This is a genomic window from Pseudoalteromonas sp. OOF1S-7 (assembly GCF_022347765.1).
Taxonomy (GTDB): domain Bacteria; phylum Pseudomonadota; class Gammaproteobacteria; order Enterobacterales; family Alteromonadaceae; genus Pseudoalteromonas.
In genome coordinates, this window is the sequence record NZ_JAKRFZ010000017.1 from 57,672 (window position 1) to 107,107 (window position 49,436).

Below are 49,436 nucleotides of genomic sequence, written 5' to 3' on the forward strand. Positions count from 1 at the left end.
GGATGTCAGATCAGAACTCCTGAATCGTCCATCGACTTAAGTCTTAAAAATCGCATCAGCGAAGTGCTTGGCAGCTTCTTACAAGGTAACGGTGTGGACTCCTGAACCACACCATAATGCGGTGTACTCACCGAGTCACCGCATAGTGATAAATATTGGTGTGTTTTTTGCATGAGTGAATTATCTGAACTTTTTCACCGATAACAAATGACCGTATCCAGTTCGACACAGCAGCCTCTGGCTGAACGCCTGCAAAAATGTCAAAAACATATCCAACCCTATGGTGTCGCTGTTGCGGGCAGCCTGACTCGCGTAGTTGGTCTGACACTGGAAGCCAGGGGCCTCAATGCCCCCGTTGGCAGTCAGTGTAAGATCGAAACCATCCGGGGTTTCGTCGATGCAGAAGTCATCGGGTTTAACCAGGATACCCTCTATCTGATGCCTAATGATCATATTTCGGGTGTTTTACCGGGGGCGCGTGTGATCCCGCAAATTAAAGAAGCGGGCTTGCCGGTGGGCATGAGTTTGTTAGGCCGGGTGGTGGACGGACTGGGGCGCCCGTTAGATGGCCTGGGAGCGATCGAAGCAGAAACTCACCTTAAATTTGCTCAGGCAGCCATTAACCCACTGGCCCGGCGCCCAATTAAAGAACCGATGGATGTGGGTGTGCGCGCCATCAACTCTATTGTGACTGTGGGTCAGGGACAGCGGATGGGTTTGTTTGCGGGCAGTGGTGTGGGTAAATCCGTGTTGCTCGGCATGATGACACGTGGAAGTGAAGCGGATGTTATCGTGGTTGGCCTGGTTGGCGAACGGGGCCGCGAAGTAAAAGAATTCATCGACGAAATATTGGGGGTCGAGGGGCGGCGTCGCTCTGTGGTGGTTGCCGCGCCGGCTGATGCATCGCCGCTGATGCGGCTTAAAGGTTGTGAAAGTGCAGTAACCATTGCGGAATATTTTCGCGATCAGGGGCTGAACGTCCTGTTGCTACTCGACTCGGTGACTCGCTACGCCATGGCTCAGCGGGAAATTGCCCTGGCAGTAGGTGAACCACCGGCAACCAAAGGGTATCCGCCTTCTGTGTTTGCCAAGTTGCCGGCGCTGGTAGAGCGTGCGGGTAACGGTGGTGATGGCCAGGGCTCGATCACGGCCTTTTTCACAGTATTAAGTGAAGGGGATGATATGCAGGACCCCATTGCTGACTCGGCTCGGGCTATCCTTGATGGGCACATTGTATTGTCACGGGACCTGGCAGACAGCGGTCACTATCCGGCTATTGACATCGAGAAGTCTATTTCGCGGGTGATGCCACAAGTGGTGTCTGAAAGCCATATGCAGCAGGCACGCGTGCTTAAACAGGTCTATTCCATGTACCAACAGAATAAAGATATGATCACTTTGGGGGCTTACCAGCAGGGAAGTGATCCCATGTTGGATCAGGCCATCAATATGATGCCAAATATTAATGCCTTCTTGCAGCAGGGGATGAAAGACGTGCTGCATTATGACGAATGTCTGCAAGGTCTGGCACAGCTTCTGGGACAAGGTTAATGGCAAATAACAAACTCGATCTGCTTTACAAACTGGAAAGCGAAAAAGAAGAAAAGCTGCGTCTGAACTTTATTCAGGCGGAGCAAAACTTTCATGCTAATCAACAAAAGCTTAATGGCCTCAATGATTTTCGCCTTGAGTACAGCCAGCAGCTGCACCAAAAAGCCCAGCAAGGTTTATCAAGCGCCGGGTTTGGCCAGTACCACGCATTTATTAATAAAATTGAGCAGGCTATCACGCAGCAGGCGAGCACAGTTGCAACGGCCAAGCGAGTGGTCGATCAACGTCGTAAGTTATGGCTGGAGCAGCAAGTCAAGGCCAAAGCAATTGCCAAACTGATAGAGAAAAAAGCACTAGAACAACAGCAAAAGCTGGCCAAAGCCGAGCAGAAGATGCTGGACGAATTTGCCACCAATATTTTTATGCGGCGCAAGCAAGCACAATAAATGGCTTGTTTTTTGCATTATCAACCCTGTAAATCAATTTAATCCGGTTAGCGGCGTAAACTTGCCGCAGATAAAGGTGACAGTATGGTCAATGTTTCGCTAGAAGTAGCAATCAATAACGGAGTTTCGGCGAAGGGAAAAGATCAAACGGAACAAGCTGAAGAAACTGGCTTTCTCGCCATGTTGGCTCAGGCAGAGCAAGATAGCAGCGAACAAGCGTCTCAGCCTGAGTCAGATAGCTCAGCTGGTGAATACGCCGCATTACCTGCTGGTCTGGACCGTCGTCTGGGCCTGGATGATAGCAATGTGCCGAAAAACACAAAAACTAAGCCAGATGAACCGTTAAAGCTGGATGACGCTGAACTACCCGGGCAGAGCGGTACGAAACCAGATACTGCGATTGTTACAAACCACAGTGATGCCGACGATCTGCTTGCACAGATCACCTCATCAAATGCGCAAAGCACGGATGTCGCACATAATCTGGCACCGGTCCCCAAAGCACTCAAGGACTATCTGGGTAAAGAAGCCTTGGTAACATCACCTGAGATTAAAAAGCCCATCGACAATATTGGACCTGTCGTACCTGCTCCTGCAGAGCAAGGAGATCAACCCCAGGATCCTGAACTGCTCGGCGCTAATCCGAAAGTGGTTGTCTCAAGCGCAAATGCCCAGCCAGATGCAAATGCGCATTTAGGCGCTAAGTCTATGGGAAGCAAGGAGCAGATAGAGAGCCCCGATGAACTGGTCATCGCCAAACGAATTGACCGAGTGGGTCCAGTCGTCACGCAGCCAAGCGATAGTTCCTTACCGGCAGAAACGGACGATCTTCCTGTTAAAGGAGAAGCAAAATCGACCGGACTGGCGCAAATGTTAAAGTCCGATGCTACAGAAGATACTAAACGCACGGCAAACATGACGTCGAGTGACGACCAGAAAAACGCGCCACAGACTAAACCATTACAGACTGACCAGCCGTTGTCAGCGGTCAAGTCAGTAACCAGTGAGTCCCCTTCGGTAACTCCTAACCCTATGATGGAAAAAGAAATGGCACTGGTGCGTGAGCAAGCCTCTGTACCGAGTGCTGCACACAAACAGGTGGGTGAATCAGAACCGGTTACGGGTAAAGTCGGTCCGCGGCCTGCTGACCAAGTGGGCCCGGTGATCACGACACCACTGGGCAGTAAAGTACAAGAACCGGTGAGTGATGAGGCTCAGGCTGCAAACACAGATAAGACAACAAAAACACACCAGCCAGCTCAGCCTCTGCAGAGCAACAATGTCGTCAGTTCAAGCGATCTGAAAGTGATGGTTGAAGCACTTTCCCCACAACAAAAACAAACGCTTGCGGCTAACCTCCAATCTCAGCTGGACAGTGGAGCGTTAAGCCACCCGGAACATCGCGCGAAAGCCGAGCAGCTACTGCAAGAGTTGGGGGTTAAACCTCAGGTGGCCGGCTCGAACAAGGCGCAAGACATGACAGAATCGCAGGCCAAGTCGCCAGTTCAGGCTGATAAGGCAGTGCAGAACGATAAAGCAGAGCGAACCGTCGCACCGGAAAATAACAGTAAAACGGCAAGCCTTGTTGCTCCGGCCGCACCCGAGAAGGTTAACAAACAGAGCGCTGCTGTGAGTCAGTCAGCTGCAGGTAGCACAGATCAGAAATCCCAGTTTAAGGACGCTCAGCAACAAACGGTTGTTATAGATTCACAGGACGGTGAGCACCCTGAATTAGCGCAGCTCAGAAACGAGGGCGGGCAGTCTGAGCAGCAAAATTCACAACAGCGCAGTGCCATGCCAGCACCGGTAGAGAACATCTTTAAGGCCATTCGTGGCGAGCGCGTGGATGACGGGATAAAAAACGAGTTTAATGAAGTGCTTGCACAAGTAGAGCAGGTCCGACAGAGCCAGCAGGTTAATCAGCAAAGTGCAGTGACTCAAAAAGCCATGCAGACTGATCCTGCGGTCAATCAGGCCATTAACATCGCCCGTAATGATGCAGTGAAAGCGTTACAGGAACGGGTGAATATGATGCTCAATATCAACAATAAAGAGGCTGAAATCCGTCTCGACCCGCCTGAGCTGGGCAGTATGCAGATCCGCATTCGATCTGAGGGTGAGCAGGCACAGGTAAACTTTGTTGTGCAAAATCAGCAGGCAAAAGAACAATTAGAACAGTCCATGCCGAAGCTCAGAGAGATGCTTGCCGAGCAGGGGATCCAGCTGGGAGAAAGCAATATTCAGCAAGGGCAAGGCGGTGAACAACACCAGCAAGAAGCATCGCAAGGCCATGGAACACTTGCTAATAATGGCAGTGAAGCGCAAAATAACGGCCAACAATCAACGACTAGCAGACGGCAAAGTGATTCAGCAATAGATTACTATGCGTAACAGCTGCTATGATTAAGGTTAGAGTGACTTAAAGAAGCGCGAATATGGCAGAAGAAAGCGATTTAGAAATAGAAGAAACTGGTGGCTCGAAGAAAAAGTTGATTATCATTATTGCCGCCGTGGTTGTTGTTTTAGCCGCGGTTGCAGGCTACTTTTTATTTGCAGGGTCAGATGACGCGCCCGAATCGCTGGCAGAAGAAACGACCGAGCAGCAAGTTCAGGCTTCGCAGCAAAATGCAGCACAAACAGGCAGTGCACTATATGTTGCTATGCCCAGGCCCTTTGTGTTCAACGTACCGGGTGCGAGTCGTGACCGCATAGTACAAATAAAGGTACAATTGCTGGTCCGCGGAGATGTTAACGAAGAGGTGGCTAAGAAGCATATTCCTCTGATCGAGGGTACCCTGCTAAGTGTGTTTTCTACCACAACCGCTGATGAATTGAGTACCAGTGCGGGCAAAGAGACTTTGCGTCTGAGCGCGCTGGATAAAGTTCAGGCTGCAATGGAAAGCGTTGAGGGCAGCAAGGTGGTTGAGCGCGTATTATTTACCGGTTTTGTAATGCAGTAGGAAGAGTCAGTGAGCGACTTATTATCACAAGACGAAATCGATGCCTTATTGCATGGTGTCGATGAAGTCGAAGAAGAAGAGGTCCCGGATAGTGACGATGGCGGGACCAGTAACGCCCTACAATACGACTTTTCGTCGCAGGACCGTATCGTCCGTGGTCGCATGCCAACGCTGGAAATCGTTAATGAACGATTTGCCCGGCATATGCGGATCAGCCTGTTTAACATGATGCGTCGTACCGCTGAAGTGTCAATCAATGGCGTACAGATGCTCAAGTTTGGCGAGTACATTCATACCCTGTTTGTGCCAACCAGCTTGAACATGGTGCGTTTTCGTCCACTGAAGGGCACTGGATTGATCACCATGGAAGCCCGTCTGGTGTTCATTCTGGTGGATAACTTCTTCGGTGGTGACGGCCGTTACCATGCAAAAATTGAAGGGCGTGAGTTTACGCCTACAGAGCGGCGGATCGTTCAGATGCTGCTCAAAATTATTTTTGAAGATTATAAAGAAGCCTGGGCGCCGGTCATGGATGTGTCATTTGAATACCTGGACTCAGAAGTTAACCCGGCGATGGCCAACATTGTCTCACCGACAGAGGTGGTGGTGATCAGCTCATTTCACATTGAGCTGGACGGGGGAGGCGGAGACTTCCATATTTCCCTGCCTTATTCGATGCTCGAACCTATTCGGGAACTGCTTGACGCAGGTGTTCAGTCGGACACTGAAGACACCGATTTACGCTGGAGTAAGGCACTGCGTGATGAGATTATGGATGTTGAAGTTGAGCTGTCTACACAGTTGCTTGAGGTCGATCTGTCCCTGGAGCAAATCATGCAGTTAAAAGCGGGCGATATTATTCCCGTTGAAATGCCTGAGCATATCACAGTGTTTGTAGAAGAGTTGCCCACTTTCCGAGCTAAGATGGGCCGCTCTCGTGATAATGTGGCACTGCAGATCAGTGAGAAGATCAAACGCCCGGAATCTGTGAAGTCTGAACTTCACGTGTTTACAAAGGGTGGTAAGAAGCTGGACTCGGACGCCGAGCTGGCAGAGTTAGAAGAAGATTTACACCTGTCTGAAGGTGTGGATTTAGATTGGTGATGAAGAAGTTAATTAAGGTAGTCAGTGCATGAGTGATGATCAAGATACAATGGACGAATGGGCGGCTGCACTCGCAGAGGCCGAGGAAGCCGACCAGGACGGTGCTGAAGCCGAAGTTGCGGAACTGGAAGAGTTACAAGACAGTGGCGCTTCTTTGAGTGCCGATGAGAAGCGCAAGCTCGATACGATTTTAGATATCCCGGTCACCATTTCGATGGAAGTGGGGCGCTCTAAGATCAACATTCGTAATTTGCTTCAGCTGAACCAGGGCTCTGTTGTTGAATTAGATCGGGTTGCCGGTGAGCCTTTGGACGTGCTGGTCAATGGCACGCTGATAGCTCATGGCGAAGTGGTCGTTGTAAACGACAAGTTTGGTATCCGCCTGACTGACGTGATCAGCCAGGTTGAACGTATCAAAAAGCTCCGCTAGCAGACTGTTGATGAGTGCTTTGATGTTCTCCAGCGTGGCTGCGGCGCAGCCACCAGGTGGGCTCAGCAGTGAATTACTGTCTGTTGGCCTGTCTTTAGCTTTTGTGGTTGTTGCAATCATTGGCCTTGCGCTACTGGTGAAGCGTTTCAATCCTAATTTGGGTAACAGCCAGGATTTTAAGGTGATCCGCAGTTTACCTCTGGGCAGTAAAGAGCGATTGTTGGTCATAGAAATTGACGACAAGCAACACTTACTCGGTGTAACACCGCAAAGTATCAATTACTTATATCAGTTAGAGTCGCCGCTAGAAGTGACACCCACAGCGCCCTTTGCAAAAGAACTCAGTCGCTTAATGTCTGGTGCAAATAACAATAAGAAATAGACTTATGATCCGATTTTTACTCCTAATCACAGTGTTGTGCTTTGCTCCAGGTGCTCTGGCTGACGGCATTGAAGCATTGAGTGTGACAACCAATCCGGATGGTTCTCAGGAATACTCTGTAACGCTGCAAGTGCTGGCCATCATGACGGCACTGAGCTTTATTCCGGCTGCTGTGATTATGATGACCTCTTTTACCCGCATCATCGTGGTACTGGCAATATTGCGTCAGGCAATTGGTTTACAGCAATCACCGTCGAATCAGGTCCTGGTCGGCATGTCTCTGTTTCTGACCTTTTTTATTATGGCGCCTATTTTCAATCAGATTAACGACCGTGCAGTTCAGCCTTATTTGAACGAAGAATTGACGTCAATACAGGCACTACAGGAAGCGAAAGAGCCGATTAAGGCATTTATGCTCTCTCAAACGCGCATAAAGGATCTCGAAACATTCGCAAAAATAGCGGGTTACGATAAACTGGATAGCCCTGAAGATACCCCCTTTGTCGTCATTATTCCGGCGTTTGTTACCAGTGAACTTCAGACAGCCTTTATCATTGGTTTTATGTTTTTTATTCCCTTCCTGATAGTTGATTTGGTGGTTGCCAGTGTCTTGATGGCAATGGGTATGATGATGCTTTCGCCTATGATTGTGGCTTTGCCATTTAAGATTATGTTGTTTGTGCTGGTGGATGGCTGGTCGTTGATCATGGGCACGCTGGCGCGAAGTTTCGGCTTAGGAGTGTGACATGGAACCAGAAGTTTTTGTCGACATTCTCAGTGACTCGCTCTTTATAGTCATAAAACTGGTGACGGCCATTGTACTGCCAGGTCTGATGATAGGTTTGGTGGTTGCGGTTTTCCAGGCCGCAACCTCGATTAACGAGCAAACGCTGAGCTTTTTGCCCAGGCTCATCATTACCATTGTGGCACTGATTTTCGGCGGCCATTGGATGACCCAGGTGCTGATGGACTTTTTCAATCAATTGGTACTCCAGATCCCTGAAATTGCGGGGTAAACTGCGATGGAATACCCTCTGGCAATCATCATACAGTGGCTGAGCGACTACATGTTGCCGTTTGTTCGGATCAGTTCAATGATCATGATCATGGCTGGTTTGGGTGCTCAGAGTGTGCCAACCCGAGTCAAACTTGCCCTGTCGATTGTGGTGACTGTGGCCGTAGTACCTGCGATCCCCCAGACTCAGTTTACCGATTTGTTCTCCTTTGCCATGATATTAGTGGTGACGCATGAACTCATTGTCGGGGTTGCGATAGGATTTGCCTCAGTACTGTTGCTCAACACTTTTATTGTCGCGGGCCAGATTTTGGCAATGCAGACGGGGCTGGGCTTTGCGTCTGTGGTCGACCCCGCCAATGGCTTAAGTGTACCTGCTGTCGGTCAGTTCTATCTGATCCTGGCCACTTTATTGTTTTTTGTCTTTAATGGTCATCTGATGATGATAAACATGGTGGTTTATAGTTTTCAGACCTGGCCTATTGATGGCAACTGGTGGGTGGTTGATAACTACTGGACGATAGTCACCTGGGGAAGCTGGTTATTTGCTACGGCACTGGCATTGTCGTTGGCTCCGTTAACAGCCATGCTGCTGATCAACTTGTCATTTGGCATTATGACTCGGGCAGCGCCGCAGATGAATATTTTCTCTGTGGGGTTTGCGTTTACTATGGTGTCAGGTCTGTTGATCATCTGGGCGACGTTGGGGAACTTTATTATTCAGTATGAGTTCCAGTGGCTGAAAATGACCGAGCTAATGTGTAACCTGATTGGTTGCACGGTGTAAACAAGTAGCGGGAGCAAGAAGATGGCGGAAGATTCTGGTCAGGAACGCACGGAAGAGCCCACGAGCAAAAAGATAGCAGACTCGCGCAAAAAGGGTCAGGTCGCCCGTTCCAAAGAGCTGGGTACCACGTTTGTACTCATATTCTCTGCTGTTGCACTATTGCTTTACGGGCCGGATATCGCCAAGGGTCTGTATAACATGATGGGTCGCATGTTTACGCTGAACCGCAACGAAACCTACGACACCACCAAAATGTTCTCGGTATGGGGTGACGCGTTTTCTGAAATCACTTTTCCGTTGGCTATGTTTGTTTTGATCATCATGGTGGCCGGGGTCATCGGCAATACTTTGTTGGGCGGTTTTAATTTTAGCTGGGAGGCCGCTGCGCCTAAAGCCAGTAAGATGTCACCGATGAAAGGCATTAAGCGCATGTTTGGGCCTCAGGCTGCGGTTGAGCTGGTTAAGTCAATCTTAAAATTTGTATTGGTGGCCGGGTTTGCGATTTTGCTTATCAAGGTGTTCTTCTACGAAATCCTGCATCTGAGTATCGAGCAAATTCCGGGCAGTATATTACACTCGCTGGAAATTTTAGCCTGGATGTTCCTGGCACTGAGCTGCACTATGATTATTATTTCTGCGATTGATGCGCCATATCAGAGTTACAACCACAACAAACAACTCAAGATGACGCTACAGGAGGTGAAAGATGAGTACAAAAACTCAGAGGGTGATCCTCAGATTAAGGCTCGTATCCGCCGGACTCAGCGGGAAATGTCTCAGCGGCGGATGATGCAGGAAGTACCTGATGCGGATGTGGTGGTCACTAACCCGACTCATTATTCTGTGGCACTCAAGTACGACACAGAAAAAGCGGGGGCACCCATGGTCATCGCCAAAGGCGTTGATGAGCTGGCAATGCAGATCCGTAAAATTGCCAAAGGTAATGAAGTCCCGATTGTTGAATCGCCGGTATTGACCCGCTCCCTGTATCATACCACGGAAGTGGGAGACCAAATTCCCCAACAGTTGTTTACCGCTGTTGCGCAAGTATTGGCGTACGTATTTCAGCTTAAAAAGTTTAATAAGGGTCGGGGAAAGCGCCCGGTTGCACTGAAAAAAGACTTGCCGATCCCTGACGAACTAAAACACTAAACTAATTGGTATCAAACTTGCTTTGATGTAACTGCGTCAATAATTTGTGGTTTGTAAGTTATGGATTTTAAAGCGGTTTTACAGCAGATCAATCGAGATAAAAAAGAGTATGCGAAAGGGGTGGGTACACCCGTGCTGGTTCTGGCCGCATTGGGTATGGTGGTATTACCGATGCCGCCATTTCTACTCGACATCTTATTCTCATTCAATATTGCACTGGCACTGGTCGTATTACTGGTGACGGTGTACACCATGAAACCACTTGAATTCGGTATGTTTCCATCTGTGTTGCTAATCGCGACTATTTTACGGCTGGCACTGAATGTAGCCAGTACCCGGGTGGTTCTGCTGGAAGGTCATAACGGCGGTGACGCAGCCGGTAAAGTAATTGAAGCGTTTGGTTCTGTTGTTATAGGCGGCAACTACGCGGTTGGTCTGGTGGTCTTCCTGATCCTCATTATCATTAATTTTGTGGTTATTACCAAAGGTGCAGGCCGGATTTCAGAAGTTTCAGCCCGCTTTACACTGGATGCGATGCCAGGAAAACAAATGGCGATTGACGCTGACTTGAATGCCGGCTTTATTTCTGCAGATGAGGCCCGGGCCAGACGTGATGAAGTAACACGAGAGGCGGACTTTTATGGCTCAATGGATGGTGCCAGTAAGTTTGTTAAAGGGGATGCGATAGCAGGGATTGTAATCCTGGCGATTAACATCATCGGCGGCTTATTTGTGGGTATGGTGCAGCATGATCTGACATTTGGCAGAGCCATGGAAGTGTACACCCTGCTGACCATAGGTGACGGCCTGGTTGCTCAGCTTCCTTCGCTGCTACTGTCCATTGGTACTGCGATTGTTGTGACCCGTCAGAACGAATCACACAATATGGGTGAGCAAATGACCCAGCAACTGGGCAATGAGAAGTCCTTGTCTATCGCAGCTGGGATATTGATTGTGATGGGATTAGTGCCAGGCATGCCACATGTTGCATTCCTGGGTTTAGGCGGGCTCATTGGCTTCTTGGCTTACTACCAACACCAACAAAAGATCAAAACCGAAGAGCAAAAAGCAGAAGAATCAAAAGGCGGCGCGGTTGCTGCACAGCAGCAGGAACAAAAAGAGCTAGGCTGGGATGACGTACAGCCAGTTGATGTGATTGGTCTGGAGGTAGGTTATCGCCTTATCCCCTTAGTTGACCAGTCCCAGGGCGGTGAACTGTTGAATCGCATTAAAGGGGTACGTAAGAAACTGTCACAGGAGCTTGGCTTCCTGGTGCCACCCGTTCATATTCGCGATAACCTTGAGCTGGACCCGAATGCCTACCGCATTACTCTGATGGGGGTGGGCTCCGGAGATGGTGAGCTGAAGCATGGTGATGAGCTGGCTATCAATCCGGGTCAGGTATTTGGCCCAATCAATGGGGTCGCGACAAAAGATCCGGCGTTTGGCCTCGAAGCTGTGTGGATCAAGCCTGAACAAAAAGATGAGGCTCATTCACTGGGTTATACCGTGGTGGATGCAGCTACGGTTGTTGCTACACATATCAGCCAACTGTTGACTAACAACGCCTCTTTACTGCTGGGCCATGAAGAAGTTCAGAACCTGCTTGATATGCTTGCCAAGAGTCATCCTCGTCTGGTTGAAGGTCTGGTGCCGGATGTATTACCTCTGACAACGGTAGTAAAAGTGCTACAAAACCTGCTTAACGAGGGCGTGGCGATTCGTGATATGCGCTCGATTGTTCAGACTCTGGTTGAGTACGGACCGCGTAGCCAGGACCCTGATGTACTAACGGCCGCAGTACGTATTTCATTACGCCGCCTCATCGTTCAGGATGCAGTGGGAGGGGCTGAAGAAATCCCTGTCATAACATTGGCGCCTGAGTTGGAACAGATGTTGCATAAGTCTCTTCAGAACGCAGGTGATGAGGGGGCAGGCATAGAGCCAGGCCTTGCGGAGCGGCTTCAGGGTTCACTCAGAGAAGCCCATCAAACGCAAGAAATGCTCGGCGAGCCGTCCATCTTATTAACCTCAGGTATGTTAAGAAGTGTGCTGTCACGATTTGTAAAACACACCATCCCGGGACTCAGAGTGATGTCATATCAGGAAGTACCGGATGAGAGACAAATTAAGATAGTGAGCTCAGTTGGACAGTAGAGGACTAAAAGGGGCTGACCATGAAGATTAAACGTTTTTTTGCAAAAGATATGCGTACGGCTTTGAAAGAAGTAAAAGAAGAACTAGGTGCTGATGCGGTGATCATGTCTAACAAGAAGTTAGCTGACGGCGTCGAGATTGTCGCTGCGGTTGATAATGACCGTGCGCCTGCATCTCAGCCTTCGCAGCCCGCTCCTCAACAAGCAGCTCCCCAGCAAGCGGCACCGCGTCAGGTTGCGCCTCAGCAAAGCGCCCAGCATGGCTACAGCCAGCCCGCGAGAATGGTTCGTCCTCAGCCTCGTCGTGCAGAGCCTCAGAAGCAGGCGCAGGTTGCAGACAGCCTTGAAGCCTTGCTGGAGCGTCAAGCCCCTCGTCCTAAGTCGCCCGAGCTTGCATCGATGTTTTCTCAATCTGGTATCAATACCGATGATATGTTTGGATCACAGCAGCACAATGAAGTGCCAGCTAAAGCGACGCCTCAGACAACGCGTCAGCCACGCTATGACGCGCCGAGTCATGATTTTGACGCCCGTGATACAGCGTCATCCTGGGAGTTTGGCGATGATTTAGATCAGGGCTTTGGCGATGAGCCTGCGGCGCAGAAAAAAGTCAGCGAAAATGAAATGTCTTCAATGCGCGATGAGATGAATGCCATTCGTCAGCTGCTTGAGTTTCAGCTGTCCGGACTGATGAATCAGGAAATGGCGCGCCGTGACCCGACGCGTGCCTGCCTGGTAGATCGTTTGAAAGGCATGGGGATTGGCGCAGAAGTTGCGGAGCAGATGGCTTGTTTCATTCCGGATGATGTTTCCCGCAAAGAGGCATGGAATGCGCTACTTAACATGGTCGTTAATCAGATGCATACAACCAACAATGACATTCTTCGGCAGGGCGGTGTGTATGCCATGGTTGGGCCAACTGGAGTTGGTAAAACCACTACAGTTGCAAAATTAGCAGCACTGGGTGCGCAAAAATATGGTGCAGATAATGTTGCGCTCATCACCACGGATACCTATCGTATAGGGGCCTATGAGCAACTGGCAACCTATGGTCGGATCATCGGCTGTCCAGTCAAGCAAGTAAAAGATGCCAATGAACTTGCTGAGGTTCTTTATCATTTGCGCAATAAGCGTCTAATATTAATAGACACGGCCGGTATGAGTCAGCGTGATTTGCGCCTGACTGAACAATTAAACACATTGATGCGTAGCAGCCGTGTTGACATTCGCAGCTACCTGGTATTAAGTGCGACTGCACAGATGCATGTACTGCAAGAAACCGTCAATCACTTCAAAAAAGTCAATTTAAGTGGTTGTATTTTTACAAAACTTGATGAAAGTCTAAGTTTAGGTGAGATAATTAGCATAGCGATTCAAAATCGTCTGCCAATAGGGTATCTTACCAATGGTCAGCGAGTGCCTGAAGACATTCGTGTGGCAAATGCTCAGAAGTTAGTCAAAAAGGCTGAGCAATTGTATTTAAAGAGAACAAAAGCACAACATTCGCGACGTGTACCAGTGGCGTCCCAGACAGTAGGAATGTATGATTAATACAGTTTTAGATCAAGCAAGTGGCCTGCGGAGAATGAACCAAAAAAATAACCACAGTGTAAAAGTAATCGCAGTGACTGGTGGTAAAGGTGGAGTAGGTAAAACCAATGTATCCCTCAACACTGCCATCGCGTTAGGACAGCAGGGTAATCGGGTCTTGGTGCTTGATGCTGACTTAGGTCTGGCTAACTGTGACGTTATGCTGGGCCTAAGAGTTGAGAAAAATTTATCTCATGTCTTGTCTGGTGAATGCGAACTGGACGAAATTCTGGTTGAGGGTCCGGCTGGGATCCGCATCGTACCGGCCACGTCGGGGTCGCAGAGTATGGTTGAATTAACGCCAGCCGAGCATGCCGGCTTGATCCGCGCGTTCAGCGAGTTGAGCAGTGAATTTGACATTTTAATCGTCGATACAGCGGCGGGCATCTCCGATATGGTTTTAAGCTTCTCACGTGCTGCGCAGGATGTCCTGGTAGTGGTTTGTGACGAGCCAACTTCAATTACGGATGCTTATGCACTGATCAAAGTATTGAGTCGCGAGCATGGTGTGTATAAATTCAAGATTGTGGCCAATATGGTGCGCAGTCTGCGTGAAGGGCAGGAGCTGTTTGCCAAGCTGTCCAAAGTCACCGATCGATTTTTAGATGTCGCTTTAGAGCTGGTTGCAACGATCCCGTTTGATGAGAATATGCGCAAGTCGTCACGCCGTCAAAAAACCATCGTTGAGCTGTTCCCTAATTCACCTGCTGCTGTGGCATTCAGAGGCCTGGCGAGCAAAGCTGTCAAGTGGCCCATTCCCCATCAACCTTCAGGTCATTTGGAATTCTTTATTGAGCAATTGGTAAACGGTTAACGATGGCTTCACCGGTCAACCGCATGGCGGGATATAAAACGACGGACCACCTTAATAAGGTGGTAGAGCGTCATACGCCTTTAGTTAAAAAGGTGGCCTGTCATTTGTTAGCTAGGTTACCTGCCAGTGTCCAGTTAGATGATTTAGTTCAGTCAGGTATGATTGGGCTGATCGAAGCCTGCAAAAACTTTGACGCCAGTAAAGGGGCAAGTTTCGAAACGTTTGCCGGTATTCGAATTCGTGGTGCAATGATTGACGAGATCCGCCGTGGTGACTGGGCCCCCCGCTCAGTGCACAAAAATGGCCGCATGGTTGCTGAAGCCATTGCTGAGCTTGAAGCAGTGCTTGGGCGGGAACCAAAAGATACTGAAATCGCTGAAAAACTTGATATTACGCTAGATGAGTACCATCATATTTTACATGATGTCAATGCGAGTAAAGTTATCGGCATTGAAGACCTAGGGGTCGACGAAGACGTAATTTCTCCCGCAGGCAACGATTTTGCGCTAGACAAACCATTCAATAATGTTAAAAATGAGCGCTTTAACGAGTCGTTAGTCAATGCTATCAAGACTTTACCTGAACGCGATGCGCTGGTGTTGTCTTTGTATTACAACGACGAGATGAATTTAAAAGAGATTGGTGCGATCTTAGAGGTCAGCGAATCTCGAGTGAGTCAGATTCACGGTCAAGCAATGATCAAGCTTAGAGCGAAGATCAATGACTGGATCAATTAGAGTTAGTTTTACAATATAGGTTCAAACCTCACCGGAGGAAGTTTTGGATAAGAACATGAAAATTCTCGTGGTTGATGATTTTTCTACGATGAGAAGAATAATCAAAAACCTGCTGAGAGACTTAGGCTTTACCAATGTTCAAGAGGCTGATGATGGCAGTACGGCACTTCCAATGTTGCAAAATCAGGAATTCGACTTCGTCGTAACTGACTGGAATATGCCCGGCATGCAAGGTATCGATTTGCTACGTGCAATTCGTGCTGATGACAAGCTAAAACACATCCCAGTACTCATGGTTACAGCGGAAGCGAAAAAAGAACAAATCGTTGCCGCTGCCCAGGCTGGAGTCAATGGTTATATCGTTAAACCGTTTACGGCAGGCACCCTGAAAACCAAACTAGAAAAAGTGTTCGAACGTTTAGGCTAGTATTGATAAGGGTAGGCTTATGTCAACATCTTCTGTGCCGCAGATAACTCTGGAACAGGCTAAACTGCTCGTTGAATACCTTGAACAAGGTGAGCAGGAAAAGGCTGATGAGATATTAATTGAGGCCACTAATAAAGAACAATCAGAGCTTTTTGCTGAAGTAGGTAAGCTGACTCGACAACTTCATGAATCGCTGAAGAACTTTGAGTTGGACACCCGCTTAGCTGATCTCACGACAGAAGCCATTCCAGATGCCAAGCAGCGCCTTAATTACGTCATGGAGATGACCGAAAGCGCTGCGAACAAAACCATGGATGCCGTAGAAGCGAGTCTTCCCTTAGCCCAAGAACTTGCCGATGAACTTTCTGAAATCAAGCCCACCTGGGACAGGCTGATGAGTCGGGATATCCAGCTCGGAGAGTTCAAATCTTTGTGTCACGATCTTGACAGTTTTATGCAATCGTCAAAAGGCCGTACAGATGAATTACAGAATCTGATGACCAATGTTTTGATGGCACAGGATTATCAGGATTTAACCGGGCAAGTGATCCGGCGTGTCATTGAGCTGGTTCGTGAAGTTGAAGACAGCCTAATTCACTTGTTGACCGTATTCGGCAGTGCAGATGAAAGTCAACAAACTGCAGCCCAGCCGCAGTCACAAACTAAAGCCACCCCCGTTGCTGATGAGTTATCAGGCCCTGAGGGTCCAATTATGGACGCTGAGTCTCGAGATGATGTCGTATCCGGGCAGGACGAAGTTGATGACCTGTTGTCGAGTTTGGGCTTCTAATAGGAGAGTATGCGAATGAGCTTTGAAGTCGATGAAGATATCTTACAAGACTTTCTTGTTGAAGCTGGGGAAATACTCGAACAGTTATCTGAGCAGCTTGTCGAACTAGAAAACAACCCGGAAGATAAAGAGCTGTTAAATGCAATTTTCCGTGGCTTCCATACAGTAAAAGGGGGCGCAGGCTTCCTGAGTATGACTGAACTGGTGGATGCCTGTCATGGTGCGGAAAACGTGTTTGATGTTCTGCGTCAGGGGCAGCGTCAGGTAACACCCGAATTGATGGATGTGATTTTACAGTCACTCGATACCATCAATGAAATGTTCTCATGTATTCAAAATAGGGAGCAACCTGAACCGGCGGATCCACACTTGTTGGAAGTGTTGCATCAGCTCAGCCAGCCACAGTCAGAAGATGAAGTGATTACAGCACCAGATCCCGAACCGGTTGTAGCGACCCCCAGCGCAGATGATGTGCTGTTCGATGCGGCATCGGATCCCGTTAATGAGGCTGCTGACGGAAGCTCAGACAGCATCGACGAAATTTCTGAGGAAGAATTCGAAAGTTTACTGGATGAGCTGCATGGTTCAGGTAATGGTCCTTCAGCATCAGAAGCCCCGGCGGCACCCAGCGCGACGTCAGCTCCAGCTAGCAGTGATGACGGTGATATCACAGACGATGAATTCGACAGTTTGTTAGATGAGTTACACGGTGTTGGAAAGTTTGGCGCTGCACCAGAGCCTGCGCCGGCAGAGACACCGGCACAACCCGCAGCTGCTGAAAAAGCGCCTGCGTCGAGTGGTGACGATGACGAGATCAATGACGACGAATTTGAGGCTTTGCTGGACGAGTTGCACGGTAAGGGACAAGCGCCAAAGTCTACAGAAACGGAAGTAGCAGCGCCAAAAGCACCAGCAAAACCTGAGCCTAAGCCAGCGGCGCCTGCGGCAAAAGCACCCAGTGCCCCTGCTGCTAAACCAGTACCGGCACCTGCATCGAAACCAGCAGCGGAAAACAAACCGGCGGCTGACGCCAAAGCAGCAGCTAAAAAGCCTGCAGCACAAGCAGAAACAACTGTTCGTGTTGATACTAAGCGCCTTGATGAGATCATGAATATGGTCGGTGAGCTGGTGTTAGTACGTAACCGTTTGGTGAGTTTGGCAAATAACTCCAATAGCGAATCCATGGGAAAGGCTATCTCGAACCTGGATGTCGTCACTGCTGACTTACAGGGTGCGGTGATGAAAACCCGAATGCAGCCAATTAAGAAAGTATTTGGTCGTTTCCCTCGGGTTGTACGCGATTTAGCACGCAGTCTCAAAAAAGACATTAGCTTAGTGCTAGAAGGGGAAGATACTGATCTGGATAAAAACCTGGTCGAAGCATTGGCCGATCCTTTGGTGCACTTGGTACGTAACTCAGTGGATCATGGTATTGAAATGCCTGACGTGCGTGAAGCCGCAGGGAAGTCCAGAACCGGTACTGTCACTTTATCCGCTTCGCAAGAAGGCGACCATATTCTATTGACCATCCGTGATGATGGTGCAGGTATGGACCCTGAGAAACTGAAAAAGATTGCCATCAGCAAAGGGGTTATCGACTCAGATCAGGCAAGTCGCCTGTCGGATAATGAAGCTTACAATCTGATCTTCGCACCAGGTTTCTCGACCAAAGAACAAATTTCCGACATCTCAGGTCGGGGTGTTGGCATGGACGTGGTTAAAACCAAGATCACCCAGCTTAATGGCTCTGTTAATATCCAGTCTGAACTGGGTGTAGGCACCATACTGGAAATCAAAGTGCCACTGACACTGGCCATCCTACCCACACTGATGGTGATGATAGGTCAGCAGACATTTGCACTGCCACTTGCCGGAGTCAGTGAAATATTCCATCTGGATCTGACCAAGACCAATGTGGTTGATGGTCAGTTGACTATCATAGTGCGTGAAAAAGCCATCCCATTGTTTTATCTGGAACACTGGTTAGTGAAGGGCGCGGACAGAACTGCCCGTAAAGCCGAAGGGCACGTGGTCATAGTGCAGATGGGCACCAAGCAGGTTGGATTTGTGGTGGACTCACTGATTGGCCAGGAAGAAGTGGTGATCAAACCGCTTGATGCCTTATTGCAAGGCACCCCTGGTATGGCTGGCGCGACCATCACCTCAGATGGTGGCATCGCGCTCATTCTGGACGTCCCCAGCATGTTAAAATATTACGCCGGCAAGTAATTGTCTGGCGCATTTATACCGAAAAGTGGTGTCTGTGACACCACTTTTCGGATCTGTAACGAATAAAAGAGCAATGCCAATGGCAGTTAAAGTATTAGTTGTAGATGACTCGAGCTTCTTTCGTCGCCGAGTGAGTGAAATACTAGAAAAAGATCCTGAAATCCAGGTGATTGACTTTGCAGTAAATGGTCAAGAAGCGGTTGATAAAGCTGCCAGGCTCAGACCGGATGTCATCACTATGGATGTGGAAATGCCAGTGATGGATGGGATCAGCGCGGTAAAGCAGATCATGCAAAGCTCACCGACGCCCATTTTAATGTTTTCGTCATTGACCCGAGAAGGTGCAAGTGCAACCTTAGATGCGCTTGATGCTGGCGCTGTCGATTTTTTGCCGAAAAAGTTTGAAGATATTGCCCGCAATAGCGAGGATGCGATCCGCTCTTTGCAAAACAAAGTGAAAGAAATTGGCCGACGTCGCGTGAGCCGTTTTACCCGGCCTATTAGCTCGTCGCCTACACCTGCACCTTCGCGCAGCACGCCAGCCTCATCCGGGTTACGCTCAACGGCTAAGCCGATTGCGCAACCGGATCGTACATTTTCACGGCCCGCGGCTGATATGCCCAGTTCGGGGGCGTCGTTTAAGGCGTCCGGGAAAAAATACCAAATCGTTGCCATCGGCACGTCAACGGGTGGCCCGGTTGCGCTTCAAACAATTTTAACGCAGCTGCCTGCAAACTTTCCGCATCCGATTTTGCTGATCCAGCATATGCCTGCGGCATTCACGCCGGCATTTGCACAGCGTTTAAATAGTCTGTGCAAAATCAAGGTAAAAGAAGCGGAGCAAGGTGATCGTTTACAACCGGGTGTTGCTTATCTCGCCCCGGGCGGTCAGCAAATGCTGGTTGAATCCAGAGGTGGGAGTAAAACGCTCAAAGTATTTGAAGATGACAGCCCGAGGATCACCTACAAGCCCAGTGTTGATGTGACTTTTGCCAGTACTGCGAAAGCCTACGGCGGAGACGTGTTAGCTGTGATACTCACTGGTATGGGCGCGGATGGCAGAGACGGTGCCAGAATGTTGAAACAAGGTGGTGCGACTATCTGGGCGCAAGATGAAAAAACCTGTGTAGTCTATGGTATGCCACAGGCTGTAGCCAGTGCGGGGATTTCGTCAGAAGACATTGCTTTGCAGGATGTAGCACTGAGAATAAACAAAGAAATAGGCTGCGCATAACTGAACTATGCCCCAATGCGTGTCTGTGTTTGGCCGAAGGAATAAAAAAATAACGTGAAAATCTGGACGGTAGCGAATCAAAAAGGCGGGGTGGGTAAAACCACCACGACAGTGAGTCTCGGTGGGATCCTGGCGCTTCAGGGGAAGCGTGTATTGCTAATAGACACAGATCCGCATGCTTCATTAACATACTACTTTGGTATTGACTCGGAAGAGCTGGAAGTCAGTGTGTACGATATTTTTATTCGTGGCTCGAATATGGCTAGTGAAGAAATTCTTCAGGCGCTATGCCCCTCAACCATAGAAAACCTGGATATACTGCCGGCGACCATGGCCATTGCGACGCTTGATCGCAGCATGGGCAACCGTTCCGGTATGGGGCTGATTCTGAAAAAGGCACTTGCTAAGATCAGTGAGCACTACGATTATGCCATTTTAGATTGCCCACCTGTACTTGGTGTGCTGATGGTGAATGCGTTGGCTGCGAGCGAGCGTATTTTGATCCCGGTGCAAACCGAGTTCCTGGCGCTGAAGGGACTGGATCGTATGATGCGCACAATGTCATTAATGCAAAGTTCGCATTCCAAGCAATATCAATATACTATAGTGCCAACTATGTATGATAAGCGCACCAAAGCATCTCTCGAAGCCTATAAGTCTTTAGTAGAGACTTATCAGGACAAAGTCTGGCCTGGGGTGATCCCGGTTGATACCAAATTCAGAGATGCTAGTTTGGCGCAGCAAGTGCCAGTGCAATTTTGTCCAAAATCGCGTGGTGTCTATGCTTACCGTGCCTTATTAGAACATCTGGCAGAAGTAGATAGAGGTAGTAATGAGTAAGCATCTGTTTGCCAATGAACAGGTCATGAAACAGTATCTGGGTGCTTTATTACGCGAAGAAGAAGAAGACGAAGTCGCGTTAGCGCCGGTGGCTAAGTTGCTGGAGTCTGTGCCAGAGGCCAAAGACGAGCATGTTGCAACGCATAACGCCGTCTCCAGTTCAAAGGATGCCGTTACTGAAGCACCACCAGAGCAACCCGTTGTTGAGGCTCAGACTGAAACGGTTATACCTCAGGAAGTCACCGAGGATACACAAGTAATAACCCCGGCTGATGATCTTGAGATAACTGAAAATACTACTATTATCAAAGAAGAAGCAGAGCAGGCTGTGCCGGCTCGTGCGCGTGATGCGTATCTGGAAAACGAATTTCAGGCGTTGTTCTTCGAAGTCGCCGGGCTGACTTTGGCTGTCCCTTTGAAGTCGCTCGGGGGTATACATCAACTTACCGAAGTTAATCAATTGTTTGGTAAGCCAAAATGGTTTAAGGGGGTGATGCTTAACCGGGAAGAAAAACTCAACGTTGTGGATACAGCCCGTTGGGTGATGCCGGAAAAGTTCACTCCTGAGCTGGAAGAGAAGCTGGATTACCAGTACTTGATCATGCTGGGCGATAGCCAGTGGGGGTTGTTAGCCGAAAATCTGGTCAATAATATTACGTTAAAACCAGAAGACGTGAAATGGCGAACAGCCGATGGTAAAAGGCCATGGCTGGCGGGCGTCATTAAAGAAAAGATGTGCGCACTGATAGATGTTGAGAATTTAAATCGATTGCTAGAGCATGGCCTCGATAGCCGAGAGCAGTAACTAGCATCTAACTGGAGTAAAATCATGAGTCAAGAGAGAATACTTTCGGCTGATAAAAATGCAGATAGTAATGATGAAGTCCTTCAGTGGGTTACCTATAAGCTAGAGGATGAAACCTACGGCATTAACGTAATGCAGGTTCAGGAAGTATTACGCTATACCGAGATTGCCCCGGTACCGGGTGCGCCAACTTACGTGCTTGGGATCATCAATCTACGTGGTAACGTGGTTACTGTCATCGATACCCGCTCTCGCTTTGGGTTGCCAAGTTCAGAAGTCACCGACAACTCTCGGATCGTGATCATTGAAGCCGAAAAGCAGGTCGTTGGTATTCTGGTCGACAGCGTTGCGGAAGTGGTTTATCTGCGCAGCTCTGAGATTGATAGCGCGCCAAACATTGGTACTGAAGAGAGTGCTAAGTTTATTCAGGGCGTGTCTAACCGTGAAGGTGAGTTACTGATCCTGGTTGATTTGAACAAACTACTCAGTGATGATGAGTGGGATGAGTTGAGCCATATATAACCCGTGCAAGCAGTAACCCAAAACGAGATTTTATTGCTCCTGGTCATTGCCTCAAGCCTGCTATGTTTAGTGTGCTTGGGGTTTATTTTTGCACTGAGTAAAAAAGTACAACAACAAAATAATGAGCATGGCAAATTGCTTCAGCATGTGAAGCGAGAAAACGAACAAGTGGCTATTTTACGCAGTGAAATCGCCGAAGTGCGTGCCAGTGTATTGAGTATTGGCAAACGCCTGGTAGCCTGCGAGAACTACGCAAAGGATCTGGCCCAGCAACAGGCCGCGCAAAAGTATGACGATCCGGATGCGAAGATTTATTCTCGCGCAGTCAAAATGGTTGAACTGGGCGCAGACATAGAAGAGATCATGCGAGAGTGTGAACTACCCCGCGCAGAAGCCGAGTTGTTAATGTCCCTACACAATAAACAATCTTAGTGTTGTTCATCATCAGCCAACGATAAACAGACCCGTGTCTATGCCGTTGGCTGCTCATCATTATTTTTATACCAATTTCACTTAATACCTGTTCAATTTGACGCTAACTGTGTTAAATATTTCTCATTTAGAACCTTTACCTAAGGTATAAGTTCGCAAATTTTTGCCTGGTTACCGACTATATCTTCTCGCCTCAAAACAGAACACTTTATCAAGCAAATTGGTATAAGCTGTTTAGCTGAGCCTGGATTGCGGATGAAACTGGCTAGGTGCTATGCCATACTGTGCTTTAAAGCACAGACTAAAATAGCTTTGTGACGAGAAGCCACACTCAAAAGCAACCTGCGTAACACTCATGCCGTCTGACAGCATTTCCGCTCCTTTATTAAGTCTGAACTTTTTGACGTACTCAGAGAAAGTCTGACCTAACAGAGCTTTGAACTTCCTCTGTAGCTGTCGTTCGCTCATGGCAACTGTGGGTAAAATCGCTTTTATCGTTAAACTTTGATCTGCATAGTGTGCCGCTAACCATTGTTCCAACTGTTCAATAAATTGGGAGTCTTTGTCACTGATCCCGGCGTATCTTTCGGTTTGTTGTATTTTGGTGACCAGGGGGTTGCGCTGCTCGCCAATTCTTTGACTGATCAGACTGCGTATATTGAGTAAGTTAAGAATGCGAGTTCGCAGTCGTTCTGCGTTAAAGGGCTTGCTCATAAAGGCATCAATGTCCATTTTCCATGCCTGAATTTGGCTTTCTTCATCGCCTTTTGCGGTGAGCATCAGTATAGGAATGTGGCAGGTCGTGATCTCTTCACGTAGAAGTTGCGCAAATTGAAATCCATCTACTTTTGGCATCATCAGATCAGACAAAATGAGATCGGGTACATGCGTTTTTGCCAGGGCGAAGCCGCTTTCTCCCTCACTGGCAAACAACATTTGATACGAGCCACGAAGACAATCTGCCAGGTAAGATCGCATATCCGGGTTGTCTTCAACAATCAGGATACAAGGCTGGTGCTGTGTATTTTCGTCGGTGTTTTGTATCGCACTTGGTATGATTTGATGTCGCAAGTTTACTTGCTCCAGTGTAACTACGTCGCTTGTCTGCAAGGTACTGTCAATGTTGGGGTTTTTGCTGCTCAGTGGGAAGGTGACAGTAAACTGTGTTCCTGAAATACCATCGCTATGCACTGTGATTTGGCCCTGTGCCCGCTGTACCAGGTCTTTGACTAATGCAAGCCCAATGCCTGTACCTGCCACTGTGTTTGTCATAGATGTATCAAGACGTACAAAGCGCTCAAAAATACGCTGCTGGTCTTCCGGTGCGATACCAATGCCAGAATCACAGACGCTAAGCTGCACCTTATTAGTGGCCAGCGTACACTTTATCCGGATCTCGCTGCAAGGTTTTGAATATTTAATTGCATTGGATAGTAGATTACAGACAATGGCTTCGGCATCTTGCACTGCAATATCAACCAGGCAGTCAAAGTCTGTATCGCACTGAATCTCAATATGCTTTTCCCCAGCTACCGTACTAAAAGCCCCGCTTATTTGTTCTGCTAATGTGTTTAGCGCCAGAGTATGACTAGCTTCTGGCAGAATGAAATCAGACTTTGTCAGCTCCAAGGTTTGCTCTACTAATCTTTGCAGACGTTTAGCATTGGTCAGGATTTTTTGCAGGGGTTTCTGAGACTGTGTATCAGTACTTGCTATGATTGACTCAAGTGGACCAGTAATAAGTGTTAAAGGTGTTCTGAACTCATGGGATACGTTAGCAAAAAAGGTATTTTTCTTTGTAAGAGTCTCTTCTGTCAGCTGTACTTTCTCAGCCGCCATTTTAGCAATTTCCTGTTCCGCTTCTATTGTCGCATTGTAAAAATGAAAACAAGTGAGTCCCAGCGCCATAAAGGCAATGATCACATTGGATACATGAATATAGGGGAGTAGCTCAGCGTAGGCATAGGTGTACTCAATATCCTGAGCAAACAGGTAGCAGGCGACAAACAGGCCCATACACAACAAAGTACAGGTTATAATGCCCCACAAAGGTATTTTTCGGTAAAACAGAATGAAGGGGACTGCGGCCCATAAATAGTGCTGGAAACCTGGTGCCAGACCCAAGTATAGTACGACGACTGTAGAGTGAACCAGCACCTCTGCGACCATCAACAGCACCGCACCTGATGTGTTGTCAGTACGGTTTAAGCGAAGTGCGATATACCAGATAAGGGTGCTGAAGATTTCCAGTACAATCAACTCAGGGATCGCGAGAATGATAAAGTCGACAATCAGCAAAGCGTGTACAATCAGGCCCAGAATACCTACCGCATTGATAATGGTTTGCATCCGGGTATTGCTGACTGTGATGAAGGGATTTTGTGCAGCGTCCATAGTGTCTCAGCGATGAAATTCAGTAATTAATAAACAACCCAGAATAACATAGTCTGAAAGTGTGCAATAAAAGTGGATTACAGACAAAGATGCCTGGTCATTCTGATGAATAGGCTTTTACAGGCAAACGAGTATGCAGCATATTCAGCTGTTTTTCCGCTTCTTCTCTCACCCAAAGGGTTAAACCATAATTGGCCAGATAGCTCAGATGCGATTCAATTTCAGGTGCATCCTTGATTTCCAGCAACCTTATTAATGCTTCCTCCTGAACATCTTCGTATTGTGACGTTAAATAAGGTATGAGTGCTTCGAGATGCTCAGGTTGTAGTACATTTTCCAGTAAGATCAGTAAGTCTTCTTGCTGCAGTGCATCTAGGGACTGTGACTGGTGCAGAATTTTATTCGTATGCTCAAAGAGTAACTCTGGTTGTTTTAAGAGTAATGCTTGCTCAGTTAAGGTTAACAAAACATGTGGCTGCTCTGTCGAGTGCAAGCGTTTGTTTAACTCAATTTTCAAACTTACGAGTGCCTGACTAACCAGTTGAGTGGAAGAGGCTGCTTCGAGTTGTGTTGCTTGTGAAACCGGTGTTATCTGGGGCTGCGTACCAATACTGATTGGTACCTGTAATTGTGGTTGATGCGTAATGTGGCCTTCATTGGGAGATTGCTCAGCACTGTGACACATCCGATTATAAAGGTTTTGCGCAACGGGTTGCGGGTCGGACGTCACCCAGACAAGTGCCATCAGTCCATGAATAATCAGGCTAGTTGCTGCGACAAATGCGACTTTGCTCATAATGAATACTTACATTGAGTTCGATTGAGTTACACGAGGAAGCACATTGAAGGGCTGCCCCGTGTTATGGTTGCTAGCACTCGGGCTCATTTTTGCTCACAGAGGCATAAAAATAGTTTTGCATGTTGCCATGTCGGGTAATGTCCAGTTTCAGCCATTTACGTTTGCCAATTTTCCCCTTGCGATAACTAAACCGTGTGTCCTGTACTTCAAAGCGGCAGCGATTTGAATCACATTTTAATTGTGCAGTCTCTCCGGATTTAACCTGTTTTTTACTGTGAGGAGAAAACATCGAGCTGTCTGAACTGTTATAAGATGCCACTTGCACCCATTCAATGTTTGTACAGTTTTTAACTCTAAAACGTTTCGCTTCCGCAGGAGCGGAAGTCGCCAGAATACCCAAAGCGCCAATCACCAGCGCCGAATTCATTAATAGTTTGATGTGTGACATGGTATTTTCCTCTACCGTTTTTGCCTTAAATGATCTGTCCGACGGGACGGTGAAATGGTAGGTTAGCAGAGGGGGCTGGGGCATTAACGGGGGCGACAAAGTCAGTCAGATAAACGACAGGTAAGGGGGGAATAATTATATATGTCAGTATATTAAATTAAATGTCAGGAATTTATATGTGGGCCAAGACGGCTAATCATTAGCCTGCAGAAGCTTGCGGCCAAAACATATTGTATGGAAATCGTGTACTCAGGCTTTGATATTCAATTTGCCCTGAAAGTGTTTCCAGCCGGGGGGAAATTTGCCGCGCAGTACGTAAGAGAACGCGATTAGCTCTGCAATCACGTAATAGAGTTCTTTGGGTATTTCTTCGTGCAGGTCGAGCTGGCTGAGTGTCTGGACCAAAGTGGCATCTTCATGGATCATGATGTCTTTTTCTTTTGCGAGTGTAATGATCTCTTCGGCGAGTTCGCCAAAGCCCTTACAGACGACTTCGGGTGACTTACCAGCTTCATATAACAGGCCAATGGCGGTTTTTTGTTCCACGGAGCTTATCTACTTTGACTTCACTTATACCAAATTAGCATGTAACTCGTTGGGACACCAGCCGTTAAACGCCCTACCTGAGTAGGGCATAGCGGGATTAAATCTGATGACACAACCTGCCATTTACCCAGGTCTGACGGACCGGCACATCTCTCAGTCCGACTGCGGGGCGTGTTAAGGGATCTTCATCCAGAATAACCAGGTCGGCCTGTTTACCAACCACCAATTCACCGATGAGATGATCCATATGACATTGCCAGGCTGCATCATAGGTCGCCGCGCGCAGGGCCTGAGCCATGGTGGCACATTCTTGCTCATTGAGAACAGGAGGATGGCCATTTTGGTAGGCCTCCTCTGGCGCGTCTTCCATCATACGGGTTACGGCTTGCTCCATCATACGCAATGGACCAATTGGAGAAACAAAGTGGTCGCTGTGCAAGGTATAACGTAGTGCGTTTTGACTGGCGGAGGCGGTGCGATCGAGATGTTCGACAACGCTCTGCTGAGGAAACACCTTATGCTTGAAGGTATAACCCCAGTAGCCCACATGCCCGATCAAAAAGCTTGGTGACAGACCAAGGTAGTTCATATCAGCCAGGTTTTGGTCGCTCAGTAAAGAAGCATGCTCGATGCGATGGCGTTTTTCCAGGCCCGCTTTTTCCTGGTTATGAAGCACATCACGATATGCCATGATGGTGTTGTCTATGGCATGTGTTCCATTAGCGTGGATCATCAGCGGCCAGCCCCGCTTATCTAATTTGCCCACCAGCGCCAGAAACGGAGACTCTGCCTTTGCAGCCGCTTCATCATCCGGCGGGTTGAAATTCCATACGCCATAGGGGAATGCATCGTTAATATTACTGTCCGGGAATTGATACTTGGTGAGCTGATATCCGGTCAGGCCCTGGTTAGAGCCATCGCTGACGATTTTGGCATGGGCAATATTGAACCAGTCCGTATGGTAATGGGCGGGTTCGGATGGCGTGATTTTGCTCCACTGATCAGCTGTTGTATAGAATAACGCACCGCCAAGGCGCAACCCGGCAAGGCCGCTGCTGGCCATTTTACTTAATATCTCCAGTTCAGCGTTTTTCAAAGAGGCACCGAGGGCTGCATCCCACATTAAGGTAACACCTCGTGATAACGCGAGTTTAAAGATCTTTTGTAAATTACCAAACAGCTCGGTAATGCCCTGAGGGTGCTCCACAAAGTACTGCTCCAGTGCGACCTTGATCACCGGACCAATTTGATCCGATTCGAGTAAGATACCATTTTCGTTGACGGGCAACTCACCTGATTTCTGTGCGTGTTGCACAGCTTTAAGCGCATTGGTATTGACGTAAGCGACATGGCCTGATGCATTCATAATAAAAATACAGATATCATCGTCTTTACCCGAACGCGCTTGCGTGCTGATGTCATCCAGCTCAGCGCTGTTGAAATCCTCCCAGGGCGTTGGACTGACAGAGCCGTCCGCAGGCGTTGTCGTGATTGGGTTAAACTGGCTGGGGTCGACACCAAAGGCTAAAAGCCATTTGCGACGAGAGGGAAGTGCTTTTGCCGCTTTGAGTAACAGCTTAGACACAGACTCCTTGTTGTAGTCTTTGCCGATTAAGTACTGATCATTGTTATCTCCGCCACTTTCAACCCCTTCTCTGAACGGTGCGAGCTGCAGCCAGGCGTTAAAAGATGCCGTGGGAGTCAGGTGAACATGCGGTTCAATCAGCCCGGGTAACATACAGGCCCCTTGTAAATCTTCGGAGTCGGCGTGTGGGTACTGGTTTTGACAGTCAGTCAGGCTACCCGTATGGACTATTTGCCCATGCTCAATGACCACGGCGTCAACCGTCTTGGTGACATCACCATTTTCGAGGGTACGAATGGTGCCGCCGTAAAAAATCTTGTGCTGCTGGGGCGGTCTGTCAAACTGATTGGCAATGTAATCATCAATGTAGTGTTCTGCGGCAATCAGTAGTTTATCAAGAGCGAAAATCCCCTTTGCTGAATGGCTGTGATCGCCTTGTACGGCATGGCCAAACAACTGGTAGTTACAACAGGCACAGCCAAGATGTGGATGGTGCGAAGACATAGCGTTCTCCTTTGCATATGTGATGTAGTGTCAGGCAAGTCATACTTGCGCTACAACTGTAGAACATATGGTCAAAAGCGAAAGGAGCCCGGTTGATCGTCAATGTAGATGAGTAAAATTTGGGTTACACCTGAATACTCACGATGGCGTGGCTGTCATAAAAACGTTTTACCTGAGAGGCATCTTCGCGCAGTTCTATTTCACCAACCTGAAGACCATGTGCGGCCAGCTTACTGCGTAGCGCATCCAGATGCGGCTGGGCCAGCTGGCAAACCGACGCGCTGTCACCAACAATCTCGCAATCGACGGCTTTGTCCATCAACTCAGCTTGCACACTTAGCTGGCCAAGTTTTGCATAGTCGAAGTTAAGCCGCACAAACCAGACTTGTTTTTCCGGCATATTGGCTTTGGCCGGTTTTTTGTATTTACCAATCTGAAGCTCGCTCTGGCGACATTCCTGTGGCAACTTGAGGGGCATAAACAAATTAATCAGTAACTGACTTTCACTGTCAAATTTTTGTGCCAGCGGCGGTGGGCTGGCATTATTGGCCAGGTTGTTCTGTAACAGCGCCAGGTCATCCATCAGACGAGACTGGGCTTGCTGGGTCACCGCCTGAATAAACTGCCCGGGTGCAGAGAGTTTAGTGCCGGGTTGCAGGGTTTCGACCAGGGTTGCAACGCGCTGTTCCAGACTGGTTTGCGGTGGTAAGTCCTGGGCTTTGGCTGTAAGTTGGGTACCCAGTAAAGTCACTATGAGCTTATCCAGTGCCTGCGCAAAGCTATTGTTTGGTAAAGTGGGCTGGATCTGGCTGGCAAGCGCCGGCAGCCGGGCAAACAGTTCATGACTGACCTGCTCCGGGGAGTGGCGCGTTTCGTCCATCATTTTACTAAAGGCCTGATGCACCAGGCGCATCAGGTCGGCCGATTGGGGACTGCGAAATTGCTGCGTTGCAGACAGGGTTTCACTGAGCTGCTGTTGCAGTGGGGGGCCTGATTGTGCCGGGGTTGCTTCTATCTGGCGCAGTGTTTTGCTCAGGATCTGGGCGATTGGCAGAGATAAACTGGGTTTGGCCGACGCTGCCTGCTCAGCTTTTGCCGAGCTCATTTGGCTTGGCTGGCTCTCTGCGGGTCTACCTGCAGCTTCGGGCGCAACAGATTTACCAGCAGAGCCTTGCTCCAAAGTCAGCGTCTGTTGCAATTGTGGGCTTATGAGCTGTTGCGCGCTATAAGGTTTTGGTAGCTGAGGGACCACGGCTGCGAATACCTGCTGTAGCAGTGCCAGTCGCTGAGAAAAGGCATTGGACAGCTGAGGTGAAGAGGGCGTCGGAATTATTGCTTTATCCGTTGCTACAGAGGGCGCTGGCTGAGCCCCTTTAGGTGTTGCAGCTGCAGCAGGAACCTGTGCTGGTGAGACCAATGGCGTTTGTGATGATGCCTTAATGAGTTTGCTTGGTTCGGTTGTCGCCGCTGAGGCTTGCGTCGCACCGGTACTGCGTTCAGTAACGGGTCCAGCAGGCGGCGCGGATGGTGTCTGTAGAATACCTTTTGGGGCGCCCTGTTTATTTATGTTAGTGAATACTTGCTCTATATTGTCCAGTAGCTGGAGTAGTGGCTGGCTATGTAGAGGCGCCATGTTTTTTAAGACCAGTGCGGCAGGGCTGGATGTCATTTGGGATAAAGCGGCACGTGGTGGGGGCGACACCTGCGTTATATTTTGCCCGGCTCCCGTCATAGCAGGCTGAGCTGATGTGGTATTCTGTGTTTTAAGTACCGTCGTAGCTGATTGTGGCACAGATAAAGTGAAAAACGGCCGTGACAACCACTGTCCAATGGCTTGTTTGACCGTCTGTTTGATGTCCGCCATCGACACATTGAGCAAAGGTTTGTCGTAGCTGAGTGTTGATTTACTGTCAGGTGCAGGGCTAATGGCTTTCTCCAGCTCGGCGGCGAAACGGTGTGTGGCCAGTTTGGGCAGTGCCTGCTGTAAAGGCGTGGCCAGTTTTACCTCAGTTGATTGCCTGGCTACGCCGATTTGTAATCCATCGGGCTGGGCTTTTAGCTGAGCATTGAACCAGCTGTTGAGCTTCAGCGCACCCTGGGCTTCTGGGGTCTTTACTTCAACCTGTTGGTTGGCAAGCTGTAATGTGGCGCTGCTGCGGCCAAGCTTAATCTTGGGTTGCTTCTGACTGCCAAGTTGCGCCAGTAAAGAAGTTAGTTTGTGTTTACTAACTGGTGCTTTCATCAGCTCATCGCCAAAGGCATTAAAAATCTGTAGCAGCAAGTTATTCTGCCGTGCACTGAGGTTGGCGATGAGTTTATTCTCTTGCTTGAGCAAGTCGGCCAGGGCTGGGGGAACCGGCAGCGCCAGGCCAATTTTTTCCAGTATTAAAGTCGGCTGATTGCTGCCCTTAAGCTGTGCATCCAGCTGCAAAGCGCTTTGTCCACCAAGCCCTTTGATGAGACTCAACAGGCTCAACAGAGTTTGCGCGGGTTTGATCTGTAGCTTCAGTTCTGGTGTGCTGACCGTCAGCAGTGTGCCGTCGGCACTGAGCTTGACCTCGGCTTCGGGTAATTTCAGCGGCTGCTGCAACTGGCTCTGACTGGCCAGTCGTACGCCTTGCCAGCGGCCATCTATAGTCACCTCCATTTGAATGCTGTCGGGTTTGATCACCAAATTGCGGGCATTAAAGGTCTGTTCTGTCGCTGCGGTGGGGTTTGCTGATGACCCGCGTTCATTCAGCTGTGATGTAGCCAAATGAGCATTGTTTTGAATAGAAATCGTCGGCTTATTCATTATTTTAAATCAAATTTTCGTTGATCGGTCGCATCCAATTATTCGTATTACCCTACCATTATGATAGACTAACGCCCAATTTTTTAGCGTCAGAGAGTCGCGCCTTGCTAGAGATTAAGTCCGTCACGTGTGTAAAACAGGACCGCTGTTTATTTGAGTCATTGAGTTTTTCGCTTCAGGCGGGTCAGATCATGCAAGTTGAAGGCCCAAATGGCGCAGGTAAAACGTCTTTATTACGTATTATTGCGGGTTTTGCCCGTGCCGATGCAGGCCAGATCTGTTTTGAAGGCCAGGACATCTGTCGGGATTACGACACCTTCGCTGAGTCTTTGTTGTTTATCGGGCACAAAACCGGCGTAAATCAGCAACTGACAGCCTATGAAAACGTTCAGTACTGGTTGCAAGTGCACGGTTACGGGGCAGGCGAAGATGAAATCTATACCTTGCTGGGTCAGCTTGGCCTGGTTGGGCTGGAAGATGTGCCTGTTCGGACCCTGTCCGCGGGACAGCAACGTCGGGTTGCACTGGTGCGGCTGTGGCTGAATAAAGCCCGTCTGTGGATCCTCGATGAGCCCTTTACCGCACTTGACAAAAAAGGCGTCGCGCTGCTGCAACGGCAGTTTGAATCGCATCTGGCAAATGGCGGCGCCATTTTACTGACCACCCACCAGGATCTGACGACTCAGTTCAGCTCCCTGAAAACCCTGGCTCTGGAGTACCGCCATTAATGAAGGTTGAGCATTCTTACTGGCATTTATTTGTCGCTGTTTATCGTAAAGATGTGACTTTGGCGTTTCGCCAGCGCGCCGAAATCGTAAACCCACTTCTGTTTTTTCTGATAGTTATTTCGTTATTTCCGTTGGCAATTGGACCCGAACCGGCCTTGCTGGGGCGCATGGCGGCAGGTATCATTTGGGTAGCCGCGTTGCTGTCGACCATGCTGGGTCTGGACAAGCTATTTCGCGATGATTATGCCGATGGATCGTTGGAGCAAATGATAGCTTCACCCTATCCTGTGTCTTTGTCTGTGCTGGCCAAAGTGGCTGCACACTGGACCATCACCGGATTGCCTATGGTGCTGATGGCACCTTTGTTTGCGCTGTTGATGAACCTCGACAGTCAGGCGCTAGGCGCAACCATTCTGACTTTGTTGATTGGAACGCCGTTATTAAGTTTTATTGGCGCCATAGGCGCCGCATTAACCGTGGGTCTGCAAAAAGGCGGTATTTTGATGAGTCTGCTTGTTTTGCCTTTGTATATCCCGGTTCTGATTTTCGCAACCTCTGCCATAGATACCGCCAGTATGTCGGTCGCTTATGGCGGACAACTTGCGATCCTTGGTGCCATGCTGGCCGTTGCCATTGTTACGGCGCCAATTGCCATATCGTCAGCTTTAAGAGTGAGTGTAAGTTAAAATGTGGAAGTGGTTACATCCCTATGCCAAAGCGGAGCGTGCTTACAAATTGTGTAACACCTTGCTTCCGTACTTTGTTACCGTGACGGCGGTCTGTATCGCCGTAGGATGGATCTGGGGCCTGGCATTTGCCCCGGCCGATTATCAGCAAAAGGACAGCTATCGCATTATCTTTATTCATGTGCCTTCGGCTATTTTGTCTATGGGGGCGTATTCGTCTATGGCCATTGCCGCAATCGTTGCGTTGGTATGGCAGCTCCGTAATGCTGAGCTGGCCGTGATAGCCATTGCGCCGGTCGGTGCCGCGATGACGGCCATTGCGCTTATCACCGGTGCTGCCTGGGGTAAACCTATGTGGGGTGCCTGGTGGGTCTGGGACGCACGGTTAACGTCTGAGTTGATCCTGTTGTTTTTGTATTTTGGTGTATTGTCTTTGTATCACGCCTTTGAGGACAAAAAGTCAGGTGGCAGAGCGGCCTGTATTCTGGCCATCGTAGGGGTGATCAATCTGCCTATCATCCATTTTTCTGTCGAGTGGTGGAACACCCTGCATCAGGGCTCTACCATCACCAAGTTTGATACATCTGCGATCGACTCGTCCATGTTGTGGCCGTTACTGATCAATATTCTGGGATTTGCCGCCTTTGTTGGCGCGCTGTCGCTGGTCCGTCTAAAAAACGAGATCCTTCAGGTAGAGAAGCACCGCCCCTGGGTGCGCCAGCTGGTTAGTCGAGGTTAAGTATGCAGTTTGAATCTTTGAGCGACTTTTTTCACATGGGCGGTTACGCCTTTTATGTATGGCTATCGTTTGGCAGCTGCGCCGCTATACTGCTGGGATTGGTATGGGCGTCATTAAACGATGCCAAGCGCATTAAGCGTGAAGTCGAAGCACAAATGAAGCGTGAAGCGCGCATCAAGCAGGCCCAAGAGGAGGCTAAAGCATGAACCCAAGACGTAAAAAACGCTTATTTGCTGTATTGGCCGTGGTGTTCGGGATCGGCTCAGCGGTGGGTCTGACCCTGTATGCGTTGCAGGAAAACATCAACCTTTTCTATACGCCCAGTGAGCTGATTGAAGGTAAAGGTCCTGAAAAAGAGCTGCCTTATATCGGGCAAAAGCTGCGCATCGGTGGCATGGTTGTACCTGGCAGTGTGAACCGAGAGGAAACGTCTCTGGATGTGACCTTTAAGCTCATTGACACCGGCCCAATGGTCACTATCAAGTACCACGGTATTTTGCCAGATTTGTTCCGTGAAGGTCAGGGCATTGTTGCTCAGGGTACATTGGTTGAACCGAATGTCATTGAAGCATTTGAAGTGCTGGCAAAACACGATGAAGAGTATATGCCAGCTGAGATCGCTGAGGCCGTGAAAGGGATCAAGCACGAAAAACCTAAATATAATTTAAACAGCGAGAACTAATATGATCCCTGAGATAGGTTATTTTTCATTGGTTCTGGCCATGGGCCTGAGCCTGCTGTTGTGTATTTTTCCTCTCTGGGGCGCTTATACCGGTAACCTGCGTCTGATGCGCACGGCCCCGTCACTGGCCGTGGGCCAGTGTTTACTGGTGTTATTTTCTTTTGGTGTGCTGATTTACATCACACTGACTGATGACTTTACCGTCGCTTACGTTGCACATCACTCTTCCAGTACCTTGCCATGGTACTACAAGGTTACATCGACCTGGGGTGGTCACGAAGGTGCGATCCTGTTGTGGCTGGTGATGCAGGCGAGCTGGACGGCGTTAGTTGCCATGATGTCTAAATCGCTGCCCTGGGTACTGCGTGCTCGCGTACTGGGTGTGCTGGGCTTTCTGGGTGTCGGCTTTATGCTATACACTTTGTGGATGTCGAGCCCGTTTGAGCGTTTGCTGCCTTATTACCCGGTTGAAGGCCGCGATTTGAACCCGCTGCTGCAAGACCCTGGCATGATCATTCACCCCCCTTTGCTCTATATGGGCTATGTGGGATTATCTGTGTCTTTCTCTTTTGCAATTGCCGCACTGTTAACTGGCAAGCTGGATAATACCTGGGCTAAATGGTCGCGTCCCTGGACCATGGCGGCATGGGGTTTTTTAACCTTAGGAATTACCATAGGTAGCTGGTGGGCTTATGCTGAACTGGGCTGGGGCGGCTGGTGGTTCTGGGATCCGGTTGAAAATGCCTCTTTGATGCCCTGGCTGGTGGCAACAGCATTACTGCACTCGCTGGCTATTACAGAGAAACGCGGCGTATTCAAATCCTGGACTGTATTGTTAGCCATTGCCGCATTTAGTTTGTGTCTGCTAGGTACCTTTATCGTTCGTTCTGGCATCATTGTATCGGTACACGCGTTTGCCACCGATCCGGATCGTGGTTTGTTTATTCTGTCTTTCCTGGCCTTAGTGGTGGGTGGAAGTCTGGCACTTTATGGGCTACGTGTGAGTCAGGTTTATAGCGAAGGTCGCTACAAGCTTGTGTCACGCGAAGTCGGGCTGTGGGTGAATAACATCTTCCTGGTCGTGGCAACCCTGATAGTATTGCTGGGAACGCTCCTGCCGATGATCCACAAAGAACTGGGACTGGGTTCCATCTCGATTGGTGTGCCTTTCTTTAACCAGATGTTTGCCATATTGATTGTACCGTTCGCCATCTTAATGGGCATGGCGCCTATGCTGCGCTGGAAACAGAACAAGTTGCCACCACTGGCTAAAAAATGGGCCGCTATTTTTGTTGCCACTATCGTGATCACCAGTACCTGGCTATTCTCCAGTTTTGATGACATCAGCACGCTGACCTATCTGGCTACCGGATTAGCGGTGTGGATCGGTATCGCGACTGTGGTAGACCTGGTTGAAAAAGTCAGTGTGCACCCAAGCACGGCTCAGGGTCTGAAACGTCTGGGCATGAGCTACTGGGCGATGGTGCTGGGTCATGTGGGTATTGCGTTTGTGATTGCCAGTGTGACGCTGACGTCAGCGTATTCTGTTGAACGCTCAGTGGTGATGACAAAAGGCGAAACTGCGACGTTGAATGAGTATGAGTATCGCTTTGAAGGGGTGAACGAGATCCGTGGGCCTAACTATGGCGGCCATGCCGGTGAAGTGACTGTGTTTAAAGATGGTGAGTATGTGACCTTATTACATGCAGAAAAACGTCTGTACGATGTGGGTATGCAGTTTATGACCGAGGCCGCGATTGATGATGGTTTCTTCCGTGACTTGTATCTGGCGCTCGGTGAGTCTATGGGCAATGGTGCCTGGTCACTGCGTATTTACCACAAGCCATACGTTCGCTGGATGTGGCTGGGCGGTGTTCTGATCTCCCTGGCGGGTTTTATTGTCCTGACCGATAAGCGTTATCGTCGCCGTAAGCAAATTTCTGTGGAGCACGCATAATGAACAAAAAGTTTTTAGGCCTGGTGCCACTGCTGATCTTTGTATTGTTGTGTGTGTTCTTGTATCAGGGTTTGTTTGGAAACCCCAGGGAACTGCAAACCGGCCGCCTGGGTCACACCATGCCGGCGTTTGAGTTGCCTGACCTGATGGATGAGCAAAAGCGCTGGACCGATAAGGACCTGCTGGGTGAGGTATACCTGCTGAATGTGTGGGGCACCTGGTGTCCGACCTGCATTGCGGAGCTGGGTTATCTGACTGAGCTGCGCGAGCAGGGGGTGCGGATCATCGGTTTGTACTACGAGCAAGCCTATGATCCAGACTTTGGCGATCAGTTTGATATCAACTACCTGCGTGCCGACGTACAGCAAATGCTGTCGCGGGCAGGTGACCCTTATCAGTTTAATATTCTCGATCTGGAGCGCACACTGGCGCTCGATTTAGGGGTCTCCGGTGCGCCGGAAACTTTCCTGGTAGATAAGAACGGTAAGATTATTTTACACCACACCGGCGACATTAACCCGCGTGTATGGCGCAGCAAATTTGCTCCGGCAATTCAGGAGTTGCAACCATGAAAAAACTAATGCTGGCATTGGCATTACTGGCAGGCCTGTGGTCGCTCAGTGCCAACGCTGTTGAAGACAAATACCAGTTTAAAAACGCCGAACGAGAGCAGACCTTTAAAGAGCTGGTGCAGGAACTGAGATGTCCTAAGTGTCAGAACCAAAACATTGCGGATTCTGATGCAGTGGTCGCCAAAGACTTACGTGACCGCGTGCTGGACATGGTTCAGGAAGGCAAGTCTAAGCAAGAAGTTATCGACTTTATGATCGACCGTTACGGTTATTTTGTTCATTACCAGCCACCTGTCACACCTGCCACGATTGTATTGTGGGTCATGCCTGTGGTGATCCTGGTACTGGGTTTTGGCTTTATTTTATTCAGGCAGAAAAAAGCCGCCCGAAAGCAAAGCTGGAGTCCTGAAGATGAGCAAAAACTGGCAGAGCTAATCAAACAAAGCCAGCGTAAGGAGCGTAGTTCATGAATGACATGATGCAAATGTGGGGTATGTTTGCGCTTTTGACTGTGCTGGCGGCCTTATTCGTGGTGATGCCGTTTTTCCGTCGTGACAAGCTGGTCGCTGTGGACCACGATGCCAATGCCGAGCGCATTGACATCTATCAGCAACGTTTACAGGAGCTGGCGGAAGAGCTTGGTAATCAACGAATTGAACAGAGCACACATGATGAATCTGTGCTGGAGCTGAAGCGTCGACTACTGAACGAACTGTCACCGGAGCGTACACTCGACACGCGTGGTAACAACCTGGTACTGGCAGGCACCGGCGTCACGTTTTTGTTGGTGGTCAGTGCGGTATTCTATTCATTTACCGGTAGCCAGAAGCAAATTGCCGACTGGTATAAAGCCGTTGACATGTTGCCCGAGTATGGCCAGCGTGCGGTGATGCAAACGGGTGAGCCGCTCAGTCCCAATGAGCTTCAGGCATTTGCGCTGGGGCTGCGTACTAAGCTGGCAAACAGTGGCGACGACGCCGTAGCCTGGATGTTGCTGGGCCGTGTTGCTATGTCGCTAAACGATTTTGAAATGGCCATGCAGGCATTTGATAAAGCGCTGGCAATGCAACCAGACAACAGTAATGTGAAGGTCAGCTATGCCCAGGCGCTGCTGGTTGAAGGCTCAGAAAGTGCCATGAACCGTGCCGCACGTATGCTGTCTCAGGTACTGCAGCGTGAACCACGTAATATTGATGCAATTTCTTTGCTGGCCCTGATCGCCTATGAGCGCCAGGACTGGAAAGAGTCCAAAGCGGCCTTCGAAGTCCTGCTGGCGAGCATGACTCAGGATGACCCGCGTTATACGATGATCAAACAGCGTATCACCGATCTGGACGACAAGCTGAGTACAGAACAAGCTACACTGCCAGCGATACCGGCTGATGGACTACAAGTGACGGTGACGCTTGCGGATGAGCTGGTGGATAAAATCCCTGAGAATGCGACTTTATTTGTCTTTGCTAAAGCGGCGGAGGGCCCGCCAATGCCACTGGCGGTCGCTAAACTTACAGATTTTAACTTGCCATTAAGTGTCAACTTGGACGATAGTATGGCGATGATGCCTAACCTGAAGCTGTCAGGGTTCAAAGAAGTGGTTGTAACTGCACGTATTTCCGTGGATGGCAACGTGGTGTTGCAACCTGGTGAGTTAGAAGGCGTGACCCAGACCATCACTTTAACCCAAGAGGTGCAGCAGGTCGCGGTCACTATCAGTCGTGTTATAACCAGCACAGGAAGCTAAATGTATAAAAAAATTGTTGGCGCCACTTTGGCGCTAATTTTGTCCGGGTGTGCGCAAGTCCCCGAAGAAAAACAAGATCCCCGAGACCCGCTGCAGTCGCTCAACCGTCCGTTGTATGACTTTAATATGGATGTCCTGGATGCCTATATCTTACGTCCCGCGGCGAAAGGGTATATTGCCATTACACCGGCACCGGTGCGCAGCAGCCTGGTTAATTTCACCACCAACCTGGCTGCACCCACAGATGCCGTGAATGCTGCCTTACAGGCTAAACCGGGCGATGCCGGTGTGAATGTTGCGCGCTTTTTGGTGAACACAACCGTGGGTATTTTTGGTCTGTTTGACGTTGCCAAGACGCTGGGCCTGGAACACAAAGATGAAGACTTTGGTCAGACACTGGGTGTCTGGGGTGTTGGTGATGGTGCTTATCTGATGATCCCGGGATATGGTCCGTCAACGGCCCGAAACCTCACGGGTGATATCGTCGATAATGTTGTGCTGCCAGAAATCGCCTTGTCTACACCGCAAACTATTCTGGTATTTGCCCTGCGTGCCGTTGAGGCAAGAGCCAGTCTGATGTCACAGGAAAAACTCCTTAACGAGTCGCTCGACCCGTATATTTTCCTCAAAGATGTGTATTTTCAGCGCCAGCTGTATGAACTCCACGATGGCAACCCACCCGTTGAGGAGGAGCCAGAAGAGTTCGATGAGGATTTCCTTGAGAATTTGTAACCTTTAATCAAGCCGGTCAGCAATCACTGACCGGCTTTTCTTTGTTTTTGTTTACAAAACATTCCCTCTCTTTTGACTGAGCTCTGTGCCAGATATTTGCTGATTTGACCCAAAAGGGGTAACCTCACAATGTGAACAAAAAACAAACAAGGTGCTTTTTTGCACCTCGCCCGATGAGCGCAAAACTATCAAAAATGTGTTTAAAATTGGCTGTGGACTCAGTTCGTCGGGCATAAAAGGAGCTTAATGATGAAAAATTCAAATGCAGGTGCCATTGTCGTGTTTATTGTGGCGGCGTTACCCTGTCTGATAGGGGCATATCTGATTGGGGTAAAACACTGTATGTTTTTAATCGCGGGGTGGGATCCGCATAAATATCATAGCCATCACGCCATTGCGCAGATCTTTGGCTGGGGGTTGTTTGTTGGCGGGTTGATGATGAGTGCCGCAGCTTTGCTCGATTATCTTGGCCTGTTCGGTGAAGAGCAATCCGCTATCCTGATTTTGGCAGGCGCGGCGACTGTGATAGTGACGGGGTTTTACTGTAACGTTAAATTTCGTATCAAGCAGGGCTAATATTGGGTCGCTGTAGTGTTTACAGAAGCGACTCACTTCTGTGACAGAAGGGGACTGGTATAGCCAGGCCCCAAAACACTGTGAGCCAATGTGAACTGGTGTTTTTAATCTCACTGTACTTTAAAGTGGTATTTTCTCGGGAACATTCGCTCAGAGCAGCCCTTATTAAAGATGTGAGCATCGCAGAGTCGGCCTGTATCATGCTTGATCCTTTCAGGGCGCATGGAGAAAATCTATCGACCAGTTATCCGATAAGGGTTTAGAAAACTCGAAAGACTGTTGTGATTGTGACCAGTCAATCTGAGTAAGGTTATGACGCTTTGGATCAAATTGGACCTGGACATTAGTTTTAAAGGTAAAGTCATAAATTTGGCCAGAAGAACCCCACCAGTTATCCCAATATGTGAGAGACAACAGGCACCCTTGCTGAGTTCTTTCAATTCTCAGGTCATTCAATTTCAGAGCCTGAATACTGGCTATCAACTTGTCTCGCTCACCGTCGGTGAGCTGACTTAGCTTATGCTGAATCTGATTAAGGCGAAAGAAAACAAATCCAATATCGTATTTTTGCTGAAGCCCGCAGGCCAGCTGTTGAACAGCGGCAAACTTTTCCTGGTTGCGGAAATAAAATGTTTCTACCTCACTTAGCGGAGGCCTGGGCTCGACACAACCTGTGGATAACAGCGCGAGTATGGCGAGGCCAATGGGGCGTTTTCTGATTGGTATTAATGACACGGAATGATACCTCGCCAGTAAGTGCAACCTCCTCCGGTACATACCTGACCATACTGCGTGCAGAATTCAAAACCTCCACCGTAACCACCATAGCCACCATAGCCACCATAGCCACCGTAACCATCACCGCTGCCACCACTACCACCCGGGCTACCTGTGTCGCCACCTTCGTTTTCAGCATCTACGCTCGCCTGGTCATTGCAGGAGCTAGCGCTATTGTCAGATTTATTATTCTGATAGACTTCCTCTGCATACAAATATCCGCGTGTTTCCAGCGCCTCATCCCCGGGGCCATTACCGCTTTTGGTTACGAAATTAACTATGCCCTGTGAAAGAGTTGCAGCCATGTTATCTCCATTGGCGCTGCCATTCTGAATTGCCTGATAGGCCGCGGCATATCTATGTGTTGAGTCCAGTGAAAATCCATGAACCTGCATTACCGCACCATATATAAAGTTTCCCAAATCCTCGTTGCCAGCCCACGGGCTTTTTGGCGACTTCACATCCAGCGCCCCACCTGTTTGATGGTTTGTATAGAGGCGATAATAGGTCAACCCCAATGCAACTTCAGGCTTTGTAGCGAAAACTCCGTTTACAATTGTCTGCCACCTATCTTCCCGTCTTAGCAATTCGTTCAGGTTGAGCTGCTGGTGCTTGTTATCTTCATTTCGTCCGTATGGCATTGCTTCTGGAGGGCGATTACTATTATTGCACTGGCTGGCTTCTGCGGTTGTATTAGTTGCAGCAGAAGCGGTGGCACTTCTCGCCAGCGAGTACTGTGGTACTCTAGAAAATTGTGCCTTAGCTGTGGTGTTTTGTGACCTTAAAGATTGTGGTAATTCACCATGCAAATCAATGTAATATGCGACTGGATCAAAGTACGCGATAGGAATAGTAATGCCTCTATTGTATACAAAGGTCAGTTTATTTTTAAGGTCTCCCGGATCTTCTTTGTGAATAGCACGCAGGGAAATATAAATGATGTTCATTCCCTGGTCGTCATTACCGTGAATGATGTTAAATGTGTAGTGGTGATCTTTTGCACCGTATTGGCTGTCCGGAACTATGGTCAGCTTTGCATTCTTCCCACGCATACCAGATTTGGTAAAGTAAAAACCGTCTTGGTGTGTACGTCCGCTTTTTCTGAATCCATCTGTAGTAAAGGTGGTAGTATAAGCAATTTGATTGGGTGACGTGAAACCACTGATAACAGGGTCTGCAGCAATGATAACCTTATCGTTGCTAAAGTTCGAAAAGTCCAGGCACAGTGATAGCTCACTTTCTGCGGGTATCACATATTGTATTTGTTTATTTTCACTTAAAGTGCGGCACTCTGCTTGTGCAAAGCCTGACATGAGCAATAGAATTGCCGATAGTAGTATTTTCATGATCCTTATCCATACCCAAAAATAGGCACTCTACTACGGTTTAATTTGTTCTTCAATGGCTTATGTGGTTTAGCAATGGAGATGCCTTTTGCATATCCGCTTGATGAGCGCGCAACTATTGTGCATTTGTTTCAAACCGGGTACGGACTATAATTGCGGGCATAAAAGGAGCTTAATGATGGAAAATTCAAATGCAGGTGCCATTGTCGTGTTTATTGTGGCGGCGTTACCCTGTCTGATAGGGGCATATCTGATTGGGGTAAAACACTGTATGTTTTTAATCGCGGGGTGGGATCCGCATAAATATCATAGCCATCACGCCATTGCGCAGATCTTTGGCTGGGGGTTGTTTGTTGGCGGGTTGATGATGAGTGCCGCAGCTTTGCTCGATTATCTTGGCCTGTTCGGTGAAGAGCAATCCGCTATCCTGATTTTGGCAGGCGCGGCGACTGTGATAGTGACGGGGTTTTACTGTAACGTTAAATTTCGTATCAAACCGGAGTAATACCAGGTCGTTGTGGTGCTACACAAGCGACAAGCTTTTGTGGCAGAAGGGGGCTGGCGTAGCCAGGCCCCTAAGACACAGTGAGATCAGAAGCGCCAGTTTACATTGGCCCACAGCGTGCGGCCCGCTTCATTCACTTTATCAATCTGCGCATAGCCGCTGACCATAGCGCCGGCGCGGCTGAGGTGTTCTGCGTAAGCCTTATCCAGCACATTGTCGACGCCGAGGCTCACTAGCAGCTCGTCAGAGTAGCTATAAGACGCATTCAATGCCAGTGTGCCAAAGCCATGGCTGGGCCCAACGTCCTGTCCTGCAATGTTGCCCTGGCCAATGGCAACGCGGTTCTGACTTTTTACAAGACGCCATAAGCCACCAACCTGCCATTTATCCAGCGTGTAATCCATGGCAAAGCGTGCCTGCAGAGGAGGTTGCTGTGCAAGGGCCGAATGATCCGTTTTATTGCTGCCGCGCACATAGTTGATACTGGTCGTGAAATTCAGCCGTTTACTGAGTTCCATTCGGGTTTCCATTTCAAGGCCCATGGTTTGAGCATCTATGTTGCGGGTAACCGCCAGTGTTTTGTCCGTCACTTCATAGCGGTTGTCGGTCAGCAGATAGTCGTCAATACGGTTGTAGAACAAAGAGACGGACGTTGTCATGCCGGACTTTTGTAACATCCAGCCGATATCCAGCTGATTGGTTTTCTCCGTTTCTAACAAAAAGGCACTCATGCTGCCCACGGCGCGACGTCCGCCACCCATTAATTCCCAGTAATCCGCAAAGCGCTCACTGTGACCTGCGCCAATGTAATAGCGCATATCCTGGTGCTGAACCTGATAGCGGGTAAAACCACTCCACAGGGTGTCGTCTCGGGTGTGATTGGCCGTTGGGTTAACCATTGGCATCATCATGGAGCCAAGTTGCTGGCGCTTATCGGTCGCAGACCAGTCATCAAGTCGCAATCCACTCACCCACTGGCTACGTATTGGGCCTTCCGTGCTCAGTGCGTACTCCAGTTCACCGAATAATCCAGTTTGTTTAAACTCGGCGTTGTCGCGCCGCGGCAGGGTGTCGACGGGCTTCTCAGGCTGGTTCATACTGACGCGAATTCGATGACGGTTTTGTTGATGATCGACGCCATAGCTCAATGTATGCTGTCTGTTGATGGCAGAAGTGAGCATGATCTTGCCACCCCAGGTACGGCGGTCCGGGTTGGATGAAGTGGGGGTTTTCATCATCATATTGGGGGTAAATGTTCGCAGGCTGTGGTTGTCCATGATGTGATCTATGTTGTTGTAATACACATTGGCTTCCAGCGCAGTAACAAACCCTGTTAGTTCGCTCAACTCGACGTTCAGCGCAACGTGGTTTCTATCGAACTTGCTGCCATCCATCATGCGGTCGGCATAGGCGACCTCACCGTCGCTGCGCCCAAGGCTCAGGCTGTAGAGGCTGTCATCATCCGGAGTGTAGGCAAATTCTGAGTCCAGGTTCCATTTATCATACGCGGAGTGAATGGACTGGCCTTCGCCGTCTTCATAATCATCAGCGTCGCTCTTACTTGCCGCAATGCGGCCGTAATAGTCTTCAGTGCCGCCTTTGATATCAGCATTTACCATACGCTTACCAAAACTGCCTAGGGTTGCATTGGCAAAGCCTTGCCAGCCTGTCTCACTCAGGCGCTCCGATTCACGCTCAAAAATCACCGTGGCGGCACTATTACCCGGGCCGTACAATACGGTTTGCGGGCCTTTGATAACGGTCAGGGTATCGTAGGTTTGCGGTGTGATGTAGGCCGTGGGCGGGTCCATGCGGCCGCCGCAGCCACCGAGTGTCTGGCCACCATCGGTAATTATATTGAGGCGCGATCCGGCCATACCGCGAAACACAGGGTCGCTGCTGGCGCCGCCTTTTTTAACCAAAGAGAAACCGGCAATACTGGATAACAGATCGGCACCATCCTGTGCGGGTAAAGGTTGTCTGGGTGCCTTTGGGTCGGTTTTAATGTCTAAAGGGCTATGCATGGGCGCGATAACCACGATGCGCTCCAGGTTGTCTGTGTGCATATCCTGGCTGTGTGCAGAAAAAGCGGCGGTTATTGCAAGCCAAATAAGGTTTCTGGTCATGATCCATCCCAAGTGTTTTCACGTTTTTATTGAGAGGAATTTTACTTGTCAGACAAGCGCCTGGGATGTGACAAATTGTCGCACTTGAACCGATTTAAGAGGAGAAAACAAAAAACATTGACCTGAAACAAAAACAGCCACCGAAAAGGGGGCTGTTTGGTAAGCCAGTAAACAACTGACAGTGCTAGATTGCCATGACTTCCATTTGCTGGTCGCACCATTGCAGCGCTTCATGGTAATAATCGGGCAGCAGGTCCGGGTCCAGACCCAGTTGCTTTGCCGCTTCATTGGCGCCTTGCCAGTCGGCCTGCTCGTAGAGTTTGATCAGCGTCAGGTAGCTGGCAAGTAGGCCTTCTTGTTTCAGTAACGCGTCTTTGATCTCAATGGCCAGTGGCAGCTTACTCATGACGCTGTCCATGCTTTCGTCCAAAATCGCGTCCATCAGCGACATCATGCCCGCCAGGAAGGCCATACCAGTGTCCTTGAGCTTTTTGTGCTTAACCGCCAATAGTTCAGCAAAGCGTGCGCGGGTGAGCGACAGACGCACCAGCTCCAGCGGTTTCTCTGACGACACTTGTGAGGCAAATAATAACGACAGAAACTTTTTAAGCTCCTGATTACCCAACACGACCAGAGCCTGCTTAATGGTAGAAATTTCGGCGCGACGCTTAAACGCGGCTGAGTTAGAGTAACGCAGTAACTTATAGCTGAGATTAACGTCGCGTTCGAATACCTGAGTAATGCGCTTTAAGTCGACATCGACACTGGAGGTTTCATATAGCAATTCCGCCAGCGCCATCTCAGAAGGAGGCAGGGTTTTACTCTGGACTACCTCGGGCTTTGCAAAAAAGAAACCCTGAAAGTAACTGAACCCAAGCTCCAGCGCTTGCTGGTACTGTTCATGGGTTTCGACTTTTTCCGCAACCAGTTCAATATTTTTAAACGGGGCGATGGCTGTTTTGATCTCTTCAATGGTTGCTACATCCGTGGTCAGCATATCTATCTTGATCTGATCAATAAACGGATAAAAGTGTCGCCACACTTTTTGGTGCTGATAATCGTCCAGCACTATGGTGTAGCCTTTATTTTTGAGATCCTGCACGGCAGCAAGCAAGCGCTTGCCCGGTTGCACTGTTTCAAGGATTTCCACAACCAGCTGCTCCCGCCCCATCATAGTGGGGTAACCTTTGAGCAAGGTGTCCAGCGTGAAGTTAATATAAGCGGGTTTGTTATCGGTTAAATCTTCCAGGCCAAAATTAAACTGACTGCCTTCAATCAATCTGGAAGTCGCCTCTGAGCCATCAATTTCCGGAAAGACATTGTCTAACCCATCACGAAATAACAGCTCATAGCCTACAAGTTCTTTGTTTTTGTTTAGGATTGGCTGCCTGGCGGCATAAAAATACATGAAAGATACACCTGACTGAATACTTCTACTGCACAACAATATAAGTCAATCTCCGGCATATTTCATTAACTAATTCAGCTTGTTTCAGCTTTTGGTATTAAGGTATGAGGGCGTTTGTACGCAATTCATGCACTCTTCGCCTTGTGTAACTTGGGTGGTGATCTTTGCCATGTTATAGTGGACCTTTCGCAATGGCTTTTGTCCCAATCTCAGCTAAGAATATAACAGCGTCTGATATTGTGGAGAGGAGCCCGAACTAAAGGAGGTAATTTTGGAAACTGGCACTATGATCTCTCTTGCCATGTATTTCATCGCCATGCTGGGTATCGGACTGTATGCGTATCGTAAGTCAACCAGCGACGTGTCGGGTTATATGTTAGGTGGCCGAAGCTTGCCACCCAGTGTTGCGGCCCTCTCTGCGGGTGCCTCAGATATGAGTGGCTGGATCCTGATGGGCTTGCCCGGCGCTATGTTTGTAAGCGGTTTCAGCAGTACCTGGATAGCCATAGGTTTGGTCATTGGCGCATTTTTGAATTATTTGCTGGTAGCACCACGCTTGCGGGTATACACCGAGCTGGCAAACGATGCGATCACGATTCCTGACTACTTTGCTAATCGATTCGAAGACAAAGGCAATGCCTTGCGCATCGTATCTGCGCTGGTGATCATTATTTTCTTCACCCTGTATACGTCCGCAGGTGTGGTTTCTGGCGGTAAACTATTCGAAAACTCGTTTGGAATGAGCTACGAATCTGGCTTGTATATCACGACTGGGGTAGTAGTCCTGTATACCTTGTTCGGCGGATTTCTGGCGGTGAGTCTCACCGACTTTGTGCAGGGTTGTATCATGTTTCTGGCATTGATCCTGGTACCTGCGGTCACCTATTCTTTGCTGGACAACCCATTGAGCGTGACGCTCAATGATATTAATCCGCAGTTGCTTACCTGGATTGGTGCCGGAGGGGCTATCGGCATTATTTCTGCCATGTCCTGGGGTTTAGGGTATTTCGGTCAGCCGCACATTATTGTGCGCTTTATGTCAGTGCGTAGCGTTAAAGATATGCCAACAGCGCGTCGCATTGGGATGAGCTGGATGCTGGTGGCCACGATAGGTGCCATAACAACCGGTCTTTTTGGCGCCGCTTACGCCCATGAAAATGGTATTGTGGTTGAAGATCCCGAAACCATCTTTCTGATCTTATCTGAGTTACTATTCCACCCGCTAATTGCAGGTTTCTTGCTGGCCGCGATTCTGGCCGCCATTATGAGCACCATTTCTTCGCAGCTGTTGGTGAGCTCCAGCTCATTGACTGAAGACTTCTATAAAATCTTTTTGCGCAAAGAAGCATCCGACAAAGAACTGGTACTGGTTGGCCGTATCAGCGTAGCACTGGTTTCACTGTGTGCCATTTATCTGGCATACGACAGAGACAGCACGATTTTGAGCCTGGTCAGTAATGCCTGGGCTGGCTTTGGTGCCGCATTTGGCCCGCTGGTACTGCTGAGTTTGTTCTGGAAGCGGATGAACTTTGCAGGTGCTCTGTCCGGCATGGTCGTTGGTGCAGCAACGGTGTTGTTTTGGATCTATGGTCCGGTGACCGTTGGGGGGCAGCCTTTAAGTGCCTTAATTTACGAGATTGTGCCCGGTTTTATTGCTGCGGCTATTGCAATCGTCGCAGTAAGCTTAGCGACTTCAGAACCCAGCGCAGCAGTTACAGATAAATTCGAAGAAATGCAGACTGCACTATAAATAGTGTCGCCATAAGATAAGCCGTGCTCTGCAGAGTACGGCTTAATTCATGTTCTTACCTTAATTATGAAAATATCCAGATATGCAGGAAATCTATCATTAGAACATAGCCATACGCTAATTCGCCCAGTGCAAACGTTGTTCAGGTCACTCCCGATTTTCTGTTTTGTTGTTCCAATTTTTCTAATTTTCCTTATCATTAATAAGTTCATGGTCACGCCTGCATTACACTTTAGGTTGACGCCATGCTAACCGTGATCACCCGTCGGGAGCCAAATAATGGCAACTAAAGCTTGTTACTATATGGCAATGGGGTTAACATATGCGTAACCTTTGGGTGGTCCTTTTAAATTTTAATGAAGGACGGAAATATGAAGTTTTTAAAACTGAGTTTGAAAAGAAAAGGTAGCGTGACAAGGCATGCTGCATTAACAGAAATTAGTTGCTCAGCTGCCCAAAAAATTAATGGTGGCTCTGGTGGAGGTGATGGCATTCAACCCAGAGCTCAATCAATCATTTTTGAAAAGCCAGACTCAGTATTTGGCGGCTAACTAGAGAATCAGGCGAGCATGAATGAGTTTTTAATCGTAACGGGATGGATAATAAAGGCATTAGAGCTTTTTATTTTGCTATTTCTCTTTTATAGCTTCAAGCAGCATCGCTTTAACCTGTTTTTTGGTGGTAAAAGCTCACTACGCAAACAAAGAGACCACGAGCTTCATTCATGCTTTCTTTCTTCTCTTGCTGTTCTTGTGTTTTATACAGTGAGTGGCAGTTTAGGTAGATATATTCTAAGTTTACCTTTCGAATTAATACAGATGCGCCAGATCTACTATTTTGCCTTGGTTTGCACGGGGGCATCTTTCATCGTAGTGCTATACCTGCTACATGCAATCCGAGGCTGCCATTTTACACCAGCAACAAGACTGGTTGCGTATATCGCTGTATCAATGGTGTTAATGAACTTTGCCCAGCTTGTTCTTAGGGGTTATTTGAATAACGATATTCTTTATGACATTTATGGCCCTTATATCATATCTCTTAATATTGTAACTTTTATGGTCATAGCTAAATATCCACTATATAAGCTGGTAGAAGTGAGACTGACTAGAGGAGAAGTTTAGATATGGAATTGATATTTACTGGTTGCCTATTGGTTGTGATGGTCATCATTTTCCTGTTGGCAATGATTATGAAAGGAAGCAACCTCACAAGCGCTGAAGAGCATATTAGAAGCATCATTAATAGTGCCAGAGACAACGACGAAGAAGTTGAAGACAAATATACCGAAGCATATGAAATCGTAATGGAGTTTGGAGACTTACTGGCAGCTGAGAAAAATCTGGAGCAGTATTACGGTGTGAAAGATATTTATGATCGTGTTGAAGAGTTCAGAGCCGAAAACCATCAGCCAGTAGAGCAAGAAAAGGTGGCTCTGAAGACGGTCAGGTAGTGCCTGTCTGATGTGAGCCACAACAAGGCAAGTCTTCTGCCTGTTCGAAATGGTTTTCAAGGAGGGTGTTCATAATTCTGTGTCAGCCTACTGAGCTCAAAGCTCGATGTAGTCATCCAAGCGCCCTGGAAAGTGGATGGCCATCTGTGATAGCGTGAGATTCCAGTTCTGGATAGGATGCGTCC

Annotated in this window: 50 protein-coding genes (1 of these 50 only partly in view); 40 read left to right on the forward strand and 10 right to left on the reverse strand. The window is 48.7% G+C overall.

The features are described 5' to 3' along the window. The 24 genes from fliH to MHN33_RS19680 form a co-directional block, all read left to right on the forward strand. Positions 1 to 105, forward strand: the 3' portion of a protein-coding gene (gene fliH, locus MHN33_RS19565) for a flagellar assembly protein FliH (protein WP_239400540.1). The gene continues 711 nt to the left of window position 1, outside the view; only the last 105 of its 816 coding nucleotides appear in the window; its start codon lies beyond the left edge, outside the window; its stop codon occupies positions 103 to 105. A 102-nt stretch (positions 106 to 207) separates the two neighbouring features. Further along, complete coding sequence (gene fliI / locus MHN33_RS19570; RefSeq protein WP_239400542.1) at positions 208 to 1,551, forward strand: flagellar protein export ATPase FliI; 1,344 nt, start codon at positions 208 to 210, stop codon at positions 1,549 to 1,551. Beyond that, a complete protein-coding gene (gene fliJ / locus MHN33_RS19575) occupies positions 1,551 to 1,997 on the forward strand; it encodes a flagellar export protein FliJ (protein ID WP_239400544.1) in 447 nt (148 codons plus the stop codon). The genes fliI and fliJ overlap by 1 nt, the downstream gene beginning before the upstream one ends. An 84-nt stretch (positions 1,998 to 2,081) precedes the next feature. Further along, on the forward strand, positions 2,082 to 4,388 hold the full coding sequence (locus tag MHN33_RS19580) for a flagellar hook-length control protein FliK (RefSeq protein ID WP_239400546.1): 2,307 nt from the start codon (positions 2,082 to 2,084) through the stop codon (positions 4,386 to 4,388). Between the two features lie 44 nt (positions 4,389 to 4,432). Further along, the gene (gene fliL / locus MHN33_RS19585; protein WP_239400548.1) at positions 4,433 to 4,957 is read left to right on the forward strand and encodes a flagellar basal body-associated protein FliL; all 525 of its coding nucleotides are present in this window, start codon (positions 4,433 to 4,435) and stop codon (positions 4,955 to 4,957) included. Between the two features lie 9 nt (positions 4,958 to 4,966). Beyond that, positions 4,967 to 6,061 (forward strand): flagellar motor switch protein FliM, encoded by a 1,095-nt coding sequence (gene fliM / locus MHN33_RS19590; protein ID WP_046003911.1) that lies wholly within the window; start codon positions 4,967 to 4,969, stop codon positions 6,059 to 6,061. A gap of 28 nt (positions 6,062 to 6,089) precedes the next feature. Further along, the gene (fliN, locus tag MHN33_RS19595; protein ID WP_010385682.1) at positions 6,090 to 6,491 is read left to right on the forward strand and encodes a flagellar motor switch protein FliN; all 402 of its coding nucleotides are present in this window, start codon (positions 6,090 to 6,092) and stop codon (positions 6,489 to 6,491) included. Positions 6,492 to 6,501: 10 nt separating this feature from the next. Continuing rightward, positions 6,502 to 6,873 (forward strand): flagellar biosynthetic protein FliO, encoded by a 372-nt coding sequence (gene fliO, locus MHN33_RS19600; RefSeq protein ID WP_239400550.1) that lies wholly within the window; start codon positions 6,502 to 6,504, stop codon positions 6,871 to 6,873. 4 nt (positions 6,874 to 6,877) lie between these two features. Beyond that, a complete protein-coding gene (gene fliP, locus MHN33_RS19605; protein WP_239400552.1) occupies positions 6,878 to 7,618 on the forward strand; it encodes a flagellar type III secretion system pore protein FliP in 741 nt (246 codons plus the stop codon). A gap of 1 nt (position 7,619) precedes the next feature. Next, entirely contained in the window at positions 7,620 to 7,889 is a 270-nt protein-coding gene (fliQ, locus tag MHN33_RS19610; RefSeq protein ID WP_209051391.1) for a flagellar biosynthesis protein FliQ, read from the forward strand. Between the two features lie 6 nt (positions 7,890 to 7,895). After that, the gene (gene fliR, locus MHN33_RS19615; protein ID WP_239400554.1) at positions 7,896 to 8,675 is read left to right on the forward strand and encodes a flagellar biosynthetic protein FliR; all 780 of its coding nucleotides are present in this window, start codon (positions 7,896 to 7,898) and stop codon (positions 8,673 to 8,675) included. Between the two features lie 21 nt (positions 8,676 to 8,696). Continuing rightward, positions 8,697 to 9,827, forward strand: coding sequence for a flagellar biosynthesis protein FlhB (flhB, locus tag MHN33_RS19620; protein WP_239400556.1), 1,131 nt, complete (start codon positions 8,697 to 8,699; stop codon positions 9,825 to 9,827). A gap of 60 nt (positions 9,828 to 9,887) precedes the next feature. Next, positions 9,888 to 11,984, forward strand: coding sequence for a flagellar biosynthesis protein FlhA (gene flhA, locus MHN33_RS19625; RefSeq protein WP_239400558.1), 2,097 nt, complete (start codon positions 9,888 to 9,890; stop codon positions 11,982 to 11,984). Positions 11,985 to 12,004: 20 nt separating this feature from the next. Further along, the gene (gene flhF, locus MHN33_RS19630; RefSeq protein ID WP_239400560.1) at positions 12,005 to 13,534 is read left to right on the forward strand and encodes a flagellar biosynthesis protein FlhF; all 1,530 of its coding nucleotides are present in this window, start codon (positions 12,005 to 12,007) and stop codon (positions 13,532 to 13,534) included. Next, the gene (locus tag MHN33_RS19635; RefSeq protein ID WP_046003902.1) at positions 13,527 to 14,387 is read left to right on the forward strand and encodes a MinD/ParA family protein; all 861 of its coding nucleotides are present in this window, start codon (positions 13,527 to 13,529) and stop codon (positions 14,385 to 14,387) included. Before flhF ends, MHN33_RS19635 begins: the two co-directional genes overlap by 8 nt. A gap of 2 nt (positions 14,388 to 14,389) precedes the next feature. Continuing rightward, complete coding sequence (locus tag MHN33_RS19640) at positions 14,390 to 15,124, forward strand: RNA polymerase sigma factor FliA (RefSeq protein ID WP_239400562.1); 735 nt, start codon at positions 14,390 to 14,392, stop codon at positions 15,122 to 15,124. 43 nt (positions 15,125 to 15,167) lie between these two features. Further along, positions 15,168 to 15,551 (forward strand): chemotaxis response regulator CheY, encoded by a 384-nt coding sequence (gene cheY, locus MHN33_RS19645; RefSeq protein ID WP_010385696.1) that lies wholly within the window; start codon positions 15,168 to 15,170, stop codon positions 15,549 to 15,551. Between the two features lie 19 nt (positions 15,552 to 15,570). Beyond that, positions 15,571 to 16,341 carry a protein phosphatase CheZ gene (locus MHN33_RS19650; RefSeq protein ID WP_125720806.1) on the forward strand — a complete coding sequence of 257 codons (771 nt, stop codon included), beginning with the start codon at positions 15,571 to 15,573 and terminating at the stop codon, positions 16,339 to 16,341. Positions 16,342 to 16,356: 15 nt separating this feature from the next. Further along, positions 16,357 to 18,570: a chemotaxis protein CheA gene (locus MHN33_RS19655; RefSeq protein WP_239400564.1), complete on the forward strand. Its 2,214-nt coding sequence runs from the start codon at positions 16,357 to 16,359 to the stop codon at positions 18,568 to 18,570. Between the two features lie 79 nt (positions 18,571 to 18,649). Next, the gene (locus tag MHN33_RS19660) at positions 18,650 to 19,804 is read left to right on the forward strand and encodes a chemotaxis response regulator protein-glutamate methylesterase (RefSeq protein WP_239400566.1); all 1,155 of its coding nucleotides are present in this window, start codon (positions 18,650 to 18,652) and stop codon (positions 19,802 to 19,804) included. Between the two features lie 54 nt (positions 19,805 to 19,858). Beyond that, on the forward strand, positions 19,859 to 20,644 hold the full coding sequence (locus MHN33_RS19665; protein ID WP_239400568.1) for a ParA family protein: 786 nt from the start codon (positions 19,859 to 19,861) through the stop codon (positions 20,642 to 20,644). After that, positions 20,637 to 21,449 carry a chemotaxis protein CheW gene (locus MHN33_RS19670; protein ID WP_239400570.1) on the forward strand — a complete coding sequence of 271 codons (813 nt, stop codon included), beginning with the start codon at positions 20,637 to 20,639 and terminating at the stop codon, positions 21,447 to 21,449. The genes MHN33_RS19665 and MHN33_RS19670 overlap by 8 nt, the downstream gene beginning before the upstream one ends. A gap of 24 nt (positions 21,450 to 21,473) precedes the next feature. Next, positions 21,474 to 21,971 (forward strand): chemotaxis protein CheW, encoded by a 498-nt coding sequence (locus tag MHN33_RS19675; protein WP_010385708.1) that lies wholly within the window; start codon positions 21,474 to 21,476, stop codon positions 21,969 to 21,971. A 3-nt stretch (positions 21,972 to 21,974) separates the two neighbouring features. Next, complete coding sequence (locus tag MHN33_RS19680) at positions 21,975 to 22,403, forward strand: DUF2802 domain-containing protein (protein WP_239400572.1); 429 nt, start codon at positions 21,975 to 21,977, stop codon at positions 22,401 to 22,403. 234 nt (positions 22,404 to 22,637) lie between these two features. Here MHN33_RS19680 and MHN33_RS19685 read toward each other — a convergent pair whose 3' ends face one another. The 6 genes from MHN33_RS19685 to MHN33_RS19710 form a co-directional block, all read right to left on the reverse strand. After that, positions 22,638 to 24,797 (reverse strand): ATP-binding protein, encoded by a 2,160-nt coding sequence (locus MHN33_RS19685; RefSeq protein WP_239400574.1) that lies wholly within the window; start codon positions 24,795 to 24,797, stop codon positions 22,638 to 22,640. A 97-nt stretch (positions 24,798 to 24,894) separates the two neighbouring features. Next, positions 24,895 to 25,593, reverse strand: coding sequence for a hypothetical protein (locus MHN33_RS19690; RefSeq protein WP_239400576.1), 699 nt, complete (start codon positions 25,591 to 25,593; stop codon positions 24,895 to 24,897). Positions 25,594 to 25,666: 73 nt separating this feature from the next. Then, positions 25,667 to 26,044 (reverse strand): hypothetical protein, encoded by a 378-nt coding sequence (locus MHN33_RS19695; protein WP_239400578.1) that lies wholly within the window; start codon positions 26,042 to 26,044, stop codon positions 25,667 to 25,669. A 249-nt stretch (positions 26,045 to 26,293) separates the two neighbouring features. Further along, positions 26,294 to 26,590, reverse strand: coding sequence for an EscU/YscU/HrcU family type III secretion system export apparatus switch protein (locus tag MHN33_RS19700; protein WP_239400580.1), 297 nt, complete (start codon positions 26,588 to 26,590; stop codon positions 26,294 to 26,296). A gap of 97 nt (positions 26,591 to 26,687) precedes the next feature. Next, on the reverse strand, positions 26,688 to 28,679 hold the full coding sequence (locus MHN33_RS19705) for an amidohydrolase family protein (RefSeq protein ID WP_239400582.1): 1,992 nt from the start codon (positions 28,677 to 28,679) through the stop codon (positions 26,688 to 26,690). Positions 28,680 to 28,803: 124 nt separating this feature from the next. Continuing rightward, positions 28,804 to 31,473: a flagellar hook-length control protein FliK gene (locus MHN33_RS19710; protein ID WP_239400584.1), complete on the reverse strand. Its 2,670-nt coding sequence runs from the start codon at positions 31,471 to 31,473 to the stop codon at positions 28,804 to 28,806. Between the two features lie 104 nt (positions 31,474 to 31,577). Between MHN33_RS19710 and ccmA the strand changes: the two genes are divergently transcribed. From ccmA to MHN33_RS19765, 11 genes are all read left to right on the forward strand, one after another. Then, positions 31,578 to 32,201: a cytochrome c biogenesis heme-transporting ATPase CcmA gene (gene ccmA, locus MHN33_RS19715; RefSeq protein WP_239400586.1), complete on the forward strand. Its 624-nt coding sequence runs from the start codon at positions 31,578 to 31,580 to the stop codon at positions 32,199 to 32,201. Then, positions 32,201 to 32,887 (forward strand): heme exporter protein CcmB, encoded by a 687-nt coding sequence (ccmB, locus tag MHN33_RS19720; RefSeq protein ID WP_239400588.1) that lies wholly within the window; start codon positions 32,201 to 32,203, stop codon positions 32,885 to 32,887. Before ccmA ends, ccmB begins: the two co-directional genes overlap by 1 nt. Position 32,888: 1 nt before the next feature. Next, positions 32,889 to 33,626, forward strand: coding sequence for a heme ABC transporter permease (locus tag MHN33_RS19725; protein WP_239400590.1), 738 nt, complete (start codon positions 32,889 to 32,891; stop codon positions 33,624 to 33,626). Between the two features lie 2 nt (positions 33,627 to 33,628). Beyond that, positions 33,629 to 33,832: a heme exporter protein CcmD gene (gene ccmD, locus MHN33_RS19730; protein ID WP_239400592.1), complete on the forward strand. Its 204-nt coding sequence runs from the start codon at positions 33,629 to 33,631 to the stop codon at positions 33,830 to 33,832. Beyond that, positions 33,829 to 34,308, forward strand: coding sequence for a cytochrome c maturation protein CcmE (gene ccmE, locus MHN33_RS19735; protein ID WP_239400594.1), 480 nt, complete (start codon positions 33,829 to 33,831; stop codon positions 34,306 to 34,308). The genes ccmD and ccmE overlap by 4 nt, the downstream gene beginning before the upstream one ends. A gap of 1 nt (position 34,309) precedes the next feature. Continuing rightward, entirely contained in the window at positions 34,310 to 36,265 is a 1,956-nt protein-coding gene (locus MHN33_RS19740) for a heme lyase CcmF/NrfE family subunit (protein WP_239400596.1), read from the forward strand. Continuing rightward, on the forward strand, positions 36,265 to 36,837 hold the full coding sequence (locus MHN33_RS19745) for a redoxin family protein (RefSeq protein WP_239400598.1): 573 nt from the start codon (positions 36,265 to 36,267) through the stop codon (positions 36,835 to 36,837). The genes MHN33_RS19740 and MHN33_RS19745 overlap by 1 nt, the downstream gene beginning before the upstream one ends. Then, positions 36,834 to 37,307: a cytochrome c-type biogenesis protein gene (locus tag MHN33_RS19750; RefSeq protein WP_239400600.1), complete on the forward strand. Its 474-nt coding sequence runs from the start codon at positions 36,834 to 36,836 to the stop codon at positions 37,305 to 37,307. The genes MHN33_RS19745 and MHN33_RS19750 overlap by 4 nt, the downstream gene beginning before the upstream one ends. A gap of 5 nt (positions 37,308 to 37,312) precedes the next feature. Continuing rightward, positions 37,313 to 38,578: a c-type cytochrome biogenesis protein CcmI gene (gene ccmI / locus MHN33_RS19755; RefSeq protein WP_239400626.1), complete on the forward strand. Its 1,266-nt coding sequence runs from the start codon at positions 37,313 to 37,315 to the stop codon at positions 38,576 to 38,578. Continuing rightward, positions 38,579 to 39,310, forward strand: coding sequence for a VacJ family lipoprotein (locus MHN33_RS19760; protein ID WP_239400602.1), 732 nt, complete (start codon positions 38,579 to 38,581; stop codon positions 39,308 to 39,310). It abuts the gene before it with no gap. 246 nt (positions 39,311 to 39,556) lie between these two features. Further along, complete coding sequence (locus MHN33_RS19765) at positions 39,557 to 39,886, forward strand: hypothetical protein (protein WP_239400604.1); 330 nt, start codon at positions 39,557 to 39,559, stop codon at positions 39,884 to 39,886. A 213-nt stretch (positions 39,887 to 40,099) separates the two neighbouring features. On the opposite strand, the gene MHN33_RS19770 is transcribed toward MHN33_RS19765, so the two are convergent. Together MHN33_RS19770 and MHN33_RS19775 are read right to left on the reverse strand one after the other, a co-directional pair. Then, positions 40,100 to 40,621 (reverse strand): hypothetical protein, encoded by a 522-nt coding sequence (locus MHN33_RS19770; RefSeq protein WP_239400606.1) that lies wholly within the window; start codon positions 40,619 to 40,621, stop codon positions 40,100 to 40,102. Then, the gene (locus MHN33_RS19775; protein ID WP_239400608.1) at positions 40,612 to 42,009 is read right to left on the reverse strand and encodes a hypothetical protein; all 1,398 of its coding nucleotides are present in this window, start codon (positions 42,007 to 42,009) and stop codon (positions 40,612 to 40,614) included. Before MHN33_RS19775 ends, MHN33_RS19770 begins: the two co-directional genes overlap by 10 nt. Before the next feature lie 175 nt (positions 42,010 to 42,184). Between MHN33_RS19775 and MHN33_RS19780 the strand changes: the two genes are divergently transcribed. Beyond that, positions 42,185 to 42,514, forward strand: a complete 330-nt coding sequence (locus tag MHN33_RS19780; protein ID WP_239400610.1) for a hypothetical protein — start codon at positions 42,185 to 42,187, stop codon at positions 42,512 to 42,514. Between the two features lie 86 nt (positions 42,515 to 42,600). Here MHN33_RS19780 and MHN33_RS19785 read toward each other — a convergent pair whose 3' ends face one another. Further along, positions 42,601 to 44,640, reverse strand: a complete 2,040-nt coding sequence (locus tag MHN33_RS19785) for a TonB-dependent copper receptor (RefSeq protein WP_239400612.1) — start codon at positions 44,638 to 44,640, stop codon at positions 42,601 to 42,603. 184 nt (positions 44,641 to 44,824) lie between these two features. Continuing rightward, the gene (locus MHN33_RS19790; RefSeq protein ID WP_239400614.1) at positions 44,825 to 46,048 is read right to left on the reverse strand and encodes an HDOD domain-containing protein; all 1,224 of its coding nucleotides are present in this window, start codon (positions 46,046 to 46,048) and stop codon (positions 44,825 to 44,827) included. A 271-nt stretch (positions 46,049 to 46,319) separates the two neighbouring features. Here MHN33_RS19790 and putP point away from each other — a divergent pair, with 271 nt between their 5' ends. The 4 genes from putP to MHN33_RS19810 all read left to right on the forward strand — a co-directional run bounded on the left by putP (position 46,320) and on the right by MHN33_RS19810 (position 49,251). Continuing rightward, positions 46,320 to 47,798: a sodium/proline symporter PutP gene (gene putP / locus MHN33_RS19795; RefSeq protein WP_275442924.1), complete on the forward strand. Its 1,479-nt coding sequence runs from the start codon at positions 46,320 to 46,322 to the stop codon at positions 47,796 to 47,798. A gap of 371 nt (positions 47,799 to 48,169) precedes the next feature. Further along, positions 48,170 to 48,349: a hypothetical protein gene (locus MHN33_RS19800; RefSeq protein ID WP_239400616.1), complete on the forward strand. Its 180-nt coding sequence runs from the start codon at positions 48,170 to 48,172 to the stop codon at positions 48,347 to 48,349. 18 nt (positions 48,350 to 48,367) lie between these two features. Continuing rightward, entirely contained in the window at positions 48,368 to 48,922 is a 555-nt protein-coding gene (locus MHN33_RS19805; protein WP_239400618.1) for a hypothetical protein, read from the forward strand. A 68-nt stretch (positions 48,923 to 48,990) separates the two neighbouring features. Continuing rightward, positions 48,991 to 49,251, forward strand: a complete 261-nt coding sequence (locus tag MHN33_RS19810; protein WP_239400620.1) for a hypothetical protein — start codon at positions 48,991 to 48,993, stop codon at positions 49,249 to 49,251. The last annotated feature ends 185 nt before the right edge of the window (positions 49,252 to 49,436 follow it).

What these genes read in the sequence shown, in the direction of transcription:
- fliI (WP_239400542.1), top strand. Translation starts at nt 208, where the DNA reads ATGACCGTATCCAGTTCGACACAGCAGCCTCTGGCTGAACGCCTGCAA.
- fliJ (WP_239400544.1), top strand. Translation starts at nt 1,551, where the DNA reads ATGGCAAATAACAAACTCGATCTGCTTTACAAACTGGAAAGCGAAAAA.
- MHN33_RS19580 (WP_239400546.1), top strand. Translation starts at nt 2,082, where the DNA reads ATGGTCAATGTTTCGCTAGAAGTAGCAATCAATAACGGAGTTTCGGCG.
- fliL (WP_239400548.1), top strand. Translation starts at nt 4,433, where the DNA reads ATGGCAGAAGAAAGCGATTTAGAAATAGAAGAAACTGGTGGCTCGAAG.
- fliN (WP_010385682.1), top strand. Translation starts at nt 6,090, where the DNA reads ATGAGTGATGATCAAGATACAATGGACGAATGGGCGGCTGCACTCGCA.
- fliO (WP_239400550.1), top strand. Translation starts at nt 6,502, where the DNA reads ATGAGTGCTTTGATGTTCTCCAGCGTGGCTGCGGCGCAGCCACCAGGT.
- fliP (WP_239400552.1), top strand. Translation starts at nt 6,878, where the DNA reads ATGATCCGATTTTTACTCCTAATCACAGTGTTGTGCTTTGCTCCAGGT.
- fliQ (WP_209051391.1), top strand. Translation starts at nt 7,620, where the DNA reads ATGGAACCAGAAGTTTTTGTCGACATTCTCAGTGACTCGCTCTTTATA.
- fliR (WP_239400554.1), top strand. Translation starts at nt 7,896, where the DNA reads ATGGAATACCCTCTGGCAATCATCATACAGTGGCTGAGCGACTACATG.
- flhB (WP_239400556.1), top strand. Translation starts at nt 8,697, where the DNA reads ATGGCGGAAGATTCTGGTCAGGAACGCACGGAAGAGCCCACGAGCAAA.
- flhA (WP_239400558.1), top strand. Translation starts at nt 9,888, where the DNA reads ATGGATTTTAAAGCGGTTTTACAGCAGATCAATCGAGATAAAAAAGAG.
- flhF (WP_239400560.1), top strand. Translation starts at nt 12,005, where the DNA reads ATGAAGATTAAACGTTTTTTTGCAAAAGATATGCGTACGGCTTTGAAA.
- MHN33_RS19635 (WP_046003902.1), top strand. Translation starts at nt 13,527, where the DNA reads ATGATTAATACAGTTTTAGATCAAGCAAGTGGCCTGCGGAGAATGAAC.
- MHN33_RS19640 (WP_239400562.1), top strand. Translation starts at nt 14,390, where the DNA reads ATGGCTTCACCGGTCAACCGCATGGCGGGATATAAAACGACGGACCAC.
- MHN33_RS19650 (WP_125720806.1), top strand. Translation starts at nt 15,571, where the DNA reads ATGTCAACATCTTCTGTGCCGCAGATAACTCTGGAACAGGCTAAACTG.
- MHN33_RS19655 (WP_239400564.1), top strand. Translation starts at nt 16,357, where the DNA reads ATGAGCTTTGAAGTCGATGAAGATATCTTACAAGACTTTCTTGTTGAA.
- MHN33_RS19660 (WP_239400566.1), top strand. Translation starts at nt 18,650, where the DNA reads ATGGCAGTTAAAGTATTAGTTGTAGATGACTCGAGCTTCTTTCGTCGC.
- MHN33_RS19670 (WP_239400570.1), top strand. Translation starts at nt 20,637, where the DNA reads ATGAGTAAGCATCTGTTTGCCAATGAACAGGTCATGAAACAGTATCTG.
- MHN33_RS19675 (WP_010385708.1), top strand. Translation starts at nt 21,474, where the DNA reads ATGAGTCAAGAGAGAATACTTTCGGCTGATAAAAATGCAGATAGTAAT.
- MHN33_RS19685 (WP_239400574.1), bottom strand. Translation starts at nt 24,797, where the DNA reads ATGGACGCTGCACAAAATCCCTTCATCACAGTCAGCAATACCCGGATG.
- MHN33_RS19690 (WP_239400576.1), bottom strand. Translation starts at nt 25,593, where the DNA reads ATGAGCAAAGTCGCATTTGTCGCAGCAACTAGCCTGATTATTCATGGA.
- MHN33_RS19695 (WP_239400578.1), bottom strand. Translation starts at nt 26,044, where the DNA reads ATGTCACACATCAAACTATTAATGAATTCGGCGCTGGTGATTGGCGCT.
- MHN33_RS19705 (WP_239400582.1), bottom strand. Translation starts at nt 28,679, where the DNA reads ATGTCTTCGCACCATCCACATCTTGGCTGTGCCTGTTGTAACTACCAG.
- MHN33_RS19710 (WP_239400584.1), bottom strand. Translation starts at nt 31,473, where the DNA reads ATGAATAAGCCGACGATTTCTATTCAAAACAATGCTCATTTGGCTACA.
- ccmB (WP_239400588.1), top strand. Translation starts at nt 32,201, where the DNA reads ATGAAGGTTGAGCATTCTTACTGGCATTTATTTGTCGCTGTTTATCGT.
- MHN33_RS19725 (WP_239400590.1), top strand. Translation starts at nt 32,889, where the DNA reads ATGTGGAAGTGGTTACATCCCTATGCCAAAGCGGAGCGTGCTTACAAA.
- ccmD (WP_239400592.1), top strand. Translation starts at nt 33,629, where the DNA reads ATGCAGTTTGAATCTTTGAGCGACTTTTTTCACATGGGCGGTTACGCC.
- ccmE (WP_239400594.1), top strand. Translation starts at nt 33,829, where the DNA reads ATGAACCCAAGACGTAAAAAACGCTTATTTGCTGTATTGGCCGTGGTG.
- MHN33_RS19740 (WP_239400596.1), top strand. Translation starts at nt 34,310, where the DNA reads ATGATCCCTGAGATAGGTTATTTTTCATTGGTTCTGGCCATGGGCCTG.
- MHN33_RS19745 (WP_239400598.1), top strand. Translation starts at nt 36,265, where the DNA reads ATGAACAAAAAGTTTTTAGGCCTGGTGCCACTGCTGATCTTTGTATTG.
- MHN33_RS19750 (WP_239400600.1), top strand. Translation starts at nt 36,834, where the DNA reads ATGAAAAAACTAATGCTGGCATTGGCATTACTGGCAGGCCTGTGGTCG.
- ccmI (WP_239400626.1), top strand. Translation starts at nt 37,313, where the DNA reads ATGATGCAAATGTGGGGTATGTTTGCGCTTTTGACTGTGCTGGCGGCC.
- MHN33_RS19760 (WP_239400602.1), top strand. Translation starts at nt 38,579, where the DNA reads ATGTATAAAAAAATTGTTGGCGCCACTTTGGCGCTAATTTTGTCCGGG.
- MHN33_RS19765 (WP_239400604.1), top strand. Translation starts at nt 39,557, where the DNA reads ATGATGAAAAATTCAAATGCAGGTGCCATTGTCGTGTTTATTGTGGCG.
- MHN33_RS19775 (WP_239400608.1), bottom strand. Translation starts at nt 42,009, where the DNA reads ATGAAAATACTACTATCGGCAATTCTATTGCTCATGTCAGGCTTTGCA.
- MHN33_RS19780 (WP_239400610.1), top strand. Translation starts at nt 42,185, where the DNA reads ATGATGGAAAATTCAAATGCAGGTGCCATTGTCGTGTTTATTGTGGCG.
- MHN33_RS19785 (WP_239400612.1), bottom strand. Translation starts at nt 44,640, where the DNA reads ATGACCAGAAACCTTATTTGGCTTGCAATAACCGCCGCTTTTTCTGCA.
- MHN33_RS19790 (WP_239400614.1), bottom strand. Translation starts at nt 46,048, where the DNA reads ATGTATTTTTATGCCGCCAGGCAGCCAATCCTAAACAAAAACAAAGAA.
- MHN33_RS19800 (WP_239400616.1), top strand. Translation starts at nt 48,170, where the DNA reads ATGAAGTTTTTAAAACTGAGTTTGAAAAGAAAAGGTAGCGTGACAAGG.
- MHN33_RS19805 (WP_239400618.1), top strand. Translation starts at nt 48,368, where the DNA reads ATGAATGAGTTTTTAATCGTAACGGGATGGATAATAAAGGCATTAGAG.
- MHN33_RS19810 (WP_239400620.1), top strand. Translation starts at nt 48,991, where the DNA reads ATGAAAGGAAGCAACCTCACAAGCGCTGAAGAGCATATTAGAAGCATC.